Source organism: Bacillus sp. FSL H8-0516 (assembly GCF_038635285.1).
Lineage (GTDB): Bacteria > Bacillota > Bacilli > Bacillales > Bacillaceae > Bacillus > Bacillus safensis.
Genome location: NZ_CP152051.1, coordinates 115,343 through 170,423 on the forward strand (window position 1 = coordinate 115,343; position 55,081 = coordinate 170,423).

The window sequence follows — 55,081 nt, forward strand, 5'->3', positions numbered from 1 at the left end:
TGTTTACAAAAGAGCAATTCATCGACATTTTCGATGTAAACCGACTTTCTAAGTCACCAGCTCTATTCGATATGCATAAACTAAAATGGGTGAACAACCAATACGTGAAAGCACTTGATCATGATCAGGTTGTGGCACTAACACTTCCGCATCTTCAAAAAGCAGGCAAGGTAAGTGAGCAGCTGACTGAAGAAGAAAACACGTGGGTACGCAAGCTTATTTCTCTGTATCACGAACAATTAAGCTACGGAGCAGAAATTGTTGAGTTAACAGAGTTGTTCTTTAAGGAGCAAATTGAGTATAATCAAGAGGCAAAGGAAGTTCTAGCAGAGGAGCAAGTACCAGAAGTGATGGCATCTTTTGCAGGTCAGCTTGAACAGCTTGAGTCTTTCACACCTGATGAAATCAAGGCTGCCATTAAAGCGGTACAAAAAGAAACAGGGCATAAAGGCAAGAAACTATTCATGCCGATTCGTGTGGCTGTCACAGGACAAACGCATGGCCCAGAACTTCCGCAAAGTATTGAATTACTAGGTAAAGAAACGGTATTAAACCGCATTAAACAAATATAAGGAAATCGTTGCGAGGGAGAAGTACAATGTACTCGTCCATCACAGAAAGAGTCTCCACCGGCTGAAAGAGACTTATGGGCAGACATTGGAAATGCACCCTCAAGACCCTTGAGGAACACGTACGTTAGTATGCAAGGGCGGTACCCTCCGTTATGGGATTAAGTTGAGAAGGCTGAAAGATAAGTAGCTTTCTAAACAGAGTGGAACCGCGTTTTCAAAACGTCTCTGTCATTTGGCAGAGGCGTTTTTTATTTGTCCAAAAAAAGAGAGCAAGTCCTAAGAGAGATTCATGGGGAAGAACGGGGGGAGCATGTGTTTTTCAAAATGCTGAAAGAAGATATTGATACTGTGTTTGATCAAGATCCTGCTGCTAGAAGCTATATTGAAGTAGTGCTAACCTATTCAGGGCTTCATGCGATTTGGGCTCACCGTATTGCGCACGCATTTTATAAGCGGAAGCTGTATTTTATTGCGCGGATCATTTCTCAGGTCAGCCGCTTTTTCACAGGGGTGGAAATTCATCCGGCGGCAACCATTGGCAGGCGGTTCTTCATTGATCACGGCATGGGCGTCGTGATCGGGGAAACATGTGAAATTGGAGACAACGTCACTGTTTTCCAAGGCGTGACATTAGGGGGAACAGGGAAAGAAAAGGGAAAGCGGCATCCGACCATTTTAGATGATGCCCTCATTGCGACAGGTGCCAAGGTGCTTGGTTCTATCACGGTTGGAAAAGGGTCCAAGATTGGTGCAGGGTCGGTCGTGTTAAAAGACGTCCCAGACCATTCCACTGTTGTAGGTATACCTGGGCGAGTGGTCGTTCAAAATGGAAAGAAAATCAATCGTGATCTCAACCATCAAGATTTGCCAGATCCAGTTTCCGATCGTTTTAAAGAATTGGAACGAGAAATGGAAAAGCTAAAAGGTGAGCTGGCTTCATTGAGCAGAAAGGAAGAACAATCATGACAATCAATATTTATAATACATTGACACGTAAGAAGGAAGAATTTGTCCCGCTTGAGCCAGGAAAGGTCAAAATGTATGTGTGCGGACCAACCGTTTATAACTACATTCATATCGGGAATGCTAGACCTGCTATTGTTTATGACACTGTACGTAAGTATTTAGAATACAGCGGTTACGATGTGAACTTTGTATCAAACTTTACAGATGTGGATGATAAACTCATCAAAGCAGCCAATGAACTCGGAGAAGATGTGCCGACAATTGCTGATCGTTTTATCCAAGCTTACTTCGAAGACGTCAGTGCGCTCGGCTGCAAAAAAGCAGACCTTCACCCGCGAGTGACGGAAAACATGGATGATATCATTGCGTTTATTGCGACATTGATTGAAAAAGGCTACGCCTATGAAGCAGATGGTGACGTGTATTACAGCACACGCTCATTTGAAGGTTATGGAAAGCTTTCTCACCAATCAATTGATGAACTGAAGACGGGTGCTCGTATTCGTGTAGGTGAAAAGAAACGAGATGCGCTGGACTTTGCTCTTTGGAAGGCTGCAAAGGATCAGGAAATCTCTTGGGATAGCCCGTGGGGCAAAGGACGCCCAGGCTGGCACATCGAATGCTCGGCAATGGTCAAAAAATATTTAGGTGATACGATCGACATTCATGCTGGCGGACAGGATTTAACATTCCCTCACCATGAGAATGAAATTGCCCAATCTGAGGCTTTGACAGGGAAGCCTTTTGCGAAGTATTGGATGCATAACGGGTATATTAATATCGATAATGAAAAAATGTCAAAATCACTTGGCAACTTTGTGCTCGTGCATGACATTGTGAAAGAACAAGATCCTGATGTGCTCCGCTTCTTTATGTTGTCGGTTCACTATCGCCACCCAATTAACTACTCAATGGATTTATTAGAAAGTACAAAGAGTGCGTTTAACCGACTCAAGACATCGTATGCGAATTTACATCACCGTCTTGAGAGCAGCACGAATATCACGGAAGATAATGCTGAATGGCTGGAAAAAATTGAAGAGCAGCGTGCGACATTTGTTTCTGAAATGAATGATGACTTCAATACGGCAAATGCGATCTCTGTTTTATTCGAATTAGCAAAACAGGCGAATTATTATATGGAAAATGATCATACTTCGGAGGAAGTGATCAAGGCATTTATCGGCTTGTTCCAAGAAATTACGTCTGTTCTCGGCTTCTCATTAGAAGAAAAGCACACGCTTGACGAAGAGGTAGAAGCGTTAATTGAAAAACGCAATGAAGCTAGAAGAAATCGTGACTTTGCTCTATCTGATCAAATTCGTGATCAATTAAAGAACATGAATATTGTGTTGGAGGACACTCCTCAAGGTACTCGCTGGAAAAGAGGAGAATAGGCAATGTTGAATTTTGAAAAGCTGAAAGACGGTAAACAGCTGAACGGACTTGCGCTGGCTTATATGGGTGATGCCATTTTTGAAGTATATGTGAGGCATCACCTCCTCCAAACGGGGGCGACAAAACCCAATGAGCTGCACAAACGAGCAAGCAAAATTGTTTCAGCTAAATCACAGGCTGCTATTTTATTTACGCTTCAGCAGCAACGCTTTTTCACTGAAGCAGAAGAAGCGGTGCTGAAAAGAGGAAGAAACGCAAAATCAGGCACAGTGCCTAAAAACACAGACGTTCAAACGTATCGTTATAGTACAGCGTTTGAAGCGCTTATGGGTTATTTATTTATCGAAAAGCAGGACGAACGCTTAGAAGAGCTGATTGGTCAGGCGATTGAAATCGGAACGTCAGGGAGGAAGACAAATGAGTCAGCAACATGATTATGTCATTGGGAAAAATGCAGTGATTGAGACACTGAAGTCAGATCGGGAGTTATACAAGCTCTGGATGGCAGAAAACACTGTAAAAGGACAAGCCCAGCAGGTCATTGAACTCGCTAAAAAGCAAAATATCACCATTCAGTATGTTCCGAGGAAAAAGCTTGATCAAATGGTTACAGGTCAGCACCAGGGAATCGTTGCACAAGTAGCAGCATATGAATATGCAGAATTGGACGATCTGTATCAAATCGCTGAAAAGCGGAATGAGCAGCCTTTCTTTCTGATTTTAGATGAAATTGAAGACCCGCATAATTTAGGATCTATTATGAGAACGGCAGATGCTGTAGGTGCACACGGGATTGTCATTCCGAAAAGGAGAGCGGTCGGTCTAACAACAACAGTTGCTAAGGCATCCACTGGAGCAATTGAGCATATTCCTGTTGCAAAAGTGACCAATCTTTCAAGAGCCCTTGATGAAATGAAAGAAAGAGGAATCTGGGTTGCGGGAACAGATGCGTCTGCTAAACAGGATTACAGACAATTTGATGGCACAATGCCGCTGGCTCTTGTGATTGGCAGTGAAGGAAAAGGAATTGGCCGATTGATTAAAGAAAAGTGTGATTTTCTGATTAAACTGCCTATGGCCGGGAAGGTTACTTCGTTAAACGCATCAGTTGCGGCTGGTCTATTGATGTATGAAGTGTATCGAAAACGTTATCCGTTAGGAGAATAGAGATGGATATCCTCTTAGTCGATGGATACAACATGATAGGTGCATGGCCTCAGCTGCAGCACTTAAAGGAAAACAGCTTTGAAGAAGCCAGAGACGTGCTGATTCAACATTTAGCAGAATATCAAGCCTACACAGGGTATCGAGTCATTGTCGTATTCGATGCCCATATGGTCAAAGGAATTGAAAAAAAGCGGACCAACCACCGAGTAGAGGTCATCTTTACGAGAGAGAATGAAACGGCGGATGAGCGGATTGAAAAGCTGGCGCAGGATTTGAATAATATCCGGACGCAAATTCATGTGGCAACTTCAGATTTTACGGAACAATGGGCTATTTTTGGACAAGGAGCTCTTCGGAAGTCGGCTCGTGAGCTTTTAAGAGAGATTGAAGTGATAGAACGAAAGATTGAAACGAGGGTCAAAAAGATTACGTCTGATAAACCAGCATCTAAGATTGAATTGTCAGAAGATGTATTGAAAACGTTTGAAAAATGGCGGCGCGGGAATCTGGAATAGCTTGACGATATTTCAACCATTAATGTATAATATTTCTATCTAGGTGCGGTCGGGGGGATCGAAGTGAATCTAAACAACAGCAAGGGTAAGTCCATCAGAGAGCAATTTTGCCAGTTGGAAGATGAACAAGTCATTGAAAGGGTTCATGTCGGAGATAGTGATGCGCTAGATTATTTAATAACGAAATACCGCAATTTTGTACGTGCGAAAGCAAGATCTTATTTCTTGATAGGAGCGGATCGAGAGGACATTGTCCAAGAGGGAATGATCGGACTTTATAAGTCTATCCGCGATTTCAGAGAGGACAAGCTTACTTCATTTAAGGCTTTTGCAGAATTATGTATTACCCGCCAAATTATCACCGCAATTAAAACAGCTACTCGCCAAAAACATATCCCGTTAAATTCCTATGTATCATTAGACAAGCCGATCTACGATGAAGAATCGGACAGAACATTATTGGATGTCATTTCCGGTGCTAAAGCGCTTAACCCAGAAGACTTAATCATTAGCAAAGAAGAATTTGATGATATCGAAATGAAGATGGGTGAACTGCTAAGCGAGCTGGAAAGAAAGGTACTTGTGCTTTATCTTGATGGCAGATCCTATCAAGAGATTTCGGAAGATTTAAACCGTCATGTGAAATCAATTGATAACGCACTCCAAAGAGTAAAGAGAAAATTAGAGAAATATTTAGAGCTTCGCGAGATTAGTCTCTAATCAAACCTATATTGACAGCTTTTTCGACACTGTGATAAGGTACTAATGAAATGATGTCGAGAAAATAGGTGTAAATATGAGGAAAAAGATTACTCTAGCCTGTAAAGACTGCGGAAGCCGCAATTATACGACAATGAAAAGTGTTGCTTCAGCAGCTGAAAGATTAGAAGTTAAGAAATATTGCAAGACTTGTAATTCACATAAAACACATTTAGAAACGAAGTAAGATTTGCGTTCTTTAATCTGTGGAGGTCTTTTACATGCGTATTATCAGTTTCTTAAAAAGTGTCGGAAAAGAAATGAAAAAGGTCAGCTGGCCAAAGAAGAACGAAATGGTCCGCTACACAATCACTGTTATTTTAACAGTCGTATTCTTTGCCATCTTTTTCTCTTTTCTTGATATAGGAATCTCACAATTAATCGAATTAATTCATTAATACTTGAATAATGGTCTGCTGAACGTGCTATAATAGATCATAATATGACTTGCCAAAAAACCCGTTTTACGGGTTTTTTCAATTGCTTGAAAATATTTACCGTTACTCGAGATTCGTCAAATAGACATTATGAAATGTGGGGAGGGAAGGACTAAATAGTCCTGAACGAAAATGGAAAAGAATTGGTATGTTGTGCATACGTACTCTGGCTATGAAAACAAAGTAAAAGCGAATTTGGAAAAGCGTGTTGAATCAATGGGCATGCAGGATAAAATCTTCCGCGTCGTCGTACCAGAAGAAGAAGAAACGGATATTAAAAATGGTAAGAAAAAAGTCGTCAAAAAGAAGGTATTCCCTGGCTATGTTCTAGTGGAAATTGTGATGACTGACGACTCTTGGTATGTTGTTCGTAATACACCAGGTGTCACTGGATTCGTTGGATCAGCTGGATCAGGCTCAAAGCCGACTGCACTGCTGCCAGGCGAAGCCGAAACCATTCTGAAGAGAATGGGTCTTGAAGAACGCAAAACAGAAATCGACTTTGAACTGAAAGAAACAGTTAAGGTCATTGATGGACCATTTGCTAACTTCACTGGATCGATTGAAGAAATTGATTACGATAAAAGCAAAGTCAAAGTATTCGTTAATATGTTTGGTAGAGAAACACCTGTTGAACTTGAGTTCACGCAGATCGATAAATTGTAATTTAAAAGAGCTTGAAATGAGTGTATAGAAGTGGTAATATAGCAAAGGTACGTCTTGAGTTCACTCAAGATCGCTAGCTAGTTATTTCGTCATTCATATAAAGAATGAAGTTGTTGAGTGGGAGGGGGATTCCCCTATTACCACATCACGGACTTTAAGGAGGTGTGTCTCGTGGCTAAAAAAGTAGTTAAAGTTGTTAAATTGCAAATTCCTGCTGGAAAAGCTAACCCAGCTCCACCAGTTGGACCTGCACTAGGTCAAGCCGGTGTTAATATCATGGGATTCTGTAAGGAGTTTAACGCTCGTACAGCTGACCAAGCTGGTCTTATCATTCCTGTTGAAATTTCGGTTTTTGAAGACCGTTCATTTACATTTATTACTAAAACTCCACCTGCTGCAGTTTTACTTAAAAAAGCAGCTGGTATTGAGTCTGGTTCTGGTGAACCTAACCGTAATAAAGTGGCAACTGTTAAGCGTGATAAAGTACGCGAAATCGCGGAAACAAAAATGCCTGACTTAAACGCTGCTAGCGTTGAATCAGCTATGCGCATGGTTGAAGGTACTGCACGCAGTATGGGTATTGTCATCGAAGATTAATTTTTTGTCTTGTTGGGTTGCGAGTTTGGTTTTGACAAGTTCGCAACCCTTATTCGTGGGAGGTTATTCCGCTAAAACCACATAAGGAGGATTTTTATAATGGCTAAAAAAGGTAAAAAGTATGTAGAAGCTGCTAAGCTGATCGATCGTACAAAAGCGTATGATGTAGCTGAAGCTGTTTCTCTTACAAAAAAAGCAAATACAGCTAAATTTGATGCGACTGTAGAAGTTGCTTTTCGTTTGGGCGTAGACCCTCGTAAAAACGATCAACAAATCCGCGGTGCAGTTGTACTTCCTAACGGAACTGGTAAAACTCAACGCGTTCTTGTGTTCGCTAAAGGCGAAAAAGCAAAAGAAGCAGAAGCTGCTGGAGCAGACTACGTTGGAGATTCTGATTACATCACTAAAATCCAACAAGGCTGGTTCGAATTCGATGTAATCGTTGCGACGCCTGACATGATGGGTGAAGTTGGTAAGATCGGTCGTGTACTTGGACCAAAAGGTCTTATGCCAAACCCTAAAACAGGAACTGTAACGTTCGAAGTTGAAAAAGCAATCAATGAAATCAAAGCTGGTAAAGTAGAATACCGCGTTGATAAAGCTGGTAACATCCACGCGCCAATCGGAAAGGTTTCTTTCGAGGACGAAAAGCTTGTTGAGAACTTTGCAACAATCTATGACACAATCCTTAAAGCAAAACCTGCAGCGGCTAAAGGTGTATACGTGAAAAACGTTTCTGTTACATCTACTATGGGCCCTGGCGTGAAAGTAGATCCATCTTCTTTCTCTGCAAAATAATTCTTGACTTATGACAACCATTTTGATAATATCAAAATGTTGTAAAATAGAATAATGTCCATTTATACCGTAGACAGCAGGGGCCTTATGGCTTAATTAACCCGCCGAGGTGTATATGTCACAGTCTTACGTTAACGTATGCTTGTATATACAGCCTCCATGTCTTAATGGAGGCTTTTTATATGGAGAACCGTTCGTTAGGAACGTGATGGCCTGATCGGTATAAGTGTTACACAAAGAATGTACAGGAGGTGTAACCATGAGCAATGCAATCGATACTAAAAAAGTTGTCGTTGATGAAATTACTTCTAAATTTAAAGATAGTATGTCTACTGTCATTGTAGATTACCGCGGTCTTTCAGTTTCTGAAGTGACTGAACTTCGTAAACAGCTTCGTGAAGCTGGCGTAGAATTCAAAGTTTACAAAAACACTTTGACTCGCCGTGCAGTTGAACAAGTTGAACTAACGGGTTTAAACGATTTCTTAACAGGTCCAAACGCTATCGCATTCAGTAACGAAGATGTTATCGCACCTGCGAAAATCATCAACGAATTTGCGAAAAGCCACGAAGCTTTAGAAATCAAAGCTGGTGTCATCGAAGGAAACGTAGCGACTGTAGAAGAAGTGAAGGCTCTTGCGGAACTTCCGTCTCGCGAAGGCTTACTTTCTATGTTGCTTAGCGTTCTTCAAGCTCCAGTTCGTAATCTTGCTCTTGCTACTAAAGCAGTTGCAGATCAAAAAGAAGAACAAGGCGCTTAATGCGTACTTTACGTTTACGTAAAAAAACTTAAAATGGAGGAATTACAAATGGCTTTAAATATCGAAGAAATCATTGCTTCAGTTAAAGAAGCAACTGTACTTGAGTTAAACGACTTAGTAAAAGCAATCGAAGAAGAATTTGGCGTAACTGCTGCTGCTCCTGTAGCTGTAGCTGCTGGTGGCGGTGCTGCTGCTGAAGAAAAAACTGATTTTGATCTAGTACTTGCTGGTGCTGGAGACCAAAAAATCAAAGTTATCAAAGTGGTTCGTGAAATCACTGGTCTTGGCTTGAAAGAAGCTAAAGAACTTGTTGACAACACTCCAAAACCACTTAAAGAAGGTATTGCTAAAGAAGAAGCTGAAGAACTTAAAGCTAAGCTTGAAGAAGTTGGCGCTTCTGTAGAAGTTAAGTAATCTTCGCCTAATCTTTTGGGAAAGCTCGCTTTTACTGGCGGGCTTTTTCTTTTCTAATCTCCTGAAACGATTGAATCCAGAGGAGGTCCATTCACCATGAGTGACCACTATTATACGGAAAAGCCATCAGTGAAAAGCAATAAACAGACATGGGACTTCACCTTGAGAAACCGTACCTTTACTTTTACAAGTGACAGTGGAGTGTTTTCTAAGAAAGAAGTCGACTTTGGTTCAAGGCTTTTAATTGAAGCTTTCGAAGAACCTGACTTGGATGGCGATGTCTTAGATGTCGGTTGCGGTTATGGACCGATCGGCTTATCGTTAGCAAACGAAATGACTAGCCGTACCATTCATATGATTGATGTGAACGAAAGAGCAGTCGAACTTTCAAAGGAAAACGCTAAACATAATCGCATTGATAATGTTCGCATCTATCAAAGTGATTTGTTCTCGAATGTTCATTCCTCAGCTGCTTTTGCCTCTATACTGACCAATCCCCCAATACGGGCAGGGAAGAAAGTTGTACATGCGATCTTTGAAAAAAGTGCTGATCATTTATTGCCGGAAGGTGAGTTGTGGGTGGTTATTCAGAAAAAGCAAGGTGGACCATCTGCGATTGAAAAATTAGAGCAGCTCTTTGGAGAAGTCGAGGTTGTGCTGAAAAAAAAGGGCTACTATATCATCAAAGCTAAAAAAGTTTGACGCAGTTTCCTAGCTGTGTTAACATTATAAAATGCCAATGTGTATATTTTGCTTGATAGGCTTAAAAAACAACTATTTTGTATAAATTATGCATACTTGGGAAAACTAATAAAATCGGTATTTGTTTTTGGATGTGGTTTTCTTATTTTAGAAACCCTTTTTTCTTTTGTCTTGTAAAAGTATTTCTTTACTGACATTTGAAAGACAGAAATACTTTTTACACATATAATACGCATGATTTGAGGGGTGAATCAGTTGACAGGTCAACTAGTTCAGTATGGACGACACCGCCAGCGCAGAAGCTACGCACGCATAAGCGAAGTGTTAGAATTACCAAATCTCATTGAAATTCAAACCTCTTCTTATCAGTGGTTTCTTGATGAGGGTCTTAGAGAGATGTTTCAAGATATATCCCCAATTGAGGATTTTACTGGTAACCTTTCTCTTGAATTCATTGATTACAGCCTAGGGGATCCTAAGTATCCTGTAGCAGAATCAAAAGAACGTGATGTAACTTACTCTGCTCCACTAAGAGTAAAAGTTCGTTTAATTAACAAAGAAACTGGAGAAGTAAAAGACCAAGATGTGTTCATGGGTGATTTCCCAATCATGACAGACACAGGTACTTTTATTATTAATGGTGCGGAACGTGTAATCGTTTCTCAGTTAGTGCGTTCTCCAAGTGTATATTTCAGTGGTAAAGTAGACAAAAACGGTAAAAAAGGTTTTACTGCGACTGTCATTCCAAACCGTGGCGCATGGTTAGAATACGAAACTGATGCGAAGGATGTAGTCTATGTACGCATCGATCGCACACGTAAGTTGCCGGTTACGGTTCTTTTGCGTGCTCTCGGCTTCAGCTCTGATCAAGAGATTCTTGACCTCATTGGCGAGAATGAATACTTACGCAACACACTGGAAAAAGACAATACAGAGAATGCGGATAAAGCACTTCTCGAAATCTACGAGCGCCTCCGTCCTGGAGAGCCGCCAACTGTTGAAAATGCGAAAAGCTTGCTAGACTCTCGCTTCTTCGATCCGAAGAGATATGACCTAGCAAATGTTGGACGCTACAAGATTAATAAGAAGCTTCATATTAAAAATAGACTGTTCAATCAAAAATTGGCTGAAACGCTAGTTGATCCTGAAACAGGTGAAATTCTAGCAGAAAAAGGTCAAATTTTAGACAGAAGAGTTCTTGATAAAGTTCTTCCATACTTAGAAAACGGCATCGGATTTAGAAAGCTTTATCCTAATGGTGGCGTAGTAGAAGATGAAGTAGAACTTCAATCTATTAAGATTTATGCACCGACTGATCAAGAAGGCGAGCAAGTGATCAACGTGATTGGTAATGCATATGTAGAGGAAGCTGTGAAAAACATCACGCCTTCTGACATCATTGCGTCAATCAGTTACTTCTTCAACCTTCTTCATGGTGTAGGTGACACAGATGATATCGACCACCTTGGTAACCGTCGTCTGCGTTCTGTAGGTGAACTTCTGCAAAACCAATTCCGTATTGGTCTAAGCAGAATGGAGCGTGTTGTCCGTGAAAGAATGTCAATTCAAGACACAAACACGATCACACCTCAGCAGCTGATCAACATTCGTCCTGTGATCGCTTCTATCAAAGAGTTCTTTGGTAGTTCTCAGCTTTCTCAGTTCATGGATCAAACAAACCCGCTTGCTGAATTGACGCACAAACGTCGTCTGTCAGCGCTTGGACCGGGTGGTTTGACACGTGAGCGTGCAGGAATGGAAGTTCGTGACGTTCACTACTCTCACTATGGACGTATGTGTCCGATTGAAACACCAGAGGGTCCAAACATTGGTTTGATCAACTCTCTATCTTCATTTGCAAAAGTGAATCGCTTCGGATTTATCGAAACACCTTACCGCCGGGTTGATCCTGAAACTGGTAAAGTGACACCGAGAATCGATTACTTAACTGCTGATGAAGAGGATAACTACGTAGTAGCACAAGCGAACGCTCAGTTAGCTGATGATGGTTCGTTTATCGATGATAATATCATTGCTCGTTTCAGAGGGGAAAACACCGTTGTTCCTCGAAACCGCGTTGACTACATGGACGTTTCGCCAAAGCAGGTTGTTTCTGCAGCGACAGCATGTATCCCATTCTTAGAAAACGATGACTCTAACCGTGCTCTAATGGGAGCGAACATGCAGCGTCAGGCTGTGCCTTTGATGCAGCCAGAATCACCGATTGTTGGTACAGGTATGGAGTACGTATCAGGTAAAGACTCTGGTGCTGCTGTCATCTGCCGCTACCCAGGTGTTGTAGAACGTGTAGAAGCAAAAAATATTTGGGTTCGCCGTTATGAAGACGTTGACGGACAACAAGTCAAAGGAAACCTAGACAAATACAGCCTGCTGAAATTTGTCCGCTCTAACCAAGGGACTTGCTACAACCAGCGTCCTATCGTAAGTGTTGGAGATGAAGTCGTTAAAGGGGAAATCCTTGCAGACGGTCCTTCTATGGAAAAAGGTGAATTGGCTCTAGGACGTAACGTCATGGTCGGCTTCATGACTTGGGACGGTTACAACTACGAGGATGCGATCATCATGAGTGAGCGCCTTGTAAAAGATGACGTCTACACGTCTATTCATATTGAAGAATATGAATCAGAAGCTCGTGATACAAAGCTTGGACCAGAAGAAATCACTCGTGATATTCCAAACGTTGGGGAAGATGCTTTACGCAACCTTGACGAGCGCGGAATCATCCGTATTGGTGCAGAAGTAAAAGACGGAGACCTTCTTGTAGGGAAAGTAACGCCTAAAGGTGTAACTGAACTAACAGCTGAAGAACGTCTATTACATGCAATCTTCGGTGAAAAGGCTCGTGAAGTTCGTGATACGTCACTTCGTGTTCCACACGGCGGCGGCGGAATTATCCACGATGTAAAAGTCTTCAACCGTGAAGATGGAGATGAATTACCTCCAGGTGTAAACCAGTTAGTCCGCGTATACATCGTTCAGAAGCGTAAGATTTCTGAAGGTGACAAAATGGCCGGACGACATGGTAACAAAGGGGTTATCTCTAAAATCCTTCCAGAAGAAGATATGCCGTATCTTCCAGACGGAACACCGATCGATATCATGTTGAACCCTCTAGGGGTACCATCTCGTATGAACATCGGTCAGGTACTGGAGCTTCATATGGGTATGGCTGCACGTTACCTCGGCATCCACATTGCGTCACCAGTATTTGATGGTGCGCGCGAGGAAGATGTTTGGGAAACGCTTGAAGAAGCAGGTATGTCCCGTGATGCGAAAACAGTCCTTTATGACGGTCGAACTGGTGAACCATTCGACAACCGTGTATCTGTCGGAATCATGTACATGATCAAACTGGCTCACATGGTTGACGATAAACTTCACGCTCGTTCAACTGGACCATACTCACTTGTTACGCAGCAGCCACTTGGCGGTAAAGCACAGTTTGGTGGTCAGCGTTTCGGAGAGATGGAAGTATGGGCACTTGAAGCTTACGGTGCAGCATATACACTTCAAGAGATCTTAACAGTTAAATCGGATGACGTTGTGGGTCGTGTGAAAACATACGAAGCCATCGTCAAAGGGGATAACGTACCTGAACCAGGTGTCCCTGAATCATTCAAAGTGTTAATCAAAGAACTTCAAAGTTTAGGTATGGATGTGAAAATCCTATCTGGCGATGAAGAAGAGATAGAAATGAGAGATTTAGAAGACGATGAGGAAACGAAGAAAGCAGACGGATTAGCGTTATCTAATGACGAAGATGCTGCAGACCTCGCACCTGTCGATCTTGAACGTGACGCAGTCACAAAAGAATAGCAGAAACGATTAGAGCAAGTGACTAGGGTATAACCCGAAGATTAAAAGGGAGGTAGGCCCCTTGCTAGATGTGAACAATTTTGAGTATATGAACATCGGTCTCGCATCACCTGATAAAATCCGTTCTTGGTCTTTTGGTGAAGTGAAAAAGCCTGAAACGATTAACTATCGTACACTGAAACCTGAAAAAGATGGTCTCTTTTGTGAACGTATCTTCGGACCGCAAAAAGACTGGGAGTGTCATTGTGGGAAGTATAAACGCGTTCGGTATAAGGGTGTTGTATGTGACCGTTGTGGTGTAGAAGTAACACGGGCAAAAGTCCGTCGTGAGAGAATGGGGCATATCGAACTGGCTGCCCCAGTTTCCCACATTTGGTATTTCAAAGGTATCCCAAGCCGTATGGGTCTTGTTCTTGATATGTCACCACGTGCGTTAGAAGAAGTGATCTACTTCGCTTCTTACGTCGTGACAGATCCGGGCAACACACCGCTTGAGAAGAAACAACTTCTTTCTGAGAAAGAATTCCGTGCTTATTTAGATAAATACGGTAATACATTCCAAGCAGCTATGGGTGCAGAAGCAATCAACAAACTTCTTCAAGATATCGATCTTGTAAAAGAAGTAGATACACTGAAAGAAGAGCTGAAAACTGCTCAAGGACAGCGCCGTACACGTGCGATCAAACGCCTTGAAGTATTAGAAGCCTTCCGTAACTCAGGAAACAAACCATCTTGGATGATTCTTGATGTACTTCCGGTTATTCCGCCAGAATTACGTCCAATGGTTCAACTTGATGGTGGACGTTTTGCTACTTCGGACTTGAACGACCTTTATCGTCGTGTCATCAACCGTAACAATCGTCTGAAGCGTTTATTAGATCTTGGCGCGCCAAGCATCATCGTTCAGAATGAGAAGCGTATGCTTCAAGAAGCTGTCGATGCCTTGATTGATAATGGACGTAGAGGCCGACCAGTAACAGGACCAGGAAATCGACCATTGAAATCTCTTTCTCACATGCTGAAAGGGAAACAAGGACGTTTCCGTCAAAACTTGCTTGGTAAACGTGTTGACTATTCTGGACGTTCCGTTATCGTCGTAGGACCACATTTGAAAATGTATCAGTGTGGACTTCCGAAAGAAATGGCTCTTGAATTATTCAAACCATTCGTGATGAAGGAGCTTGTTGAAAAAGGATTAGCTCACAACATCAAGAGTGCGAAGCGTAAAATTGAGCGCGTGCAGCCGGAAGTATGGGATGTTTTAGAATCAGTTATTCGTGAGCATCCAGTCTTACTAAACCGTGCACCGACTCTTCACAGACTTGGTATTCAAGCGTTTGAACCTACACTTGTGGAAGGACGCGCAATTCGTCTTCATCCACTTGTATGTACAGCCTACAACGCTGACTTTGACGGTGACCAAATGGCGGTTCACGTACCATTATCTGCTGAAGCTCAAGCTGAAGCTCGTATCTTAATGCTTGCGGCTCAAAACATTTTGAACCCGAAAGATGGAAAACCAGTTGTTACGCCATCTCAGGATATGGTGCTTGGTAACTACTACCTTACACTTGAGCGCAAAGGTGCTATCGGAGAAGGTATGGTCTTCAAAGATACTGACGAAGCCCTTCTAGCTTATCAAAATGGTTATGTGCATCTTCATACACGTGTAGCTGTTGCAGCTAGCTCGTTGAAGAATGTCACATTTACTGATGAACAGCGTTCTAAATTGTTGATTACAACAGTTGGAAAACTGATCTTTAACGAAATCTTACCGGAATCATTCCCATACATGAATGAGCCGACAAAGAGCAATATTGAAGAAAAAACACCTGATCGTTTCTTCCTTGAAAAAGGTGAGGATGTAAAAGCTGCGATCGAGAAACAAGAAATCAATGCGCCGTTCAAAAAAGGTATTTTAGGTAAAATCATTGCTGAAATCTTTAAGAGATTCCATATCACTGAGACATCTAAAATGCTTGACCGCATGAAAAATCTTGGTTTCAGATACTCTACTAAAGCCGGTATTACGGTTGGTGTGTCTGATATCGTCGTATTAGATGATAAGCAGCAAATTCTTGAAGAAGCACAAGCAAAAGTAGATAACGTCATGAAGCAATTCAGACGTGGTTTGATTACTGAAGAAGAGCGTTATGAGAGAGTTATTTCAATCTGGAGTTCTTCTAAAGATGTGATCCAAGGTAAACTGATGAAGTCCCTTGATGAAGTCAACCCAATCTACATGATGAGTGACTCTGGAGCGCGTGGTAACGCATCTAACTTTACTCAGCTGGCTGGTATGCGTGGTCTGATGGCCAACCCGGCTGGACGTATCATCGAACTTCCGATTAAATCTAGTTTCCGTGAAGGTTTAACCGTATTGGAATACTTTATTTCCACTCACGGTGCGCGTAAAGGTCTTGCCGATACAGCCCTTAAAACAGCTGACTCAGGTTACCTCACGCGTCGTCTCGTTGACGTTGCACAGGATGTCATCATCCGTGAAACAGATTGCGGTACAGACCGTGGAATCTTGGCGAAGTCTATTAAAGAAGGAAATGAAATTATTGAGAAACTTGAAGAACGTCTGATCGGACGTTTTGCAAGAAAACCAATTGTTCATCCTGAAACAGGCGAAGTCATTGTAGCCGAAAACGAACTAATTGATGAAGATAAAGCACTTGAAGTAGTTGAAGCAGGAATTGAGGAAGTATGGATCCGTTCTGCATTTACATGTAACACGCCTCATGGTGTATGTAAACGATGCTACGGCCGTAACCTTGCAACTGGTACTGACGTTGAAGTCGGTGAAGCAGTTGGAATCATCGCTGCACAATCAATCGGTGAGCCAGGAACACAGCTTACAATGCGTACGTTCCACACCGGTGGGGTAGCAGGAGACGATATCACTCAAGGTCTACCTCGTATCCAAGAGCTATTTGAAGCGCGTAATCCGAAAGGGCAAGCGACAATTTCTGAAATTGATGGTGTCGTTGCTGAAATTAACGATGTTCGTGACAAGCAGCAGGAAATTGTGGTTCAAGGCGAAGTTGAAACTCGCTCATACACAGCTCCTTACAATGCGCGTCTAAAAGTTGTTGAAGGTGACACAGTTACTCGTGGTCAAGTACTGACAGAAGGTTCGATCGATCCGAAAGAACTTCTTAAAGTGACTGACATGACAGCTGTTCAAGAATATCTGCTTCATGAAGTACAAAAAGTATACCGTATGCAAGGGGTAGAAATCGGAGATAAGCACGTAGAGGTAATGGTTCGCCAAATGCTTCGTAAAGTGCGTGTCGCTGATGCAGGGGATACAGACGTATTACCAGGCACACTTCTTGATGTACATCAATTCACTGAAGCGAACAAAAAAGTACTATTCGAAGGCAAACGTCCTGCAACAGGCCGTCCAGTTCTTCTTGGTATTACAAAAGCTTCGCTTGAAACAGACTCATTCTTGTCTGCGGCATCCTTCCAAGAAACGACTCGTGTCCTAACAGATGCGGCGATCAAAGGAAAACGTGATGAACTGCTTGGCTTGAAAGAGAATGTGATCATTGGTAAACTTGTTCCTGCTGGAACGGGAATGCCAAACTACCGTAAAGTTAAGCCGGTTTCGCAAGTGCAGCCGTCTGACGATATGGTTCCTGTAGAGTAATCTTTCTCGTGAGATTCCTATAAAATCATCAAAAATGGTGAAGGATGTCAAGATAATCTGTCATACGATATTGACATCCTTCTGCCATGATGATAATATAACCAAGGTGCTCAAAATAAAACCTGTTACTTTGGAGGATATTCGATGTCTTATGATAAAGTATCACAGGCTCAATCCATTATTATCGGTACGAAGCAAACAGTAAAAGCTCTAAAACGAGATTCAGTAAAGGAAGTCGTCGTAGCGAAAGATGCTGATCCTGCTTTAACTGCTAGTGTATTGAAACTAGCACAAGAGAAGGGTGTAGACATTTTAGTGGTAGATTCCATGAAAAAGCTCGGCAAGGCCTGCGGAATTGAAGTTGGGGCAGCAGCTGTTGCCATTATGTTATAACGTACTTGTTTTGTTTTTGCATGCTTAAAATGCAAAAGCATTGTTTTTTGCCTTTTGATGAACCACCTGGGTATGTGGGTTATAAAAAAAGTAATGAAGGGAGGAATAACAACATGCCTACAATTAATCAGCTAGTACGCAAAGGACGCGTGAGTAAAGTTGAAAACTCAAAGTCACCTGCACTTAACAAAGGATACAACAGTTTCAAAAAAGAGCACACTAACGTAACATCTCCACAGAAGCGCGGGGTTTGTACTCGTGTCGGTACAATGACACCGAAAAAACCAAACTCAGCACTACGTAAATATGCTCGTGTACGTTTGTCTAACCTGATTGAAGTAACAGCTTACATTCCTGGTATCGGACATAACCTACAAGAGCACAGTGTAGTACTTATCCGTGGCGGACGTGTAAAAGACTTACCGGGTGTACGTTACCACATCGTTCGTGGTGCGCTTGATACTGCCGGAGTTGACGGTCGTATGCAAGGACGTTCTAAATACGGAACAAAACGCCCTAAACAAAGCAAATAATACAAACAAACATAAGGGTTTTTAGAAGTTGATATCAGATCAGTGGAGTCAGGTAACTGACAATGATATTGAGATGAGAGACAGATAGAAATCCTTTTAAAAGAGAAGGGAGGCTATTCAGATGCCACGTAAAGGTCCTGTAGCAAAAAGAGACGTATTGCCAGATCCAATTTACAATTCTAAACTTGTATCTCGTTTGATCAACAAAATGATGATCGACGGTAAAAGAGGAAAAGCACAAACAATTCTCTACAAGTCATTTGATATCATCAAAGAACGTACTGGTAATGAAGCGATGGAGGTTTTCGAACAAGCCTTGAAAAACATCATGCCAGTTCTTGAAGTTAAAGCACGTCGTGTAGGTGGAGCTAACTACCAAGTTCCTGTAGAAGTTCGCCCAGACCGTCGTACGACTTTAGGTCTTCGCTGGTTAGTAAACTACGCTCGTCTTCGTGGAGAAAAAACGATGGAAGAGCGTCTTGCTAACGAAATCCTTGACGCAGCTAACAACACTGGTGCTGCTGTTAAGAAACGTGAAGATACACATAAAATGGCAGAAGCGAACAAAGCATTCGCTCACTACCGCTGGTAGGATTTATACCAAACTAAAAAAACTATTCCCTAATGAGGAAGGAGAAATTACCCAATGGCAAGAGAGTTCTCCTTAGACAAAACTCGTAATATTGGTATCATGGCTCACATCGATGCCGGTAAAACGACAACGACTGAGCGTATCTTATACTACACTGGTCGTATCCATAAAATTGGTGAAACTCACGAAGGAGCTTCACAAATGGACTGGATGGAGCAGGAGCAAGAACGTGGTATTACAATCACTTCTGCTGCTACTACAGCACAATGGAAAGGTTACCGTGTAAACATCATCGATACACCAGGACACGTAGACTTCACTGTTGAAGTTGAACGTTCTTTACGTGTACTTGATGGTGCGGTTGCTGTTCTTGATGCACAATCAGGTGTAGAGCCACAAACTGAAACAGTTTGGCGCCAAGCAACAACTTACGGAGTACCTCGTATCGTATTCGTTAACAAAATGGATAAAACCGGTGCGGACTTCCTTTACTCTGTAAGCACATTAAGAGATCGTCTTCAAGCGAACGCTCATGCAATACAATTGCCGATCGGCGCTGAAGATCAATTCGAAGGAATCATCGACCTTGTAGAAAACGTAGCATACTTCTACGAAGATGACCTTGGAACTCGCTCTGATGCTAAAGAAATCCCTGCTGAGTATAAAGACAAAGCTGAAGAGCTTCGCAGCAGCCTAATTGAAGCTGTCGCTGAGCTTGATGAAGAGCTTATGGAAAAATACCTTGAGGGTGAAGAAATCACAATTCCTGAATTGAAAGCTGCAATCCGTAAAGGAACATTGAATGTTGAATTCTACCCAGTTCTTGTTGGATCTGCTTTCAAAAACAAAGGTGTTCAGCTTGTACTTGACGCTGTGCTTGACTACCTTCCTGCACCAACTGATGTTGCTGCAATCAAAGGTATCCTGCCAGATTCAAATGAAGAGGTTGTTCGTGAGTCTACTGATGACGCACCATTCGCAGCTCTTGCATTTAAAGTTATGACTGACCCTTATGTTGGGAAACTAACTTTCTTCCGCGTATACTCTGGAACACTTGATTCTGGTTCATACGTGAAGAACTCTTCTAAGAACAAGCGTGAACGTGTTGGACGTATCCTTCAAATGCACGCAAACAGCCGTGAAGAAATCTCTACTGTATATGCAGGGGATATCGCAGCAGCTGTAGGTCTTAAAGATACTTCTACTGGTGACACTCTTTGTGACGAGAAAAATCTTGTTATCCTTGAGTCTATGGAATTCCCAGAGCCAGTAATCGATGTAGCTATCGAGCCTAAATCGAAGGCTGACCAAGATAAAATGAGTATCGCTTTAGCTAAACTAGCTGAAGAGGATCCAACATTCCGTACACAAACAAACCCTGAAACTGGTCAAACGATCATCTCTGGTATGGGTGAGCTTCACCTTGATATCATTGTTGACCGTATGAAGCGTGAGTTCAAGGTTGAAGCTAACGTAGGTGCTCCTCAGGTTGCGTACCGTGAAACATTCCGTTCTGGTGCAAAAGTTGAAGGTAAATTCGTACGTCAGTCTGGTGGACGCGGTCAGTTCGGACACGTTTGGATCGAGTTCGAACCAAACGAAGAAGGCGCAGGATTCGAGTTTGAAAATGCAATCGTCGGTGGGGTTGTTCCACGTGAATACATCCCAGCAATTCAAGCAGGTCTTGAAGATTCACTTGAAAATGGTGTATTAGCTGGATTCCCATTAATCGACATCAAAGCAAAATTATTTGATGGATCTTACCACGATGTTGACTCTAACGAAATGGCATTCAAAATTGCTGCATCTATGGCATTGAAAAATGCTGTCAGCAAATGTAACCCAGTTCTACTTGAGCCAATGATGAAAGTGGAAGTTGTTATCCCAGAAGAATACATGGGAGACATCATGGGTGATATCACATCTCGTCGTGGACGTGTAGAAGGTATGGAAGCTCGCGGTAACGCTCAAGTTGTTCGCGCTATGGTTCCACTTTCTGAAATGTTCGGATATGCTACTGCACTCCGTTCTAACACACAAGGACGCGGTACTTTCACTATGCACATGGATCACTACGAAGAAGTGCCTAAGAGCATCAGTGAAGAAATCATCAAAAAAAATAAAGGTGAATAATTGATTTTGCCTTTAAACTAAAGTATAACTACTATTGAAGATCAGAAAGTGAGAGGTAACTCTTCACTTTCTATCACTCTATACCAAATACAATGAACCTTTAAGGAGGATTTTTAGAATGGCTAAAGAAAAATTCGACCGTTCCAAATCGCATGCTAACATTGGTACAATTGGACACGTTGACCATGGTAAAACAACTCTAACTGCTGCTATCTCAACAGTTCTTCATAAGAAATCTGGTAAAGGTACGGCTATGGCTTATGACCAAATCGATGGTGCTCCAGAAGAGCGCGAGCGTGGAATCACAATCTCAACTGCACACGTTGAGTATGAAACTGAAACTCGTCACTATGCACACGTAGACTGCCCAGGACACGCTGACTATGTTAAAAACATGATCACTGGTGCTGCTCAAATGGACGGCGCGATCTTAGTAGTATCTGCTGCTGATGGTCCAATGCCACAAACACGTGAGCACATCCTACTTTCTCGTAACGTAGGTGTACCATACATCGTAGTATTCCTTAACAAATGTGACATGGTTGACGATGAAGAGTTACTTGAACTTGTTGAAATGGAAGTTCGTGACCTTCTTTCTGACTATGACTTCCCTGGTGACGATGTACCAGTTATCAAAGGTTCTGCTCTTAAAGCTCTTGAAGGAGATGCTGATTACGAAGCAAAAATCTTTGAACTTATGGATGCGGTTGATGAGTACATCCCAACTCCAGAGCGTGACACTGAGAAGCCATTCATGATGCCAGTTGAGGACGTATTCTCAATCACTGGTCGTGGAACAGTTGCTACTGGTCGTGTTGAGCGTGGACAAGTTAAAGTCGGTGACGAAGTTGAAATCATCGGTCTTCAAGAAGAAAACGGTAAAACAACTGTTACAGGTGTTGAAATGTTCCGTAAACTTCTTGACTATGCTGAAGCTGGTGACAACATCGGTGCACTACTTCGTGGTGTATCTCGTGAAGATATCCAACGTGGTCAAGTACTTGCTAAACCAGGTACAATCACTCCACACAGCCGTTTCAAAGCTGAAGTTTATGTACTTTCTAAAGAAGAGGGTGGACGTCATACTCCATTCTTCGCTAACTACCGTCCGCAGTTCTACTTCCGTACAACTGACGTAACTGGTATCGTACATCTTCCAGAAGGTACTGAAATGGTAATGCCTGGCGATAACACTGAGATGGAAGTTGAACTTATCTCTACTATCGCTATCGAAGAAGGAACTCGTTTCTCTATCCGTGAGGGTGGACGTACTGTAGGTTCTGGTGTCGTTTCAACTATCATTAAGTAATAAACATACAAAAGAGACTCCTTGCAAAAGGGTCTCTTTTTTTGCTTTTCCAGATCAGAACGGCTACTATAAGCTATAGAATCTAAATGGAACCGAGAGGATCGCTGGAATGGCAAAGACATATTTGAAAAAATGGTCGATTGGTGGAATTGACCAATGGATTAGGATGAAAGAAGATCAGACGAGTGAAACGAAGCCTGTACTTTTATTTTTACACGGCGGGCCCGGCTCGGCTCAAATCAGTTATATCGATTCCTTTCACGAGGAACTTGATCAGGACTTTACAGTTGTGCATTGGGATCAGCGGGGCGCAGGACTTTCTTATCAAAAGAATCTTCCTGATGCATCGATGACCATTCAGCAATTTATTGAAGACACGATTGAATTGACAGAGAAGATCCTATCTTATCTAGGTCATTCAAAATTGTATATCGCAGGATACTCGTGGGGATCATTAATTGCCATACAAGCAGTACATAAGCGTCCGGATCTTTATCATGCTTATTATGGGATTAGTCAGGTAGTAGATGTGTTAAAGGAAGATATCGTATCATACGAGCTTCTTTTGAAGAAATACCATCGCAATCGGCTGTTTACTGGGTGTCTGCGATTACTGACGCCTCCTCCATGGAAACGGACGTCAGCTCATGCCTTGTTTTCTCTATATAAAGAGTTTGCGAGCGTAGGTCTCACACATAGATGGAAGCCGGTTTTTCAAATACTAAAAGGGTTTCTTTTTAGTAAGCAATATCAGCTGAAAGATAAATGGAAGTTCATAAAAGGGCAGAAGTTTAGTCAAGACAAGTTATGGGATCAGCTAATGAATGAGAGTATTCAATACCGAGTTTCTACTATATTAATACCGTGCTACTTTCTCATTGGCGATCACGACTTGATTACACCAGCTGCTGTATCAAAACCATATGTTGATCAATTAAAAGCGCCAATCAAAGAATGGTTTACCTTTAAAGACTCTGCACATTCTCCGCATATCGAAGAGCCAGATGAATTTATACGTATCATAAGAAAGACTGCTATACATCATCTTCAGGGAAAGCTTGATTTATAGGCTGAATCCCTGTATAATATGAAAAGTGTGCAAATCATAAATTTATCCGATTTATTATTGCAACACGCAGGCCAATTTGGTACAATAGTGCATGTTGGTCTTTGACTGCGATGAAGTGAGAGGTTGCTGACACACCCGGCCGCTTTGCCATGGCGAGGTGATCAGGTTTTTCTCACGGAGAACTGTCTAACGTAAGTAGGCGAAAAGGAGGGAAAATAATGGCAAAACAAAAAATTCGTATTCGTTTAAAAGCATATGATCATAGAATTCTTGATCAATCTGCTGAGAAGATTGTTGAAACGGCTAAGCGTTCTGGTGCTAGTGTATCTGGTCCAATCCCGCTTCCAACTGAAAAATCAGTTTACACAATCCTTCGTGCGGTGCATAAGTACAAAGATTCTCGTGAGCAATTCGAGATGCGTACTCACAAACGTCTAATCGACATCGTGAATCCAACTCCGCAAACAGTTGATGCACTTATGCGTTTAGATTTACCATCTGGTGTAGATATCGAAATCAAACTTTAATTCAAATAGAAAACACATATTATAGGAGGTGTGACTAATGACCAAAGGAATCTTAGGTAGAAAAATTGGTATGACGCAAGTATTCGCAGAAAACGGTGATCTTATCCCTGTAACTGTTGTTGAGGCTGCTGCTAACGTTGTTCTTCAAAAGAAGACTGTTGACACGGATGGCTATGAAGCAATCCAAATCGGTTTTGATGACAAACGTGAAAAGCTTTCTAACAAACCAGAGAAAGGCCACGTTGCTAAAGCGGAAACTGCTCCTAAGCGCTTCGTAAAAGAATTACGCGGTGCGGAGTTAGATGCGTATGAAGTTGGTCAGGAAGTCAAAGTTGATATTTTCGCAAATGGAGATATCGTAGATGTAACAGGAACATCAAAAGGTAAAGGATTCCAAGGGGCTATCAAACGCCACGGACAATCACGCGGACCAATGACTCACGGTTCACGTTACCACCGTCGTCCTGGTTCAATGGGACCTGTTGATCCAAACCGTGTATTCAAAGGTAAACTTCTTCCAGGTCGTATGGGCGGAGAGCAAATCACTGTCCAAAACCTTGAGATCGTTAAAGTTGATGCAGAACGCAATCTTCTATTGATCAAAGGAAACGTACCAGGAGCTAAAAAATCTCTAGTAACTGTAAAGAGTGCAGTTAAATCTAAATAACTCTCTTAGGAAAGGAGGAAACAAGTCATGCCAAAAGTAGCATTATATAACCAAAACGGTTCTACTAACGGTGAAATCGAATTAAACGCTTCTGTGTTTGGAATCGAGCCAAACGAAAGCGTAGTATTCGATGCTATTCTTATGCAAAGAGCTTCCTTACGTCAAGGAACTCATAAAGTAAAAACTCGTTCTGAAGTACGTGGCGGAGGTCGTAAGCCTTGGAGACAGAAGGGTACAGGTCGTGCTCGTCAAGGTTCTATCCGTTCACCACAATGGCGCGGAGGCGGTATCGTATTCGGTCCAACACCACGCAGTTATTCTTATAAATTACCTAAAAAAGTTCGCCGCTTGGCTATCAAGTCAGTATTGTCTTCTAAAGTAATCGACAACAACATCATCGTTCTTGAAGATCTGACTCTTGATGCAGTGAAAACGAAAGAATTCGCAGGCATCCTTAAAGGATTATCTGTTGAGAAGAAAGCGTTGATCGTCACTGCGGATGCAAACGAAACAGTTGCTTTATCTGCTCGTAACATCCCTGGAGTAACAGTTGTTGAAGCTAACGGTATCAACGTTCTTGACGTTGTCAACCACGACAAACTTCTGATCACTAAAGCAGCGGTTGAAAAAGTAGAGGAGGGACTTGCATAATGAAAGATCCTCGTGATGTTCTAAAGCGCCCTATCATTACTGAACGTTCTGCTGATCTAATGACAGAGAAGAAGTACACGTTCGAAGTTGATGTCAGAGCTAACAAAACAGAAGTGAAAGACGCTGTTGAAGAAATCTTTGGAGTGAAAGTTGAGAAAGTCAACGTTCAAAACTACAAAGGAAAATCAAAACGCGTTGGACGCTACACTGGTATGACTAGCCGTCGCAGAAAAGCGATCGTGAAATTAACTGCTGACAGCAAAGAAATCGAAATTTTTGAAGCGTAAATCTTAAAAAGAAGGAGGGAAATTCAAAATGGCGATTAAAAAGTATAAACCAACCAGTAATGGTCGTCGTGGCATGACTACTTCAGATTTTGCTGAAATCACGACTGACAAACCAGAAAAATCGTTGCTTGCACCGCTACACAAAAAAGGCGGACGTAACAACCAAGGTAGATTGACTGTTCGTCATCAAGGTGGCGGTCACAAACGTCAATACCGTATCATCGACTTTAAGCGTGATAAAGACGGTATACCTGGACGCGTTGCTACAATCGAGTATGATCCAAACCGTTCAGCTAACATCGCTCTTGTAAACTATGCAGATGGTGAGAAACGTTACATTCTTGCTCCGAAAGGAATCCAAGTTGGTACTGAAGTTACTTCTGGACCAGAAGCTGACATCAAACCAGGTAATGCTCTTCCACTTATCAACATCCCAGTTGGTACAGTTGTGCATAACATTGAATTAAAACCAGGTAAAGGTGGACAATTAGTTCGTTCTGCTGGTACTTCTGCTCAAGTTCTAGGTAAAGAAGGTAAATACGTTCTTGTACGTTTGAACTCAGGAGAAGTTCGCATGATTCTTTCTGCTTGCCGTGCGACTATCGGTCAAGTTGGAAACGAGCAACACGAATTAATCAACATCGGTAAAGCTGGACGTTCTCGCTGGAAAGGCGTACGCCCAACAGTTCGTGGTTCTGTAATGAACCCTAACGATCACCCACACGGTGGTGGTGAAGGACGCGCTCCAATCGGACGTAAATCACCAATGTCTCCATGGGGTAAACCGACTCTTGGATTCAAGACTCGTAAGAAAACCAACAAGTCTGATAAATTCATTGTACGTCGTCGTAAAAACAAGTAACGGGGTTGTCTACGGTTCATTTAGGACCGTAGTTCAATCACGAAGGGAGGTTCCACAATGGCTCGCAGCTTAAAAAAAGGACCATTTGTTGATGATCATTTGATGGCTAAAGTCGAGAAATTGAATGAAACTGACAAAAAGCAAGTCGTAAAAACTTGGTCTCGTCGTTCTACAATTTTCCCACAATTCATCGGTCACACAATCGCTGTCTATGACGGACGCAAACATGTACCTGTTTTCATTTCTGAAGATATGGTAGGTCACAAATTGGGCGAATTCGCACCAAGCCGTACTTACAAAGGTCATGCTAGTGACGATAAAAAAACAAGACGCTAATGAGAGGAGGCTTTTAAATGCAAGCTAAAGCTGTCGCAAGAACAGTCCGTATTGCTCCTCGTAAAGCACGTCTAGTAATGGACCTGATCCGAGGTAAGCAAGTAGGAGAAGCAGTTTCTATCTTAAACCTTACACCTAAGGCTGCTTCACCAATTATTGAAAAAGTATTAAAATCTGCTATCGCAAACGCTGAGCACAACTACGAGTTGGACGCTAACAGCCTAGTGATTACTCAAGCATTCGTTGACGAAGGTCCAACACTTAAGAGATTCCGTCCACGTGCTATGGGTCGTGCGAGCGCAATTAACAAACGTACTAGCCACATTACAATCGTTGTATCAGAAAAGAAGGAGGGATAATCCGTGGGTCAAAAGGTAAATCCAGTAGGTCTTCGTATTGGCGTCATTCGTGATTGGGAATCTAAATGGTTCGCAGGAAAAGATTACGCTGACTTCTTACATGAAGACTTGAAAATCCGTGAATTCATCAGCAAGCGTTTGTCTGACGCGTCTGTTTCTAAAGTAGAAATCGAACGTGCTGCAAACCGCGTAAATATCACAATCCACACGGCTAAACCAGGTATGGTAATTGGTAAAGGCGGATCTGAAGTTGAAGCACTTCGTAAAGCTCTTAACAGCCTAACTGGCAAACGTGTACACATCAACATTCTTGAAATCAAGAGAGCAGATCTTGATGCTCAGCTAGTTGCTGAAAACATCGCTCGTCAACTTGAAAACCGTATTTCATTCCGTCGTGCACAAAAACAAACAATCCAACGCACAATGCGTGCTGGAGCACAAGGAATCAAAACAATGGTTTCTGGTCGTCTTGGCGGTGCAGATATTGCTCGTTCTGAATATTACAGTGAAGGTACTGTTCCATTGCACACACTTCGTGCTGACATCGACTATGCTACTGCTGAAGCTGACACTACTTATGGTAAGCTTGGCGTAAAAGTATGGATCTATCGTGGAGAAGTCCTTCCAACTAAGAAGAATACTGCGGAAGGAGGAAAATAATATGTTATTGCCAAAACGCGTGAAGTATCGCAGAGAACATCGTGGAAAAATGCGTGGTCGTGCAAAAGGCGGTACTGAAGTACATTTCGGTGAGTACGGTATCCAGGCTCTTGAAGCTTCTTGGATCACAAACCGTCAAATCGAAGCTGCTCGTATTGCTATGACTCGTTACATGAAACGTGGCGGTAAAGTTTGGATTAAAATTTTCCCTTCTAAGCCATACACAGCTAAACCTCTAGAGGTCCGCATGGGTTCCGGTAAAGGTGCTCCAGAAGGATGGGTAGCTGTAGTAAAACCGGGCAAAGTTTTATTTGAAATTTCTGGTGTGTCTGAAGAAGTTGCTCGTGAAGCTCTTCGTCTTGCATCTCACAAATTGCCAATTAAAACGAAGTTCGTAAAACGTGAAGAAATTGGTGGTGAATCAAATGAAAGCTAATGAAATTCGTGACCTTACCACTGCTGAAATTGAACAAAAAGTAAAGTCTCTTAAAGAAGAACTTTTCAATCTTCGTTTCCAATTAGCGACTGGGCAGCTTGAAAACACTGCTCGCATTCGTGAAGTGCGTAAATCAATCGCACGCATGAAAACTGTGATTCGTCAAAGAGAAATCGCTGCTAATAAATAATAATTAGAGGGGAGGCCCCGCAAACATGAGCGAACGTAACCAACGTAAAGTGTATCAAGGTCGTGTTGTTTCTGACAAAATGGATAAAACCATCACTGTTGTAGTTGAAACATACAAAAAGCATTCACTTTATGGCAAACGTGTAAGATACTCTAAAAAGTTCAAAGCACATGATGAAAACAACCAAGCAAAAATCGGAGACATCGTAAAGGTCATGGAAACTCGTCCTTTATCTGCGACTAAACGCTTTCGTCTAGTTGAAGTTGTCGAAGAAGCCGTTATTATCTAATAAAGTTCGGATTTCTTTTTCCGAAAGGAGGTAACATTAATGATTCAACAGGAGACTCGTTTAAAAGTAGCTGACAACTCTGGCGCACGCGAAGTACTAACGATTAAAGTTCTTGGTGGCTCTGGACGTAAAACGGCTAACATCGGTGATGTCATTGTTTGTACGGTTAAACAAGCAACACCTGGAGGCGTTGTCAAAAAAGGTGAAGTTGTGAAAGCAGTTATCGTTCGTACTAAGAGCGGAGCTCGCCGAAACGATGGATCTTACATCAGTTTCGACGAAAATGCATGTGTCATCATCCGTGACGACAAGAGCCCACGTGGAACTCGTATCTTCGGACCAGTAGCACGTGAACTTCGTGAAAACAACTATATGAAAATTGTTTCTCTAGCACCAGAAGTACTTTAATGAATACAATCCGCGACTCAAGGAGGTGCGATTAAATGCATGTTAAAAAGGGCGATAAAGTAGTGGTTATCTCTGGTAAAGATAAAGGTAAACAAGGTGTCATCCTTGCTGCTTTCCCTAAAAAGGAACGTGTTTTAGTAGAAGGTATTAACCTTGTGAAAAAACACTCTAAACCAACCCAAGCTAACCCTCAAGGCGGAATTTCTGAACAAGAAGCGCCGATCCACGTATCAAACGTAATGCCGCTTGATCCTAAAACGGGTGAAGTGACACGTGTTGGGTATAAAGTTGAGGACGGAAAGAAAGTCCGTGTAGCGAAAAAATCTGGGCAAGTTCTAGATAAATAGTAAATAAGGAAGGGAGGTCTTTCTCATGAACCGCCTTAAAGAAAAGTATGTAAAAGAAATTACACCTGCATTAGTTTCTAAGTTTGAATACACTTCAGTAATGCAAGTGCCAAAAATCGAAAAAATCGTGATCAACATGGGTGTTGGTGACGCCGTTCAAAACGCTAAAGCAATCGATACTGCTGTTGAAGAATTAACGTTTATCGCTGGTCAAAAACCTGTCGTTACTCGTGCGAAGAAGTCTATTGCTGGATTCCGTCTACGTGAAGGAATGCCAATCGGTGCGAAAGTAACACTTCGCGGAGAGCGCATGTATGATTTCCTTGATAAACTTATTTCTGTGTCTTTACCACGTGTACGTGACTTCCGCGGGATTTCTAAGAAATCTTTCGACGGTCGTGGAAACTACACGCTTGGTATTAAAGAACAGTTAATCTTCCCAGAAATTGATTACGATAAAGTAACAAAGGTCCGCGGTATGGATATCGTTATCGTTACTACTGCCAATACGGACGAAGAAGCACGTGAGTTATTAACTCAAGTAGGTATGCCGTTCCAGAAATAATCAATGAAAGGGAGGCGAAATCGTGGCTAAAAAGTCTATGATTGCGAAACAACAACGCAAACAAAAGTTTAAAGTTCAAGAGTATACGCGCTGCGAACGTTGTGGACGTCCACATTCAGTTATTCGTAAGTTTAAACTTTGCCGTATTTGTTTCCGCGAACTTGCATATAAAGGACAAATTCCTGGCGTTAAAAAAGCCAGCTGGTAATCCCCATAAATGGGAAGGAGGTTATTAAATAATGGTTATGACAGATCCGATTGCAGATTTGCTGACTCGTATTCGCAATGCGAACATGGTACGTCATGAGAAGCTAGAAGTACCGGCTTCAAAAATCAAAAGAGAAATTGCTGAAATCTTAAAGCGTGAAGGTTTTATCCGTGACGTTGAGTACGTCGAAGACAGCAAACAAGGAATTATCCGTTTGTTCCTTAAATACGGCCAAAACAACGAACGTGTTATCACTGGTCTTAAAAGAATCAGTAAACCTGGTTTACGCGTATATGCGAAATCAAATGAAGTACCACGTGTACTTAACGGACTTGGAATCGCAATTATTTCTACATCACAAGGTGTTTTATCGGACAAAGAAGCCCGTGCTAAACAAGCTGGTGGAGAAGTACTTGCTTACGTATGGTAAAAAAAGTTTAAGATGAATGGAGGTGCTTGGTATGTCTCGTATAGGTAAAAAACTAATCGAGATCCCTTCAGGAGTAACTGTGACAAACAACGATAACACAGTGACAGTAAAGGGACCAAAAGGTGAACTAACTCGTGCATTTCACCCTGATATGGAAATTAAAATTGAGGACAACGTCTTAACTGTAAGCCGTCCGTCTGAAAATAAAGAACACCGTGCATTACATGGTACAACACGTAGCTTGATTGCAAACATGGTTGAAGGTGTATCTAAAGGTTTCGAAAGAGGTTTAGAACTTATCGGTGTCGGTTACCGTGCAGCTAAATCTGGAAACAAACTTGTTCTTAACGTTGGATACTCTCATCCAGTTGAAATCGTTCCTGAGGCTGGAGTTGAAGTAGAAGTTCCATCTCAAACGAAAGTAATCGTTAAAGGTATCGATAAAGAGCGTGTAGGAGCTCTAGCTTCTAACATCCGCGCTGTCCGTGCTCCAGAGCCTTACAAAGGTAAAGGAATTCGTTACGAAGGTGAATTCGTTCGCCGTAAAGAAGGAAAAACTGGTAAGTAAGATCGCTTAAAGTGAAGAAAGGAGTGACTCGGATGATTACGAAAACTAGCAAAAACGCTACTCGTCTTAAAAGACATGCTCGTGTTCGTGCGAAACTTTCAGGTACTGCTGAAAGACCTCGCCTTAACGTTTTCCGTTCTAACAAGAATATCTACGCTCAAGTAATTGATGATGTTAACGGTGTAACACTTGTAAGTGCTTCTACTCTTGATAAAGAGTTAAAGATCGAGAATAGTTCTGACACTGCAGCTGCTACGAAAGTTGGCGAACTTGTTGCAAAACGTGCTGTTGAAAAAGGAATCTCTAACGTGGTATTTGACCGCGGAGGATACCTATATCATGGACGTGTAAAAGCTCTAGCTGAAGCTGCTCGTGAGGCTGGACTTAAATTTTAATAAAAGAAGGAGGGACACATCCGAATGAGTCGTATTGACCCAAGCAAATTAGAGTTAGAAGAACGCTTAGTTACGGTTAACCGCGTAGCGAAAGTTGTTAAAGGTGGACGTCGTTTCCGTTTTGCAGCTTTAGTTGTTGTCGGTGACAAAAACGGTCATGTAGGTTTCGGTACTGGTAAAGCACAAGAAGTACCAGAAGCGATCCGCAAAGCTGTTGAAGATGCGAAAAAGAATTTAATTGAAGTACCAATGGTTGGAACTACAATTCCACATGAAATCATCGGTCGATTCGGTGCAGGAAACGTTCTATTGAAGCCTGCTTCAGAAGGTACAGGAGTTATCGCTGGAGGCCCAGTGCGTGCGGTACTTGAGCTTGCTGGTCTAGCTGATATCCTTTCTAAATCTCTAGGTTCTAATACACCGATCAACATGATCCGCGCAACACTTCAAGGTTTAAGTGAGCTTAAACGTGCTGAAGATGTAGCGAAGCTTCGTGGAAAATCTGTAGAAGACCTGTTAGGATAAGGAGGGAACAATAATGGCAAATAAATTAGAAATTACCCTCAAACGCAGTGTAATCGGTCGCCCTGAAGATCAGCGTGTCACTGTTCGTACTCTTGGTCTTAAGAAAACAAACCAAACAGTCGTACATGAAGACAATGCAGCGATCCGCGGCATGATTAACAAGGTGTCTCATTTAGTTTCTGTTAAAGAACAATAAAACATTTTTAATCGATAAGGAGGTGCCCAAATGAAACTTCATGAATTGAAGCCTTCAGAAGGTTCACGTAAAGTACGCAACCGTGTTGGTCGTGGTATTGGATCAGGTAACGGTAAAACTTCTGGTAAAGGTCATAAAGGTCAAAACGCTCGTTCTGGCGGCGGTGTACGCCCTGGTTTCGAAGGTGGTCAGATGCCTTTATTCCAACGCCTTCCAAAACGTGGTTTTACAAACATCAACCGTAAAGATTACGCGGTAATCAACTTAGACAGATTAAACAGTTTTGACGAAGGAACGGAAGTAACTCCTGAACTTCTTCTAGAGACTGGTGCAATAAGCAAGTTAAAAGCAGGAGTAAAAATTCTTGGCAACGGTAAATTAGAAAAAAAATTAACTGTAAAAGCCAATAAATTCTCTGCTTCTGCGAAAGAAGCGATTGAAGCTGCTGGCGGTACAGCCGAGGTGATCTAACTTGTTTAAGACAATCTCCAATTTTATGCGCGTGAAAGATATACGGAATAAGATTATATTCACACTTTTAATGTTAGTCGTCTTTCGTATAGGTGCTTTCATCCCTGTGCCTAATGTGAACGCCGAAGTTCTCCAGGCACAGGATCAAATGAGTGTTTTCGGAATCCTCAACACGTTTGGGGGCGGGGCACTTTTCCAATTCTCCATTCTTGCAATGGGGATTATGCCGTATATCACTGCTTCGATCATCATTCAGCTCTTGCAGATGGATGTTGTTCCGAAGTTTACTGAGTGGTCAAAGCAAGGAGAGGTTGGCCGCCGAAAATTAGCACAATTCACAAGGTATTTTACAATTGTTCTAGGATTTATCCAGGCGCTGGGAATGTCATATGGATTCAACAATATGGCAGGAGGCATGCTGATTGAAAACCCTGGTGTTTCAACGTATCTCTTAATTGCGGTCGTACTCACTGCGGGAACAGCATTTTTAATGTGGCTGGGTGAGCAGATTACTGCTCACGGTGTTGGTAATGGTATTTCGATTATTATCTTTGCCGGTATCATCGCTGGTATCCCTCAAACATTAAAACAAGTGTACGCTCAACAATTTGTAGGTGGAGATGGACAGCTGTTCATGCAAATCCTTAAAATTGCCCTTATTGTCATTGCCATTCTTGTCATTGTTATCGGTGTTATTTACATTCAAATGGCAGTGAGAAAGATTGCAATTCAATATTCAAAAGGAACTGGCCGTGCACAAATGTCTGCTAGTCAAGCAACGCACCTTCCATTGAAAGTGAATCCAGCAGGGGTGATTCCAGTCATCTTTGCCGTTTCTTTCATTATTACTCCGCAGACGATCGCATCGTTCTTCGGAACCAATAATGTGACAACTTGGATAACCAACAACTTTGACTATACTAAGCCAATCGGTATGACGATTTATGTAGCACTGATTGTTGCTTTCACATATTTTTATGCCTTTGTCCAAGTCAATCCTGAACAAATGGCTGAAAATCTGCAAAAGCAGGGTGGCTATATCCCGGGAGTTCGTCCAGGGAAAATGACTCAAGATAGAATTACGAGCATTTTGTACCGACTCACGTTTGTGGGCGCCATTTTCTTAGCCGTGATTTCAATACTTCCTATCTTTTTCATTCAATTCGCTGGATTACCTTCCGCTGCACAAATTGGCGGCACAAGTCTTCTCATTGTTGTAGGTGTTGCACTTGAAACAATGAAGCAGCTTGAAAGCCAATTAGTGAAACGAAATTACCGTGGATTTATGAAATAAAACAGAGGGCTGGGCAGCTGCCCAACCTCTCTAAGTAAGGAAGGGGAAATCCGAAATGAACTTAGTCTTAATGGGGCTTCCGGGTGCTGGTAAAGGCACTCAGGCAGAACGAATTGTTGATGATTATGGGATCCCTCATATCTCAACAGGAGATATGTTCCGCGCTGCTATGAAAGAGGAGACACAACTTGGGCTCGAAGCAAAATCCTTTATCGATAAAGGAGAGCTTGTTCCTGATGAGGTCACAATCGGTATTGTTAGAGAAAGACTTGGCAAAAATGATTGTGAACAAGGTTTTCTTCTGGACGGATTTCCGCGAACAGTCGCTCAGGCTGAAGCTTTAGAAGAAATTCTAAAGGACCTTGGCAGAACGATTGATTATGTCATTAATATTAAAGTCGATAAAGATGCTTTGATGGAGCGTCTGACTGGCCGAAGAATTTGCAAAAATTGCGGAGCAACATATCATTTAGTATTCAATCCACCTGCGAAAGAAAATGTTTGCGACAAGTGCGGAGGCGAGCTTTATCAACGTGCAGATGATAATGCAGAAACCGTTTCGACTAGACTTGAAGTAAACGTAAAGCAGACTGAACCTTTACTGAACTTCTATTCAGAAAAAGGATATCTTGCAAACATTGATGGTGCGAAGCACATTAACGATGTATATGCAGATATCAAGGACCTGCTTGGGGGATTAAATAAATGATTATCTGTAAAACTCCTCGCGAGCTTGAGATTATGAGAGAAGCTGGACGTATTGTCGCACTGACTCATGAAGAGCTGAAGAAACACATAAAACCAGGTATTTCGACAAAAGAATTGGATCAAATTGCCGAACGTTTTATTACAAAGCAGGGTGCAATCCCATCTTTTAAAGGGTATAATGGTTTTCGCGGGAGCATTTGCGTTTCGGTGAATGAAGAACTCGTTCACGGTATTCCTGGTAAACGGGTTTTACGTGATGGTGACATCATTAGTATCGATATTGGCGCAAAGTTAAATGGCTATCATGGTGACTCTGCTTGGACTTATCCAGTTGGGGTAATCAGTGATGAAGACCGCAAACTACTGGAAGTCACAGAGGAATCTCTATATAAAGGCTTACAGGAAGCAAAGCCAGGCGAACGTCTGTCGAACATTTCCCATGCCATACAAACGTATGTTGAAAATGAGAATTTTTCAGTTGTTAGAGAATATGTTGGACATGGGGTCGGACAGGATCTTCATGAGGACCCTCAAATTCCTCATTATGGTCCGCCCAACAAAGGCCCGCGGCTAAAACCTGGAATGGTGTTGGCCATCGAACCGATGGTGAACGCAGGCAGCCGATATGTGAAAACATTGGCTGATAACTGGACGGTTGTAACGGTTGATGGGAAAAAGTGTGCTCACTTTGAGCATACGATTGCGATTACAGATACAGGTTTTGATATACTGACTAAGATTTAGGTCTTCACTGAAGCCTTTCAGGCCCAAATCGGGCAGGTTGTCTGTATAGTCCAAAGAAAGAACAAGATCAGTATACAGGTGTCATCGGCATATTCGTTGACTGCCATGTACTAATCGCAGACGGAGAAAAGCGTAAATTTCATTCTCCTAAGAAAAAATATCAATCATATAACCTTTTATGATTGCGTATCTCCGGAAGTTCAGAACAGTATATTCAAAACAGGTCGGGTGATAGATGAACAATTGAGAGATTCTCATTTGGACATTTGTCAGAGAGCAAGTTACTGATTTGAAGAAGGGAGAACACTTGAATGGCGAAAGACGATGTAATTGAAGTGGAAGGTACTGTAGCAGAAACTTTGCCAAACGCAATGTTCAAAGTTGAACTAGAGAATGGTCATACAGTTTTGGCTCATGTATCAGGAAAAATCCGTATGCACTTCATTCGCATTTTACCTGGAGACAAAGTTACGGTAGAATTATCTCCATATGACTTAACTCGTGGTAGAATTACGTACCGTTACAAATAAAGCAACTCCGGAAGAAGGAGGTTGGAAACACATGAAAGTGAGACCATCTGTTAAACCTATCTGTGAAAAATGTAAAGTGATTCGCAGAAAAGGAAAAGTAATGGTGATCTGTGAAAACCCAAAACATAAACAAAAACAAGGCTAATAACAAGGAGGTGCCCAAATCATGGCTCGTATTGCTGGTGTAGATATTCCACGTGATAAGCGTGTTGTCATTTCTTTAACATATGTTTTTGGAATTGGTCGTACGACTGCGCAACAAGTCCTTAAAGAAGCAGGTGTTTCTGAAGACACTCGCGTTCGCGATCTAACTGAAGACGAACTTGGTAAAATCCGTGATATCATTGACAAACTTAAAGTAGAAGGTGACCTTCGTCGTGAAGTTTCACTTAACATTAAGCGTCTAATTGAAATCGGAAGCTACCGCGGAATCCGTCATCGTAGAGGACTTCCTGTTCGTGGACAAAACACAAAAAACAACGCGCGTACTCGTAAAGGTCCGCGTCGTACTGTAGCTAACAAGAAAAAATAAGTAAAGGAGGTAGTTAAAGAATGGCTGCTGCTCGTAAACAAAATACGCGTAAACGTCGCGTGAAAAAGAATATTGAAGCTGGAATCGCTCATATCCGTTCCACTTTCAACAACACGATTGTAACGATTACTGATGTTCATGGAAACGCAATTTCTTGGTCAAGTGCTGGTGCATTAGGATTCAGAGGTTCTCGTAAATCTACTCCTTTCGCTGCACAAATGGCTGCTGAAACTGCTGCTAAAGGTTCTATCGAACACGGTCTTAAAACACTTGAAGTAACTGTTAAAGGTCCTGGTTCTGGTCGTGAAGCTGCAATTCGTGCACTTCAAGCTGCAGGTCTTGAAGTTACTGCAATTAGAGACGTAACTCCAGTTCCTCATAACGGATGCCGTCCACCAAAACGTCGCCGCGTGTAATTTGTTTGTATAGATTTTGTGTCCCTGTCAATAATGGGTTATGATACAGTTATTTATGAGACGAATACACGACTCGTTGCCTGAGCACATACGGGACTAAACAATGAGGAATTTCGGATGGAATCTCATATGATTCTATTCGAGGTTTCGACGTTTTGAAGGAGGGTTTTATTAGATGATCGAAATTGAAAAACCAAAAATCGAAACGGTTGAAATCAGCGACGATGCCAAGTATGGCAAGTTTGTCGTAGAGCCACTTGAGCGTGGATATGGTACCACTTTAGGGAACTCCCTTCGTCGTATCCTTTTATCCTCACTTCCTGGTGCAGCTGTAACATCGATCCAGATAGATGGTGTCTTACACGAATTCTCAACGATCGAAGGCGTGGTTGAAGATGTTACAACGATTATCTTAAACATTAAAAAGCTTGCACTCAAAATCTACTCTGAAGAAGAGAAGACGCTTGAAATTGATGTACAAGATGAAGGTACTGTAACAGCTGCTGATATTACACACGACAGCGATATTGAAATCTTAAATCCAGATCTTCACATCGCAACTCTTGGCAAGAATGCGAGCTTCCGTGTTCGCTTAACTGCACAAAGAGGTCGCGGGTATAATCCTGCTGATGCAAACAAAAGAGACGATCAGCCAATCGGTGTGATTCCGATCGACTCAATCTATACACCTGTATCTCGTGTGACTTATCAAGTGGAGAACACCCGTGTTGGGCAAATCACAAACTATGATAAATTAACACTAGATGTATGGACTGATGGAAGCACAGGACCGAAAGAAGCGATCGCTCTAGGTTCTAAGATTTTAACTGAACACCTGAATATTTTCGTTGGGTTAACTGACGAAGCTCAGCATGCTGAAATCATGGTTGAGAAAGAAGAAGACCAAAAAGAAAAAGTGCTTGAAATGACAATTGAAGAGCTTGATCTTTCTGTTCGTTCTTACAACTGTTTGAAGCGTGCGGGTATTAACACTGTTCAAGAGCTTGCTAACAAGACAGAAGAGGATATGATGAAAGTTCGTAACCTTGGACGTAAATCTCTTGAAGAAGTGAAAGCGAAACTAGAAGAACTTGGACTGGGTCTTCGTAAAGACGATTGACTAGTTTCATTGTGAACTAGGATTTTCGTGTGTTTTTTATTCATACAGCATCTCTAATTAAGGAGGGGACATCACATGGCATACAGAAAGCTAGGACGCACTAGTGCACAACGTAAAGCAATGCTTCGTGACCTAACGACTGATTTGATCATCAACGAACGCATCGAAACAACTGAAACACGTGCGAAAGAACTTCGCTCTGTAGTTGAAAAAATGATCACTCTTGGCAAACGCGGAGATCTTCATGCTCGCCGTCAAGCTGCAGCTTACATTCGTAATGAAGTAGCTAACGCTGAAACAAACCAAGATGCACTTCAAAAATTATTCGCTGACGTTGCAACTCGCTACGAAGATCGCCAAGGTGGATACACTCGTATCATGAAGCTTGGACCTCGTCGCGGCGATGGCGCACCAATGGCTGTCATTGAATTAGTTTAATCACATATCGTGTATCTAAGAAAGGGCGGGACAGTTCATAACTGGATCTATGCCCTTTTTTAGGTACTACGGCTTTTTTAGGAATAAGCAAAGAAGAGGTTGAGCTGAGAGGAGGTCCGGTAGAGATGGGGAAGACATTAATTGACGTAAAGGACATTGTATTTCGTTATCACAAGGATGCGGACAAGCCCGCTTTAGATCAAGTGTCACTGCATGTGAATCAAAATGAATGGCTCGCCATTGTTGGTCATAACGGTTCAGGTAAATCCACACTTGCCCGTGTGCTGAATGGGCTCATTTTACCGGATGCTGGTACGGTCAAGGTTGGAGAGATTGAGCTCAAAGAAGAAAGTGTTTGGGATATTCGCAAAAAGGTCGGAATGGTCTTTCAAAACCCAGATAACCAATTTGTGGGCTCAACAGTTCGTGATGATGTGGCTTTTGGTTTAGAAAATAACGGGGTTGAGCGGGAATTGATGATAGAACGTGTAGATTGGGCTGTCAAACAGGTCAATATGCAGGAGTTTCTTGATCAAGAGCCGCACCATCTATCAGGCGGGCAGAAGCAGAGAGTCGCTATTGCAGGTGTGCTTGCCGCAAGCCCTGACATCATGATCTTGGATGAAGCAACATCAATGCTTGATCCGATTGGCCGTGAAGAAGTGTTAGAGACTGTTAGACTTCTGAAGGAACAAGGTACAGTCACAGTCATTTCCATCACACATGATTTAGACGAGGCTGCCAAGGCAGACCGCGTCATTGTGATGAATGACGGGAAGAAATTTGCCGAGGGAACGCCAGAGGAAGTATTTGAACTAGATGAACAGCTGGTTCAGATTGGACTTGATCTGCCATTCTCCTATCGATTGAGCAAGCAATTGAAGCAGCAAGGTGTGCCGCTTGCAAATGCCCATTTGACACAAGAAGGATTGGTGAAAGAGCTATGGACATTACGATCAAAGAATTAGAGCATCGTTATCAAATGAAAACGCCGTTTGAGCGTCTCGCTTTGTATGATGTCAATGCTTCCATCAAAGAGGGCAGCTATGTCGCTGTCATTGGTCATACGGGCTCTGGCAAGTCTACATTGCTGCAGCATTTAAATGGATTGCTCAAACCAACGAAGGGGAGCATTGCGCTTGGAGAGACCATTTTACAAGCCAATAAAAAGCAGAAGGATATGAAACCCCTCCGGAAAAAGGTAGGCATCGTGTTTCAGTTTCCTGAACATCAGCTCTTTGAGGAAACCATCCTCAAGGATATCTGCTTTGGTCCAATGAACTTCGGTGTCCCTCAAGAGAAGGCAGAAGCGAAGGCGAAGGAGATGCTGAAACTGGTGGGTCTTCCTGAATCCCTATTATCTCGATCTCCCTTTGAACTAAGCGGCGGTCAAATGAGACGTGTGGCGATTGCAGGCGTTTTAGCGATGGAGCCAGAAGTGCTTGTGCTTGATGAGCCGACTGCTGGATTGGATCCACGCGGACGGAAGGAAATCATGGACATGTTCTATGACCTTCATCAAAAGGCAAACCTCACCACGATCCTCGTCACACACAGTATGGAGGATGCCGCTCATTATGCGGATCAAATGATTGTGATGCATAAAGGGACAGTGAAGGCAACAGGCACGCCGAGAGAGTTGTTTGCCAATCGTAAAGACATGTCTTCGTTTGGTCTCGACCTCCCAGAAACGATTAAATTCCAGCAGACTGTAGAAGAAAAGCTTGGTATTACGTTTCCAAGGCCGCTTCTGACCATGGATGAGATGGCAGAAGCCTTAACAGCTCTTTATCAGGAGGACACGACATCATGATGGATAGTATGATTATCGGCAAATATGTGCCAGGCTCATCCTTTGTCCATCGTCTTGACCCAAGGACAAAGCTGTTATCAATTTTCTTTTTCGTCTTTATTGTCTTTTTTGCTAATAATTACATCACTTACGGGCTTTTAGGTGTCTTTACCATCCTTGTGGTGATGGTTTCTCAGGTGCCGCTATACTTTATTCTCAAGGGAATGAAGCCGATCCTATGGATTGTCCTGTTTACCTTTATTCTTCATATTTTCATGACGAAGGATGGCGCCTTGCTATTCCACTTTGGTTTTCTGAATATTTATGAAGAAGGTCTAAAGCAGGGGATCTTCATTTCACTCCGTTTTGTCTATCTCATCATGATGACGACACTTCTTACGTTAACGACAACGCCTATAGAAGTGACAGACGGGATGGAAAAACTGCTGCACCCATTCCGTAAAATCAAACTGCCTGTTCATGAGCTTGCTCTCATGATGTCCATCTCTCTTCGGTTTATTCCGACGTTATTAGAAGAGACAGACAAAATCATGAAGGCACAAATGGCACGAGGCGTTGATTTTACAAGCGGACCTTTAAAGGATCGCCTGAAAGCTATCGTTCCTTTGCTTGTTCCGCTTTTTGTCAGTGCGTTTAAGCGTGCAGAGGAACTGGCGACCGCGATGGAAGCGAGAGGCTACCGCGGGGGAGAAGGACGGACGAAATACCGTCAGCTTGTCTGGGGCATGAAGGACACGTTCACGCTGCTTCTATTCATCCTGTTAACAGCACTCCTTGTGCTGCTTAGAAATTAGGTGATTCCTAGATGAAGGTCAAATGTACCGTTTCCTACGATGGGACACATTTTAAAGGCTATCAGGTGCAGCCAGGGCAGCGAACCGTTCAGACGGAGATTGAGTCTGCCCTTGCAAGAATGCACAAACAGGATGAACTGATTCCGATTGTGGCTTCCGGCCGGACAGACAGCGGTGTCCATGCAAAGGGGCAGGTCATCCATTTTGAGACCCCGCTCTCGATCCCGATGGAGAGATGGCCTTTTGCCCTCAACAGCCTGCTGCCGGGTGATATCCGTGTTCTAAAGGCTGAGGAGGTCGATGATTCGTTTCATGCCAGATTTGGTGTTGTTTCGAAGGAGTACCGTTATAAGGTCTCAACAGAAACACACCAAAATGTGTTCACGAGACAGTATGCCTGCCACTATCCTTACCGGCTGGACATCGATAAAATGAGAGAAGCCGCAGAGCACCTGATTGGGACACATGACTTTACAAGCTTTTGTGCGGCCAATACAGAGGTTCAGGACAAGGTGAGGGTTATTTATGCCCTCGAGTGGAAAAGCGTCTCAGACGGGCTTGAAATGCGTGTGAGAGGGAATGGTTTTTTATACAACATGGTGCGGATTATCGCTGGAACGTTGCTTGAAATCGGTTCTGGTAAATTTCACCCTGATGACATAAAAACCATGCTTGCCGCCCGAAATCGCGAAGCGGCAGGTAAGACTGCGCCTAGTCACGGACTGTATTTATGGGAAGTTTTCTATGACAACTAAACCAGGTGTAACATGTTCTTGACACAGGAAGCAGAAAGTTATAAGATATCATATGGTATGTATTTCAACCCCACAAATAAGCCCCGGAAGACTTATCTGTGTTTTGAAATAGAACGTAGCATTTGATTCAAGGAAAATTCATTGATTTATTTAGGAGGGAAACTCATGCGTACAACACCAATGGCGAACGCAAGCACAATTGAGCGCAAATGGCTAGTTGTTGATGCGGCAGGCAAGACTCTAGGTCGTCTTTCTACTGAAGTAGCATCACTTTTGCGCGGTAAGCACAAACCAACTTATACACCACACGTTGATACAGGTGATCATGTGATCATCATCAATGCTGAGAAAATCGAATTAACTGGTAAGAAATTGACGGACAAAATTTACTACCGTCACACGATGCACCCAGGTGGTTTGAAACAAAGAACTGCTCTTGAGATGCGTACAAACTACCCTGAAAAAATGTTGGAGCTTGCTATCAAAGGTATGCTTCCAAAGGGTCCACTAGGTCGTCAAATGTTCAAAAAATTAAATGTGTACCGTGGTTCTGAGCATCCACATCAAGCACAACAACCTGAAGTTTACGAACTTCGCGGTTAATTATAAGGGAGGTTAACAATTTGGCACAGGTTCAATATTACGGTACAGGTCGTCGTAAAAGTTCTGTAGCGCGCGTTCGCTTAGTTCCAGGTGAAGGCCGTATCGTCGTTAATAATCGTGAAATTACTGAATACATTCCATTCGCTGCTTTAATCGAAGACGTGAAACAGCCTTTGAACATCACAGAAACAGCTAACAGCTACGATGTTCTTGTAAATGTTCACGGTGGTGGATTCTCTGGTCAAGCTGGAGCAATTCGTCACGGTATCTCTCGTGCTCTTCTAGAAGTAGATCCTGAGTACCGTACACCACTTAAACGTGCTGGACTTCTTACTCGTGACTCTCGTATGAAAGAGCGTAAGAAATACGGTCTTAAAGGCGCTCGTCGCGCACCTCAGTTCTCAAAACGTTAATCAATTTTATATTGTATGGACGTTTTACAAAGGTTTGTTACAGACAAACCTTATAAAAAAAGCATCAGCATCCTGCTGGTGCTTTTTTATTTGTGTTTTTTTCTGTATGGAAACATATAAAATAGGATTATAACAAGGTTTCTGTTTAAAACACGAAGTCTATGGAGGGGGTGTCATATGAATCTAACAACAGAAAGGTGTATCATTCGCTCATTTGCTGAGGATGATTGGCAGGATGTCTATGCATATACTTCTGATCCGGAAGTGATGAAGTATATTCCGGAAGGTGTTTTTTCTAAAGAAAATGCGCAGGAATTTGTTAAAAATAATCGTCTTAAAACAGCCAAGAATTTTGCTGTTCTATTAAAAGAAGATCAGATATGTATCGGGCATATCGTGTTTCATCCTTACTTTGGTGAGCACACTTATGAGATTGGCTGGGTTTTCAATCCTGCCTATCAAAACAAGGGATATGCATCAGAAGCGGCTTATGCTGTCCTGCATCATGGTTTTCACACACTAAACTTACATCGGATCATCGCCACTTGTCAGCCTGAAAATGTGCCCTCGTGGAGAGTGATGGAGAAAATGGGGATGAGGAGAGAGGGGTATTTTAAAAAATGTATACCACAAGGAAATGAGTGGTGGGATGAGTTTTACTATGCCATCTTACAAGAGGAATGGTTCGTAAAGAAGAATTGGTAAGTTTTAATGATATAAAGTGATTCATCATCCCGAATATTCTCTGGCTTTTTTAATCGATATAGTCAGTTCAAATAAGCGGAAGAGGGGGGCGGGCATGAGGATTTTTGATTTTATGTACATTTTCATTTCATTGATTGTGATTTTCCTATTCAAGAAAACCAAAGGTATACACCGCCAAGTTATGTGGTGAATGATTATAGGAGATAGACAGCTGTTTGGGGATTGTAGGTGGAGTAATTGTGTCAGGTTTATTTCAGGGCTTTGATCAAGGCTATTTGTTGAAAAGCACTAGATGAAATGGGAACGGCTTTTTGCGGTGTAACCCATTACCTTTTACAGCAACTGATGATGAGATTGTTCATTTGGATCAACAAGAGGTAAAGGTTTTACGATTTAATGTGAAGCGGGGCGGTTCGGAGGGAGGACATTTCAAAGCTCGATTATTTTGCGAGAAGGGTGAATGAGCTGGCTGGCATAGTGAACTCTACATAGACTTAAGCATCTCCCTGACATCTCATCTACGCTTGAACAGCTGCCGGCCTTTTCAATTTAATCATTAAGGCTTATCGGAAGAAGAATTGCTGCATTTGCTCAAGCTCGTTGAAAAAGGTGTTCGTTTGAAAGCAACGGGCTTTGGACGTGTTGATTTAAACATCGAACATACATTGACATCCATTTATCAAACGAATCCTGATGCAGTGATGTTTAGATAGACATTCCATCTACATGGGCGCAACTTCCATTTAATACGGTGATATTCAATTAATTCAACATCTTTTTGATGTTTTAAAATATAAGATTCTTAACGAATTGATGCGAATCAAGGATAATTAGTTAATTGTATTTGATTTTATATTTTTAATAATCTTATTATGAACTATTAAAATTAAAAACACTTTAAGAGAAAGAGTTCTTCGCTTAAAGTGCTTTTTTGTTTCAGGAATCACAGGTACTTAAAAAGTATTTTAATTTATTTATCCTTTGTTGAGTTTAAATCTTGATACAGGTCTTTTCGTGCTTTGTTTGAGTTAACTAAATTATCCACTAAATCTTTTTTCCAAAGTGTTTCACTCTCTTTATATTCTATATATGAGTGTGGTAATTTTTTTTCAAGTTGCTTTCTCTTAAAAGCCACTTTATTTTCTCTGGGTCCTTCTAATTCAAATTGTACCTCATCTAAGTTCTCAATTAAGATAAAGGCAGCTAAAGCATTGTATAGAAAGTTCTTTTTGATAGTATCATTATTGAGCCAATAGTCAGTGAATTGTTCCTCGCTTATTGATGAGTTTTCTTTTAAGCCATATACAACTTTTAGCTTGTTTCCATCTACTATTTCAAATTCTTTATACATGTCTCCACCTGGAAGTATAGAGATTATAGAGCCAACAGATGAGTTGTTTCCAAGCTGTGTTTCTTTATGTTCTAGTAGCTGCTGTAAATTATCTTTTTTTTCTTGGTTATCGTTAGCGTCTTTATTACTGCACCCGGTGCTTAAAATAACAATAAACATTAACATCAATATCAAATATTTTTTCATTATATAATGCTCCTTCAATTATAATCAATTAATTAATAAATCTATATCAGATGAGGTGTTCTCCTTAATAACCCTCTTGATAGTGCCATTTTGTATTTTAAAGACTCCTTTATCAGAGAAAATATATTTTTTGTTCATAAAACCATTGATATTACCAACATCTAATTTTAACACTTCAGCATTTGGTTTACTAAAGCTATTGGTATTATAAATTTCTAGGTAAGAAGTGTTAGAAGTTCCCGAAATGATATAGAGTTTATTATTATCAAATTGCATGAATTTAGGTGGATAAGTAGTATCTATTTTTTTTTCAAGTTTATTTTTTATAAAGTTATATGTCATTATAAGTTTAACCGGTTTTTTTTCTTTTTGAGATTTTATATTTATGTCCATTAATTCTTCCTGTAGAAGCAACCACAATTCACCATTTTTTAAGAAGGCATTTAAATCATAAGCTTTATCAAAAACTTGAGTCATTTGAAGCTTTTGAGTTTTTGTATTTAGGGAGTATAAAATGGTGTTGTTATTTATTGTTAATATATATATATTGTTAGAAGTTTCATCAAAAAGCATTCTCTCCGGTAAACCTTTCAGACTCCAAGATTCAATAGGTTTTTCTATATTATCAATATTATATTTATTTAGTGTTACTTTATTGGCCTGATTTGGAGGATATGCCAGTACATAAAGATAATTATTTATAATCATGGCTTCATGTATTGGTTCTTTTATTAATCCAATCTTTTTTATTTCATCCTGATCTTGAACAAAGATCTGGTATCCATACGGCTCTAATTGTTGAGTTACTACAACTGATTTTTTTTGCTTTTCATTATAAGTTGTTGAAGAATATAAATCTTTCTCTTTTTGAATTTTAAATTTTTTTATAATTTCCTCTTTATTAAAATTAAATACATTAATCATAGGAACACCTTTGTCTTCTGATAAATAACTAATTGATTCTCCACTATTGTTTTGAAGCTGGGTGTTTTGAGGAATAAATAACATAACTACATAGATAATTGAAATTATTGCGATCAAGATAGCAATAATCTTTAAAATTCTTTTCATGAATCATTACCTCTAATAATTTCTGTAATATGAATTGAAGATGCTTTAAGAATAGGTCTAAAACTTGAAATAAAACTAACTAATACAATTAAAATAAAACTAATGAAAATCTGTATCCATGTCATATTAACTGAAAAATCAAAGTTAACTCCAATAGATTTTTCTAAGTAAGAGTTTAATAACTCAATGATAATAAAACTTGAAATAATAGAAATAACAAAAGATATTAAAGATATAAATAAAACCTCTATAGAGAATAGCTTGATAAGGTGAGACTTTTCATAACCAAAAGTTCTCATAACTCCAATTTCTTTATAACGATTTCTTAAAGATTGGCCAATAACTGATGCAATACTGACCCCTGAGAAGACCAATAGTACAACTAAGATAATACCTCCAATAGCAATAATTATTTTAGCTACTAGTGGAATAGACTGAGAGGCTTTTAATGAATAGCCTGTGTCATAACCTAATTTCTCAATATCATTAGCAACTTGAGTTAAATTTTCCACATCATTTACAATAACAGTTCCAAACTCATAGGTTAAATTTTTTCTGTAATCTTTTAAGGGAAGACCAAGAAAATCAGCATTAAATTTTTCTACAAAATCAATACTACCTAATGATACATCATCTGGATAGTTATCTAAATAGAACTGATCAAACTTTGATTGAATCGTAGTGTTTTTTGTTTTCCGAATACCTTCCCCTTCTTTAACCTTAACCGTGTAACTAATTTTTATTTGGTCATTTGAGGCTAACTCGTCTGCTAAAGAGGAATTAATTACGATTTGATTATTGTTTATCATTTTATCTTTATTGGATGTAAAGTACTCTAATCCTTTATCATTAACCCCAACGAGATTTGTCGTGGTCTTACTGTTTTTATATTCTACTCCTACAAAAGCTTCTATCTTAGGGAATGCTGTTACAACATTATCTATTTCATTTAATTTCTTAAAAGAACCAGAAGTTAACTCATTTTCTGAGTTTGATGATATTTCTATAAGTTTGAGGCTTTGATTTTCAATAACAGTAGTATTTACACTAGCAGTAATGCTTGAAAATAATGATAATATGATATTTAATATAATGATGCTAAGAGTAATGATTGTAATAGGCGCAATGCTTTTAAACCCATTTCTCAAAAAGTTGTTCCAACTAAGTTTTAAATAATCATTTAATCTCATTTTAAACTGTATCCTCCTGAAGTATTCCAGATCGCATTGTGTAGAAATGATCGCTATATTTCGTGAAAATTGGGTTGTGAGTAACTATAACAATTCCAACTCCAGATGAAGATAACTTTTTAAAAAGTTCTATAATTTTAATTTCATTAGCTTCATCGACATTACCAGTAGGCTCGTCAGCCAGAATTAATTTGGGATTGTTTATCAATGATCTTGCTATCGCAACTCTCTGTTTTTCGCCCCCAGATAATGATCTAGGAAAGTGAGTAATTCTGTGTGATAGACCCACTAGATTTAATAATTCTTTTGCACGTTCTTCCCTTTCCTTTTTACTTATATTTTTATGAATCAATAAGGGAAGGGTTACGTTATTTAATACGTCTAAATTAGGTAATAAATTGAATTCCTGATAAATAAAACCTATAAACTCTGATCTTAATTTAGCTCTACTTCTTTCATTCAGTTCAGTCGTGAATAGTTGATTTAAACAAATAGACCCTTCTGATGGGCTATCAAGAAGCCCCATTAAATTTAATAATGTACTTTTACCTGAACCGGAAGGTCCCATTATTACACTGAAATCACCTTCCTTAACTTCAATATTTACTTTTTTGAGAATTGAAAGGTGCTGGTTTTTCAATATAAAAGTTTTCTCAACATCTTTTAATTTTAGTATTGTATTACTCATTTTTTTCCCCCATTACCATTTTGTTAACGCTCGTGATTAAATATGTAGAGTACATATCAGGGAAATTTTGCTTTTCATTTAAGGTGTACCCTGTGTTCTTATATAGTACTGTTATTTGATCGGCGATTTCATTCTTATCGTATTGAATATCCAATTTTTCCATTAGTGATACTTTATAGTAAATTAAATAGGCTGCAATATCAAGACTGGTATTTATAGAGACATTACGTATGTCAGATTCAAGTTTTTTCAATTCGGTAGAATATAAATTAGTTCTAGCTAACGTATCTAAAAAGATTAGTGAAGTTATTTTGTTCTCTTCGTTAAAGTAATTTCCAGGATACTTTGTTATTTTGTTAATTTTGTCTTCTGTATTCACTGGCAGAAAGTCTTTATTGAAGTCCTTTTCCAAAATTAGAAGAGATCGAGTATAAAAACTCCAATTCATTACATTTTGTACATTAATAGGTTCTCTTGTTTTTTTTATTAAGTATTTTTTTAATTGCATACTTAATTGATTATCTGGGTGTTGTGCTCCAGTTAGATCTAAAAGTGCTAGGTAACTATAAATTTCTAATGCGTCTAATTTTAATAAGTCGTCTAAAGTCACCTTGGCGATATGTTTTCTAATGATGGTATTTATTTTCTTTGTTTGATCATTAGAAAATTGAGAAAGATCTTTACCAATTAAGATTGGAGTAAATGCATTGTTAAATGGTGTAATTGTTGGAAACATACCGTTATTATATTCAAAAGTTGAGTATTTGTTTAAGAAAGCATCTTTCTCTTTTGAATTGATAGTCACATTTAAATTCCTCAAAATATTCAGTTTAAAATATTCACTTTGCATGTCAGAAACTTCAATAGATAGGTATTTAATTTTATTAGATATTGATTTTAATAACTGTTTATCTGCTTTTAACATATTACTTTTATGGATATTCACATAACTGTTAATCTCTAATAAGTCATCAAAGTCTAAAGTTTTTTTAGTTATTCGTTTTCTAATTATTTCATTATTCAAATTAAATTTTTTATCAATCCCTAAAAATCCATATATGCCAAGGAGTGTTTCTAGAGTAACAAAATCCTTTGGTTTAATGTTATCAACCCACATATTTATTTTATGCTTATTCACTTTTTCGATTAAATTTAGATTCGATAGTAATGCTAGCATCATATAAGTGTGTTGCAATTTTACATCCTGATAATCTGGATTATTTTTAAATTCTTTAAATTCTTCAGATAAAAAAAACCCGTTTTTATAAAAGGATTCTTTAAGAAGATATTGTGTATGTTTTTTTAATAAAGGAATTGCGTCTGTTTTACAATTTTGTATTGATTGATATGCTCTATAGACTCGTTCAATTCCAGTAAATATCATATTATCAGTTATATCTCTTGCAAAGGATTCTTCCTCCAGTTTCTTTGTTATTGTCTTACAGTAATTGTTGTCGGTTGGTTGATTCAAAAGTAAAGCAGACTGGTGGAAATAATAGGAGGTATATTCATCTTCTGTACCATTAATTGCATTTACAAGAGTAAATAATGAATCATCTTTCCAACTATATTGTATATTTTGAATACTTTGTTGTTGTTGCTGTTTCAGTTCCAAGGAGAGTTCATTGGACAATTTAGTCGTATGTTCGATTCCCTTGTTATAAAAAAGTAAAAAATAAATTGAGAGCAGCAATATGAAGATTATTAATATTGAGATTATTTTTTGAGAAGTTTTCATTTATCATCTATCCCCGATAAAGTTTTTTACAGTCTAAAAAGTGAATACAAATGTATTCACTTTTTTTGTGGTTACACATATATAATTTTAGTAAAGGCGGAATATAGAAGCTGTTGTAGAACGTTTTACACCACGAGCTAAGAAACTTGCAGTATTATTTAGGCTTCCTGTTAATGGTGCTCCAGAAATCTTATAAGAACCAGCAATGTCTGAAATCCATGCATTTTTATTAGTCCATGTCCCTGAAAGAGAGTTGCCACTAGTTGAACCGGCGCTAGCACCTTTTAAAGATACACCAATACCGTTTGCTTCAATATTGTAAGAAGTCTTGACCCAATTTGCTTTTGGAGGGTTATTGCCTAGGAATTTTGCGCTTACTTTAAAGCTTTGTTTTTGTAAAAAGTTTGTGTTACTCATCCAAGCATTAGATTGAATCGAGTTACCTTTTAATTGAGGGATAGATTCTTTTGAAGAATCAGAATAAGCATTTACTGTGCCCTCTAGATTTAATGATAATATTCCAATGATTAGAAATGCAGATAATTTGACGAAAAATTTACTTTTCATTATTTTCCTCCTATGTTTTTTTTTGCAACCACATACCAAATTATATTTTTTTTAGGAAAATTGTCAATTGATTTAAAGTAAATTTAAGGTTTTTACCTATGATTTTTTATTATTTGGTTTAGTTACATTTCGAAAAAGGGGATTTTATCCTAAGTATCTGATATGTAACATATTTATTTAGTAAATTATAGTGTGTAATTTTGTGAGATATGTTATAGATAAATGCTAATATAATCTTGTTTTAAATTCATAAGGATAATTTTGGTGCTTTACTGAACTGCATGTTTTGTTCAAACCAACGAACAATACAAAGAAAAAAGGAGTTCAGTCCATGGCAGAAGTGCTTTCATTTTATCAACTAAAAACAAAACGAGATGTCACGCTTGAAAAGAAGCTTTTGCGTACATTGTCTCTTCAACAAGTAACGGCCGCTTCTGAGAAATTCACAAAGAAGCTGTTTCCATTTGCAGATGATCCAGCTGGGATTATGAGTGATGGCTGTATCGATTTCGCCATTGAAGCTTTTTTAGCTGGCGGGAGATACGGTGAGTCGAGTAAATACGGGGAATCGTTCGACGATATCAAAAAACGGTCCTCTCAGGAGGAAGCCGAGCTGATTGAAGAGCTCGCAGGTTGCTTGCAATCGTGGGGGAATATGTTCCGTATGGAGCGCAAGATGTCATGTTTATATCCATTTGCGAAGGATTTTTTAAGCATGTGGTGGCAGGAAGGCTTTCGTGAATCAGAAAAAAGACACAAGCTTCGGCTGCACTAAGCATATTTCCAGCCCTTGTCCCATATCTATAAAATAATGGTGTATGGGAGGGACAGGGATGAAAAGAAAGCTGAAGTGGACAGGGTTTTTAATCGGGTTTATTGTCCTCTTATTCTTATTCAGGTTTCAATTTCTAAATGATGATTCTTGGAAATCGTGGAATTTGCCTCTAAGCGGGAAGATCATCTATTTAGATCCGGGTCACGGCGGTCCAGATGGCGGGGCTGTAGGAGGAGAGCTGCTTGAGAAAGAGATTGCACTGGATGTATCCATGAAGATACGTGACTATTTGCAGGAGCAGGGAGCACTTGTTCTCATGACCCGAGAGGATGATTCTGATTTATCATCAAAGAATACAAAGGGTTATGCCCGGAAGAAAGCGGAGGATTTAAGGAACCGCGTTAAAGTTATCAATGAATCTGAAGCGGACCTCTATTTAAGCATTCATTTAAATGCGATACCATCGAACAAATGGAGTGGGGCTCAGACGTTTTTTTACGGAAAGTATGAAGAAAATGAAAAGGCAGCGAAGTTCATTCAAGATGAATTGCGCAGAAACCTTGAAAACACAGATCGAAAGGCGAAGCGGATTAATGGCATTTATTTAATGCAAAATGTTACAAAGCCAGGAGCTCTTGTGGAAATTGGATTTCTCTCCAACCCGAAAGAGGCTGGCCAGCTGGCAACACCTAAATATCAGGATCAAATTGCTGCCTCTATTTATAAAGGGATTTTAAGATATTTAACAGAGCAAAAAGAGCCGCCTGAATAAGGGGCTTTTTCCTTTTGATCGCAGGCAAACAGGACAGACATTGTAAGGATATGTATGATATACTTGGATTGTAAACGAATTCAATAAAGGGTGAGGTTCTGCTATGATCGGACAAGATGATGTGAGAAAACTAGTTGGGAAGATGGACGAACCTTTCCTTCATATACCGCTTGGTGAGCTGGATGCCATCAAGGAAATCAGCCTAAAGCCTGAGAAAGAGCATGTGAGCCTAAAGGTGGCTATTGCCAAAACAGGCACTGCTGAGCAGATGAAGCTGCAGCAAGACATCGTACAAGCCTTGAAATCAGCTGGCGCTAACACAGTAGGACTTCGTTTTGAGGAACTTCCTCAGGAAACACTTGAAAAGTTTATGCCATCACAAGATGAGGAAGAAACCCTGCTTAACTCTAAAAATCCGCCTGAGTTCTTAGCGATTGCGAGTGGAAAGGGCGGCGTTGGTAAATCGACTGTTTCTGTTAACCTTGCTGTAGCGCTCGCTCGTCTAGGGAAAAAAGTCGGACTGATTGATGCTGATATTTATGGCTTTAGTGTACCGGATATGATGGGAATCACTGTCAGACCAACAGTTAAAGGGGAAAAAATTATTCCTGTGGAGCGCTTTGGTGTCAAAGTGATTTCAATGGGCTTTTTTGTTGAAGAAAATGCACCTGTTATTTGGAGAGGACCGATGCTTGGAAAAATGTTAAATAACTTCTTCCACGAAGTTGAGTGGGGAGAATTAGATTACTTACTATTAGACCTTCCGCCTGGAACGGGAGATGTAGCGCTTGATATTCATACAATGCTGCCTAGCTGTAAAGAAATCATTGTCACTACACCACATCCAACGGCTGCCTTCGTTGCAGCAAGAGCAGGCGCAATGGCACTGCAAACAGATCATGAGGTGCTCGGGGTCGTTGAGAATATGAGTTATTATGAAAGCAAAAAAACAGGTGAAAAGGAATACGTCTTTGGAAAAGGCGGCGGGGACAAGCTGGCTGAAGAGCTGCGTGTATCAGTCCTTGGCCAAATTCCTTTAAGACAGCCTGATTGGAATGAGGATGATTTCGCGCCTTCTGTCTATGATGCAAGTCATCCGACAGGAGAAGTGTATCAACACATTGCGAATAAAGTCATTGAACAATTAGCAGTGAAAGCATAATGAATGCCCGAGTGGATGAACGCCACTCGGGTGATGTTTAACTAATCGCTTCCTTCGCTATCTTTCGAGCCGGAATCACTGCCGCTTTCAGATGCTGCCTTTTTGAGCTCATCTTCGAATTTCTTCTTATAAAGAGGGCTGCTCAATGTTTCCGTAATGACTTTTTCTAAGTGCTTTCTAAACTCTTTGCTTTTTACAAGTTCACCGTATTTCTTTTCCATCTCAGGATCCTTGAGAATATCCATCATCAGCTGTTGATAGTCAGGATCCTTCATTAACTGTTTTAACATTCTTTCATGCTGTTGCTGCATGGATTTTGCGAAAGTCTCGGCAAATTTAGAATCCTCAAAGACCTTCTTCCAGAACTCTTTGCCTTTATCAGAAGTCAGTGTTTTCTCTATCGTTTTTTTCACAGTTTGTTCATCCATTACCAAAGCTTCATTCATTGCCTCGTCATTTAATAACTGTTGAATGGCCTTTTTACCGTCATCTGTCTTTAATATATCGACGACCATTTTTTTTGTTTCGTCATAGTCCATATTAGATGAGGATTGGGTTTTGGGAGCACAAGCTGTTAGAGATAAAAGAAGAAAACAGCTCATTATACGCAAGATGCCTTTTGACATACTGTGGCTCCTTTCGTTACATGTCTTACTTTTAATATGAATGTTTCACGTAAATTTATACATAACAAAAATAGGGGTTGGATCAATTCAATGAAAAGTCGGGATTTAGTTCGTTTTTTCTTCTCTGTGCTAGCTGTTGGAGCGGTCATTACAAGCGTGGTAGGCTTTGCGCTGGAGTGGGGGAAATATCAGAAGCTTTTTATATCGTTTGAAATTCTAGAGATCGCATCTGTGTTGTTTTGGTTCATTGGTGTAGGGATGATCTTTAGTGTTATTAGCCAGATGGGGTTTGTTGTCTTTTTGACAGTCCACCGGTTTGCGTTAGAGATTTTCCGGTCGCATTCTTTATGGAATACCATTCAGCTGTTTCTTGTGATTTTTGTGCTGTTTGATTTAGCTTACTTGCGATTTTTGTTTTTCGGGGAGAATGAATCATTTTTTCCATACTTGTGGCTGCCTTTATTTATCGGTGTGTTTGCTTTGATCGTGGCTTACTTTAAACAGCAGCAGTCCTCTAAGAAAACATTTGTTTCTGCAATGTTTCTCATGGTCGTCATCACGTCGTTAGAATGGTTCCCGGCGCTTAGAGTCAATGAAGAGGACTGGCTGTATTTAATGCTATTCCCGCTATTAGGCTGTAATGCGTTTCAGCTGTTAGCGATGCCGCGGTTTTCAAAAGCGAAAGCTACTTAACTTCCGATGACTTTGTTTTCGTATTGGAGATCAGTTCGCCAACCGTCACATTTTTTAAATGCTTTTCTTTTATTTGTTTCAAAATAGCGGGTAAGGCTTGGGCGGTTTGGGTTGCTGAATCTGAGGCGTGAAGGAGAACAATGTCTCCGCTTTTCATTCGATCATTTACATTCTGAACAATCTGGTCGACACCCGGATTCAGCCAATCCTGTGAATTGATACTGTAATGAACAACGGTATAACCGTACTGTGTGGCTATTTTTAGTGCTGTTTCGTTAAACTGTCCAGTTGGCGGTCTTAATAGTTGAATGTCATCTAGCCCAAGCTTTTGAAATGTATTTTGTGCACGGACAAGATCTTGCTTGATCTCACTATCTTCAAGCTGGCTATAATTTTTATAAGCATAGCCGAGGCTTCCGATCTGGTGGCCGTCCTCCCTAATTTGTTTCACGATATCAGGATGACGCTCAGCCCAAGAAGCAGACAGAAAGAAGGTGGCGTTCTTTATACCGTACTCTCGAAGGACATTTAAAATAGGAACAGCCTTCTCATCCCCCCAGCCAATATTAAAAGTGAGAGAGACATGTTTTGATGAAGTCTCGCCTTTATAAATGGCTCGGGGTCCATGTTCAGTTTTAAATACCGACAGCGGCGGTGCCTTTTGTACATAAAAAAAGGTTGCAGCTGCAAGGGCTGCTACAAGAATAATGACAACTTGCTTCAGCCGTTTAATAGGCAACAC

At 40.6% G+C, this 55,081-nt stretch carries 72 protein-coding genes, 2 pseudogenes and 2 other annotated features (2 of these 76 cut by a window edge); of the genes and pseudogenes, 66 read left to right on the top strand and 8 right to left on the bottom strand.

Translation table 11 applies throughout. The annotated features are described in order from the left end of the window. The 62 genes and pseudogenes from gltX to MHB67_RS00920 all read left to right on the top strand — a co-directional run. Positions 1-572, top strand: the 3' end of a protein-coding gene (gltX, locus tag MHB67_RS00615; RefSeq protein WP_103132746.1) for a glutamate--tRNA ligase. It extends 880 nt beyond the left edge of the window; 572 of the gene's 1,452 nt are visible here — the last part of the coding sequence; the start codon falls outside the window, past its left edge; its stop codon occupies positions 570-572. Further along, positions 572-802, top strand: a binding site (T-box leader). Its footprint overlaps the gene before it by 1 nt. A gap of 82 nt (positions 803-884) precedes the next feature. Then, positions 885-1,538 carry a serine O-acetyltransferase gene (cysE, locus tag MHB67_RS00620; RefSeq protein ID WP_024425585.1) on the top strand — a complete coding sequence of 218 codons (654 nt, stop codon included), beginning with the start codon at positions 885-887 and terminating at the stop codon, positions 1,536-1,538. Next, positions 1,535-2,935 (top strand): cysteine--tRNA ligase, encoded by a 1,401-nt coding sequence (gene cysS, locus MHB67_RS00625; RefSeq protein ID WP_044333797.1) that lies wholly within the window; start codon positions 1,535-1,537, stop codon positions 2,933-2,935. The genes cysE and cysS overlap by 4 nt, the downstream gene beginning before the upstream one ends. Before the next feature lie 3 nt (positions 2,936-2,938). Further along, positions 2,939-3,370: a Mini-ribonuclease 3 gene (locus tag MHB67_RS00630; protein ID WP_103132745.1), complete on the top strand. Its 432-nt coding sequence runs from the start codon at positions 2,939-2,941 to the stop codon at positions 3,368-3,370. Continuing rightward, positions 3,354-4,103: a 23S rRNA (guanosine(2251)-2'-O)-methyltransferase RlmB gene (rlmB, locus tag MHB67_RS00635; protein WP_024425588.1), complete on the top strand. Its 750-nt coding sequence runs from the start codon at positions 3,354-3,356 to the stop codon at positions 4,101-4,103. The genes MHB67_RS00630 and rlmB overlap by 17 nt, the downstream gene beginning before the upstream one ends. A 2-nt stretch (positions 4,104-4,105) precedes the next feature. Further along, the gene (gene rae1 / locus MHB67_RS00640; RefSeq protein WP_024425589.1) at positions 4,106-4,618 is read left to right on the top strand and encodes a ribosome-dependent mRNA decay endonuclease Rae1/YacP; all 513 of its coding nucleotides are present in this window, start codon (positions 4,106-4,108) and stop codon (positions 4,616-4,618) included. Between the two features lie 63 nt (positions 4,619-4,681). Further along, positions 4,682-5,338: an RNA polymerase sporulation sigma factor SigH gene (sigH, locus tag MHB67_RS00645; RefSeq protein WP_008345424.1), complete on the top strand. Its 657-nt coding sequence runs from the start codon at positions 4,682-4,684 to the stop codon at positions 5,336-5,338. 76 nt (positions 5,339-5,414) lie between these two features. Further along, on the top strand, positions 5,415-5,564 hold the full coding sequence (gene rpmG / locus MHB67_RS00650) for a 50S ribosomal protein L33 (RefSeq protein ID WP_008356502.1): 150 nt from the start codon (positions 5,415-5,417) through the stop codon (positions 5,562-5,564). Positions 5,565-5,598: 34 nt separating this feature from the next. After that, on the top strand, positions 5,599-5,775 hold the full coding sequence (secE, locus tag MHB67_RS00655; RefSeq protein WP_008345422.1) for a preprotein translocase subunit SecE: 177 nt from the start codon (positions 5,599-5,601) through the stop codon (positions 5,773-5,775). Positions 5,776-5,946: 171 nt separating this feature from the next. Next, the gene (gene nusG, locus MHB67_RS00660; protein ID WP_003217197.1) at positions 5,947-6,480 is read left to right on the top strand and encodes a transcription termination/antitermination protein NusG; all 534 of its coding nucleotides are present in this window, start codon (positions 5,947-5,949) and stop codon (positions 6,478-6,480) included. Between the two features lie 171 nt (positions 6,481-6,651). Further along, positions 6,652-7,077 carry a 50S ribosomal protein L11 gene (gene rplK / locus MHB67_RS00665; protein ID WP_003216956.1) on the top strand — a complete coding sequence of 142 codons (426 nt, stop codon included), beginning with the start codon at positions 6,652-6,654 and terminating at the stop codon, positions 7,075-7,077. A gap of 99 nt (positions 7,078-7,176) precedes the next feature. Further along, positions 7,177-7,875 (top strand): 50S ribosomal protein L1, encoded by a 699-nt coding sequence (gene rplA, locus MHB67_RS00670; RefSeq protein WP_017359164.1) that lies wholly within the window; start codon positions 7,177-7,179, stop codon positions 7,873-7,875. 49 nt (positions 7,876-7,924) lie between these two features. Then, positions 7,925-8,065, top strand: a sequence feature (ribosomal protein L10 leader region). Positions 8,066-8,134: 69 nt separating this feature from the next. Next, positions 8,135-8,635: a 50S ribosomal protein L10 gene (rplJ, locus tag MHB67_RS00675; RefSeq protein WP_024425590.1), complete on the top strand. Its 501-nt coding sequence runs from the start codon at positions 8,135-8,137 to the stop codon at positions 8,633-8,635. A gap of 48 nt (positions 8,636-8,683) precedes the next feature. After that, a complete protein-coding gene (rplL, locus tag MHB67_RS00680) occupies positions 8,684-9,049 on the top strand; it encodes a 50S ribosomal protein L7/L12 (RefSeq protein ID WP_008345418.1) in 366 nt (121 codons plus the stop codon). A gap of 96 nt (positions 9,050-9,145) precedes the next feature. After that, positions 9,146-9,751: a class I SAM-dependent methyltransferase gene (locus MHB67_RS00685; protein ID WP_024425591.1), complete on the top strand. Its 606-nt coding sequence runs from the start codon at positions 9,146-9,148 to the stop codon at positions 9,749-9,751. A gap of 255 nt (positions 9,752-10,006) precedes the next feature. Continuing rightward, a complete protein-coding gene (rpoB, locus tag MHB67_RS00690) occupies positions 10,007-13,588 on the top strand; it encodes a DNA-directed RNA polymerase subunit beta (protein WP_024425866.1) in 3,582 nt (1,193 codons plus the stop codon). 61 nt (positions 13,589-13,649) lie between these two features. Then, positions 13,650-17,249, top strand: coding sequence for a DNA-directed RNA polymerase subunit beta' (rpoC, locus tag MHB67_RS00695; RefSeq protein ID WP_024425592.1), 3,600 nt, complete (start codon positions 13,650-13,652; stop codon positions 17,247-17,249). A 144-nt stretch (positions 17,250-17,393) separates the two neighbouring features. Continuing rightward, positions 17,394-17,642, top strand: a complete 249-nt coding sequence (locus MHB67_RS00700) for a 50S ribosomal protein L7ae-like protein (RefSeq protein WP_024425593.1) — start codon at positions 17,394-17,396, stop codon at positions 17,640-17,642. Between the two features lie 113 nt (positions 17,643-17,755). Then, a complete protein-coding gene (gene rpsL / locus MHB67_RS00705) occupies positions 17,756-18,175 on the top strand; it encodes a 30S ribosomal protein S12 (RefSeq protein WP_008356518.1) in 420 nt (139 codons plus the stop codon). Positions 18,176-18,296: 121 nt separating this feature from the next. Further along, the gene (gene rpsG, locus MHB67_RS00710) at positions 18,297-18,767 is read left to right on the top strand and encodes a 30S ribosomal protein S7 (protein WP_008356520.1); all 471 of its coding nucleotides are present in this window, start codon (positions 18,297-18,299) and stop codon (positions 18,765-18,767) included. 54 nt (positions 18,768-18,821) lie between these two features. Then, a complete protein-coding gene (gene fusA / locus MHB67_RS00715; protein WP_024425594.1) occupies positions 18,822-20,900 on the top strand; it encodes an elongation factor G in 2,079 nt (692 codons plus the stop codon). A 118-nt stretch (positions 20,901-21,018) separates the two neighbouring features. After that, positions 21,019-22,209, top strand: a complete 1,191-nt coding sequence (gene tuf / locus MHB67_RS00720; RefSeq protein ID WP_034283892.1) for an elongation factor Tu — start codon at positions 21,019-21,021, stop codon at positions 22,207-22,209. Between the two features lie 109 nt (positions 22,210-22,318). Continuing rightward, on the top strand, positions 22,319-23,278 hold the full coding sequence (locus tag MHB67_RS00725; protein ID WP_342492720.1) for an alpha/beta hydrolase: 960 nt from the start codon (positions 22,319-22,321) through the stop codon (positions 23,276-23,278). A 218-nt stretch (positions 23,279-23,496) separates the two neighbouring features. Continuing rightward, positions 23,497-23,805, top strand: coding sequence for a 30S ribosomal protein S10 (rpsJ, locus tag MHB67_RS00730; protein WP_003156464.1), 309 nt, complete (start codon positions 23,497-23,499; stop codon positions 23,803-23,805). Positions 23,806-23,842: 37 nt separating this feature from the next. Further along, positions 23,843-24,472 (top strand): 50S ribosomal protein L3, encoded by a 630-nt coding sequence (gene rplC, locus MHB67_RS00735; RefSeq protein ID WP_024425597.1) that lies wholly within the window; start codon positions 23,843-23,845, stop codon positions 24,470-24,472. Between the two features lie 27 nt (positions 24,473-24,499). Continuing rightward, positions 24,500-25,123, top strand: coding sequence for a 50S ribosomal protein L4 (rplD, locus tag MHB67_RS00740; protein WP_024425598.1), 624 nt, complete (start codon positions 24,500-24,502; stop codon positions 25,121-25,123). After that, complete coding sequence (rplW, locus tag MHB67_RS00745) at positions 25,123-25,410, top strand: 50S ribosomal protein L23 (RefSeq protein WP_003217016.1); 288 nt, start codon at positions 25,123-25,125, stop codon at positions 25,408-25,410. The genes rplD and rplW overlap by 1 nt, the downstream gene beginning before the upstream one ends. Positions 25,411-25,438: 28 nt before the next feature. Further along, positions 25,439-26,272, top strand: a complete 834-nt coding sequence (gene rplB, locus MHB67_RS00750; protein ID WP_024425599.1) for a 50S ribosomal protein L2 — start codon at positions 25,439-25,441, stop codon at positions 26,270-26,272. A gap of 57 nt (positions 26,273-26,329) precedes the next feature. After that, the gene (rpsS, locus tag MHB67_RS00755; protein WP_003216920.1) at positions 26,330-26,608 is read left to right on the top strand and encodes a 30S ribosomal protein S19; all 279 of its coding nucleotides are present in this window, start codon (positions 26,330-26,332) and stop codon (positions 26,606-26,608) included. Positions 26,609-26,625: 17 nt separating this feature from the next. Continuing rightward, positions 26,626-26,967, top strand: coding sequence for a 50S ribosomal protein L22 (gene rplV, locus MHB67_RS00760; RefSeq protein ID WP_007496316.1), 342 nt, complete (start codon positions 26,626-26,628; stop codon positions 26,965-26,967). A gap of 3 nt (positions 26,968-26,970) precedes the next feature. Then, complete coding sequence (rpsC, locus tag MHB67_RS00765) at positions 26,971-27,627, top strand: 30S ribosomal protein S3 (protein ID WP_003217241.1); 657 nt, start codon at positions 26,971-26,973, stop codon at positions 27,625-27,627. Position 27,628: 1 nt separating this feature from the next. After that, positions 27,629-28,063, top strand: coding sequence for a 50S ribosomal protein L16 (gene rplP, locus MHB67_RS00770; protein WP_003156478.1), 435 nt, complete (start codon positions 27,629-27,631; stop codon positions 28,061-28,063). Next, positions 28,053-28,253 carry a 50S ribosomal protein L29 gene (gene rpmC, locus MHB67_RS00775; protein ID WP_003217155.1) on the top strand — a complete coding sequence of 67 codons (201 nt, stop codon included), beginning with the start codon at positions 28,053-28,055 and terminating at the stop codon, positions 28,251-28,253. Before rplP ends, rpmC begins: the two co-directional genes overlap by 11 nt. Before the next feature lie 25 nt (positions 28,254-28,278). Further along, complete coding sequence (rpsQ, locus tag MHB67_RS00780) at positions 28,279-28,542, top strand: 30S ribosomal protein S17 (RefSeq protein ID WP_003216906.1); 264 nt, start codon at positions 28,279-28,281, stop codon at positions 28,540-28,542. A gap of 39 nt (positions 28,543-28,581) precedes the next feature. Next, positions 28,582-28,950, top strand: a complete 369-nt coding sequence (gene rplN, locus MHB67_RS00785) for a 50S ribosomal protein L14 (RefSeq protein ID WP_003216882.1) — start codon at positions 28,582-28,584, stop codon at positions 28,948-28,950. Positions 28,951-28,985: 35 nt separating this feature from the next. Beyond that, positions 28,986-29,297, top strand: a complete 312-nt coding sequence (rplX, locus tag MHB67_RS00790; protein ID WP_008356538.1) for a 50S ribosomal protein L24 — start codon at positions 28,986-28,988, stop codon at positions 29,295-29,297. 25 nt (positions 29,298-29,322) lie between these two features. Then, the gene (gene rplE, locus MHB67_RS00795; protein WP_024425600.1) at positions 29,323-29,862 is read left to right on the top strand and encodes a 50S ribosomal protein L5; all 540 of its coding nucleotides are present in this window, start codon (positions 29,323-29,325) and stop codon (positions 29,860-29,862) included. Between the two features lie 22 nt (positions 29,863-29,884). Further along, positions 29,885-30,070, top strand: coding sequence for a 30S ribosomal protein S14 (gene rpsN, locus MHB67_RS00800; RefSeq protein ID WP_008356542.1), 186 nt, complete (start codon positions 29,885-29,887; stop codon positions 30,068-30,070). A gap of 31 nt (positions 30,071-30,101) precedes the next feature. Next, entirely contained in the window at positions 30,102-30,500 is a 399-nt protein-coding gene (gene rpsH / locus MHB67_RS00805) for a 30S ribosomal protein S8 (protein WP_007496327.1), read from the top strand. A gap of 31 nt (positions 30,501-30,531) precedes the next feature. Further along, complete coding sequence (rplF, locus tag MHB67_RS00810) at positions 30,532-31,068, top strand: 50S ribosomal protein L6 (RefSeq protein ID WP_008345395.1); 537 nt, start codon at positions 30,532-30,534, stop codon at positions 31,066-31,068. Positions 31,069-31,100: 32 nt separating this feature from the next. Continuing rightward, positions 31,101-31,463 carry a 50S ribosomal protein L18 gene (gene rplR, locus MHB67_RS00815; protein WP_008356544.1) on the top strand — a complete coding sequence of 121 codons (363 nt, stop codon included), beginning with the start codon at positions 31,101-31,103 and terminating at the stop codon, positions 31,461-31,463. 24 nt (positions 31,464-31,487) lie between these two features. Next, complete coding sequence (gene rpsE / locus MHB67_RS00820; RefSeq protein WP_007496332.1) at positions 31,488-31,988, top strand: 30S ribosomal protein S5; 501 nt, start codon at positions 31,488-31,490, stop codon at positions 31,986-31,988. A gap of 13 nt (positions 31,989-32,001) precedes the next feature. Then, complete coding sequence (gene rpmD / locus MHB67_RS00825) at positions 32,002-32,184, top strand: 50S ribosomal protein L30 (RefSeq protein ID WP_003217067.1); 183 nt, start codon at positions 32,002-32,004, stop codon at positions 32,182-32,184. A gap of 30 nt (positions 32,185-32,214) precedes the next feature. Further along, the gene (gene rplO / locus MHB67_RS00830) at positions 32,215-32,655 is read left to right on the top strand and encodes a 50S ribosomal protein L15 (RefSeq protein WP_003216888.1); all 441 of its coding nucleotides are present in this window, start codon (positions 32,215-32,217) and stop codon (positions 32,653-32,655) included. A gap of 1 nt (position 32,656) precedes the next feature. Further along, positions 32,657-33,949 carry a preprotein translocase subunit SecY gene (secY, locus tag MHB67_RS00835; RefSeq protein ID WP_007496334.1) on the top strand — a complete coding sequence of 431 codons (1,293 nt, stop codon included), beginning with the start codon at positions 32,657-32,659 and terminating at the stop codon, positions 33,947-33,949. A gap of 55 nt (positions 33,950-34,004) precedes the next feature. After that, positions 34,005-34,658 (top strand): adenylate kinase, encoded by a 654-nt coding sequence (locus MHB67_RS00840; RefSeq protein ID WP_103132744.1) that lies wholly within the window; start codon positions 34,005-34,007, stop codon positions 34,656-34,658. Beyond that, on the top strand, positions 34,655-35,401 hold the full coding sequence (gene map, locus MHB67_RS00845; RefSeq protein WP_003217210.1) for a type I methionyl aminopeptidase: 747 nt from the start codon (positions 34,655-34,657) through the stop codon (positions 35,399-35,401). Before MHB67_RS00840 ends, map begins: the two co-directional genes overlap by 4 nt. Positions 35,402-35,446: 45 nt before the next feature. After that, a pseudogene (locus MHB67_RS00850) lies at positions 35,447-35,735 on the top strand (RNA-binding protein). Continuing rightward, positions 35,713-35,931 (top strand): translation initiation factor IF-1, encoded by a 219-nt coding sequence (gene infA / locus MHB67_RS00855; protein WP_003217190.1) that lies wholly within the window; start codon positions 35,713-35,715, stop codon positions 35,929-35,931. Before MHB67_RS00850 ends, infA begins: the two are co-directional and overlap by 23 nt. 31 nt (positions 35,932-35,962) lie before the next feature. Next, positions 35,963-36,076 (top strand): 50S ribosomal protein L36, encoded by a 114-nt coding sequence (gene rpmJ / locus MHB67_RS00860; RefSeq protein ID WP_003156543.1) that lies wholly within the window; start codon positions 35,963-35,965, stop codon positions 36,074-36,076. A 21-nt stretch (positions 36,077-36,097) separates the two neighbouring features. Continuing rightward, complete coding sequence (rpsM, locus tag MHB67_RS00865; protein ID WP_003217023.1) at positions 36,098-36,463, top strand: 30S ribosomal protein S13; 366 nt, start codon at positions 36,098-36,100, stop codon at positions 36,461-36,463. 20 nt (positions 36,464-36,483) lie between these two features. After that, complete coding sequence (rpsK, locus tag MHB67_RS00870) at positions 36,484-36,879, top strand: 30S ribosomal protein S11 (protein ID WP_003217231.1); 396 nt, start codon at positions 36,484-36,486, stop codon at positions 36,877-36,879. A gap of 175 nt (positions 36,880-37,054) precedes the next feature. Then, complete coding sequence (locus MHB67_RS00875) at positions 37,055-37,999, top strand: DNA-directed RNA polymerase subunit alpha (protein WP_003217009.1); 945 nt, start codon at positions 37,055-37,057, stop codon at positions 37,997-37,999. A gap of 75 nt (positions 38,000-38,074) precedes the next feature. Next, positions 38,075-38,437 carry a 50S ribosomal protein L17 gene (gene rplQ, locus MHB67_RS00880; protein ID WP_003216944.1) on the top strand — a complete coding sequence of 121 codons (363 nt, stop codon included), beginning with the start codon at positions 38,075-38,077 and terminating at the stop codon, positions 38,435-38,437. A gap of 125 nt (positions 38,438-38,562) precedes the next feature. Then, entirely contained in the window at positions 38,563-39,405 is an 843-nt protein-coding gene (locus MHB67_RS00885; RefSeq protein ID WP_044139649.1) for an energy-coupling factor ABC transporter ATP-binding protein, read from the top strand. Beyond that, the gene (locus tag MHB67_RS00890; RefSeq protein ID WP_103132743.1) at positions 39,381-40,250 is read left to right on the top strand and encodes an energy-coupling factor ABC transporter ATP-binding protein; all 870 of its coding nucleotides are present in this window, start codon (positions 39,381-39,383) and stop codon (positions 40,248-40,250) included. Before MHB67_RS00885 ends, MHB67_RS00890 begins: the two co-directional genes overlap by 25 nt. After that, entirely contained in the window at positions 40,247-41,044 is a 798-nt protein-coding gene (locus MHB67_RS00895; protein WP_024425607.1) for an energy-coupling factor transporter transmembrane protein EcfT, read from the top strand. Before MHB67_RS00890 ends, MHB67_RS00895 begins: the two co-directional genes overlap by 4 nt. Before the next feature lie 11 nt (positions 41,045-41,055). Beyond that, positions 41,056-41,799: a tRNA pseudouridine(38-40) synthase TruA gene (gene truA, locus MHB67_RS00900; RefSeq protein ID WP_103132742.1), complete on the top strand. Its 744-nt coding sequence runs from the start codon at positions 41,056-41,058 to the stop codon at positions 41,797-41,799. A 165-nt stretch (positions 41,800-41,964) separates the two neighbouring features. After that, the gene (gene rplM / locus MHB67_RS00905) at positions 41,965-42,402 is read left to right on the top strand and encodes a 50S ribosomal protein L13 (RefSeq protein ID WP_003217042.1); all 438 of its coding nucleotides are present in this window, start codon (positions 41,965-41,967) and stop codon (positions 42,400-42,402) included. A 20-nt stretch (positions 42,403-42,422) separates the two neighbouring features. Then, positions 42,423-42,815, top strand: coding sequence for a 30S ribosomal protein S9 (gene rpsI, locus MHB67_RS00910; protein WP_007496354.1), 393 nt, complete (start codon positions 42,423-42,425; stop codon positions 42,813-42,815). Between the two features lie 177 nt (positions 42,816-42,992). Then, complete coding sequence (locus tag MHB67_RS00915; protein WP_103132741.1) at positions 42,993-43,520, top strand: GNAT family N-acetyltransferase; 528 nt, start codon at positions 42,993-42,995, stop codon at positions 43,518-43,520. A gap of 94 nt (positions 43,521-43,614) precedes the next feature. Further along, positions 43,615-44,354 (top strand): annotated as a pseudogene (locus MHB67_RS00920) (amidohydrolase family protein). 136 nt (positions 44,355-44,490) lie between these two features. Here MHB67_RS00920 and MHB67_RS00925 read toward each other — a convergent pair. The 6 genes from MHB67_RS00925 to MHB67_RS00950 form a co-directional block, all read right to left on the bottom strand. Further along, positions 44,491-45,057 (bottom strand): DUF4825 domain-containing protein, encoded by a 567-nt coding sequence (locus tag MHB67_RS00925; protein WP_103132740.1) that lies wholly within the window; start codon positions 45,055-45,057, stop codon positions 44,491-44,493. A gap of 24 nt (positions 45,058-45,081) precedes the next feature. Next, positions 45,082-46,128, bottom strand: a complete 1,047-nt coding sequence (locus tag MHB67_RS00930; RefSeq protein ID WP_103132739.1) for a hypothetical protein — start codon at positions 46,126-46,128, stop codon at positions 45,082-45,084. Next, complete coding sequence (locus tag MHB67_RS00935) at positions 46,125-47,318, bottom strand: FtsX-like permease family protein (RefSeq protein ID WP_103132738.1); 1,194 nt, start codon at positions 47,316-47,318, stop codon at positions 46,125-46,127. The genes MHB67_RS00930 and MHB67_RS00935 overlap by 4 nt, the downstream gene beginning before the upstream one ends. 1 nt (position 47,319) lies before the next feature. Next, entirely contained in the window at positions 47,320-48,006 is a 687-nt protein-coding gene (locus tag MHB67_RS00940) for an ABC transporter ATP-binding protein (RefSeq protein ID WP_017366463.1), read from the bottom strand. Continuing rightward, on the bottom strand, positions 47,999-49,744 hold the full coding sequence (locus MHB67_RS00945; RefSeq protein ID WP_103132737.1) for a hypothetical protein: 1,746 nt from the start codon (positions 49,742-49,744) through the stop codon (positions 47,999-48,001). Before MHB67_RS00945 ends, MHB67_RS00940 begins: the two co-directional genes overlap by 8 nt. A gap of 87 nt (positions 49,745-49,831) precedes the next feature. Further along, complete coding sequence (locus MHB67_RS00950) at positions 49,832-50,311, bottom strand: hypothetical protein (RefSeq protein WP_103132736.1); 480 nt, start codon at positions 50,309-50,311, stop codon at positions 49,832-49,834. 331 nt (positions 50,312-50,642) lie between these two features. Between MHB67_RS00950 and MHB67_RS00955 the strand changes: the two genes are divergently transcribed. From MHB67_RS00955 to MHB67_RS00965, 3 genes are all read left to right on the top strand, one after another. Further along, a complete protein-coding gene (locus MHB67_RS00955; protein WP_044333888.1) occupies positions 50,643-51,086 on the top strand; it encodes a DUF2521 family protein in 444 nt (147 codons plus the stop codon). A gap of 58 nt (positions 51,087-51,144) precedes the next feature. Next, positions 51,145-51,858 carry an N-acetylmuramoyl-L-alanine amidase CwlD gene (gene cwlD / locus MHB67_RS00960; RefSeq protein WP_024425615.1) on the top strand — a complete coding sequence of 238 codons (714 nt, stop codon included), beginning with the start codon at positions 51,145-51,147 and terminating at the stop codon, positions 51,856-51,858. Between the two features lie 103 nt (positions 51,859-51,961). Then, positions 51,962-53,020: an Mrp/NBP35 family ATP-binding protein gene (locus MHB67_RS00965; RefSeq protein WP_024425616.1), complete on the top strand. Its 1,059-nt coding sequence runs from the start codon at positions 51,962-51,964 to the stop codon at positions 53,018-53,020. Between the two features lie 41 nt (positions 53,021-53,061). Here the strand turns inward: MHB67_RS00965 and gerD are convergent, their stop codons facing one another. Then, complete coding sequence (gene gerD / locus MHB67_RS00970) at positions 53,062-53,646, bottom strand: spore germination lipoprotein GerD (protein WP_024425617.1); 585 nt, start codon at positions 53,644-53,646, stop codon at positions 53,062-53,064. 90 nt (positions 53,647-53,736) lie between these two features. Here gerD and MHB67_RS00975 point away from each other — a divergent pair, with 90 nt between their 5' ends. After that, a complete protein-coding gene (locus MHB67_RS00975) occupies positions 53,737-54,339 on the top strand; it encodes a KinB-signaling pathway activation protein (RefSeq protein ID WP_024425618.1) in 603 nt (200 codons plus the stop codon). On the opposite strand, the gene pdaB is transcribed toward MHB67_RS00975, so the two are convergent. After that, positions 54,332-55,081, bottom strand: the 3' portion of a protein-coding gene (gene pdaB, locus MHB67_RS00980; protein WP_024425619.1) for a polysaccharide deacetylase family sporulation protein PdaB. 15 nt of this gene lie beyond the right edge of the window; the window shows 750 of its 765 coding nt (coding positions 16-765); the start codon falls outside the window, past its right edge; it ends in the stop codon at positions 54,332-54,334. The genes MHB67_RS00975 and pdaB overlap by 8 nt on opposite strands.

Coding starts and splice junctions, on each gene's coding strand:
- cysS (WP_044333797.1), top strand. CDS start 1,535: ATGACAATCAATATTTATAATACATTGACACGTAAGAAGGAAGAATTT.
- MHB67_RS00630 (WP_103132745.1), top strand. CDS start 2,939: ATGTTGAATTTTGAAAAGCTGAAAGACGGTAAACAGCTGAACGGACTT.
- rlmB (WP_024425588.1), top strand. CDS start 3,354: ATGAGTCAGCAACATGATTATGTCATTGGGAAAAATGCAGTGATTGAG.
- rae1 (WP_024425589.1), top strand. CDS start 4,106: ATGGATATCCTCTTAGTCGATGGATACAACATGATAGGTGCATGGCCT.
- rpmG (WP_008356502.1), top strand. CDS start 5,415: ATGAGGAAAAAGATTACTCTAGCCTGTAAAGACTGCGGAAGCCGCAAT.
- secE (WP_008345422.1), top strand. CDS start 5,599: ATGCGTATTATCAGTTTCTTAAAAAGTGTCGGAAAAGAAATGAAAAAG.
- nusG (WP_003217197.1), top strand. CDS start 5,947: ATGGAAAAGAATTGGTATGTTGTGCATACGTACTCTGGCTATGAAAAC.
- rplA (WP_017359164.1), top strand. CDS start 7,177: ATGGCTAAAAAAGGTAAAAAGTATGTAGAAGCTGCTAAGCTGATCGAT.
- rplJ (WP_024425590.1), top strand. CDS start 8,135: ATGAGCAATGCAATCGATACTAAAAAAGTTGTCGTTGATGAAATTACT.
- rplL (WP_008345418.1), top strand. CDS start 8,684: ATGGCTTTAAATATCGAAGAAATCATTGCTTCAGTTAAAGAAGCAACT.
- MHB67_RS00685 (WP_024425591.1), top strand. CDS start 9,146: ATGAGTGACCACTATTATACGGAAAAGCCATCAGTGAAAAGCAATAAA.
- MHB67_RS00700 (WP_024425593.1), top strand. CDS start 17,394: ATGTCTTATGATAAAGTATCACAGGCTCAATCCATTATTATCGGTACG.
- rpsL (WP_008356518.1), top strand. CDS start 17,756: ATGCCTACAATTAATCAGCTAGTACGCAAAGGACGCGTGAGTAAAGTT.
- rpsG (WP_008356520.1), top strand. CDS start 18,297: ATGCCACGTAAAGGTCCTGTAGCAAAAAGAGACGTATTGCCAGATCCA.
- fusA (WP_024425594.1), top strand. CDS start 18,822: ATGGCAAGAGAGTTCTCCTTAGACAAAACTCGTAATATTGGTATCATG.
- tuf (WP_034283892.1), top strand. CDS start 21,019: ATGGCTAAAGAAAAATTCGACCGTTCCAAATCGCATGCTAACATTGGT.
- MHB67_RS00725 (WP_342492720.1), top strand. CDS start 22,319: ATGGCAAAGACATATTTGAAAAAATGGTCGATTGGTGGAATTGACCAA.
- rpsJ (WP_003156464.1), top strand. CDS start 23,497: ATGGCAAAACAAAAAATTCGTATTCGTTTAAAAGCATATGATCATAGA.
- rplC (WP_024425597.1), top strand. CDS start 23,843: ATGACCAAAGGAATCTTAGGTAGAAAAATTGGTATGACGCAAGTATTC.
- rplD (WP_024425598.1), top strand. CDS start 24,500: ATGCCAAAAGTAGCATTATATAACCAAAACGGTTCTACTAACGGTGAA.
- rplW (WP_003217016.1), top strand. CDS start 25,123: ATGAAAGATCCTCGTGATGTTCTAAAGCGCCCTATCATTACTGAACGT.
- rplB (WP_024425599.1), top strand. CDS start 25,439: ATGGCGATTAAAAAGTATAAACCAACCAGTAATGGTCGTCGTGGCATG.
- rpsS (WP_003216920.1), top strand. CDS start 26,330: ATGGCTCGCAGCTTAAAAAAAGGACCATTTGTTGATGATCATTTGATG.
- rplV (WP_007496316.1), top strand. CDS start 26,626: ATGCAAGCTAAAGCTGTCGCAAGAACAGTCCGTATTGCTCCTCGTAAA.
- rplP (WP_003156478.1), top strand. CDS start 27,629: ATGTTATTGCCAAAACGCGTGAAGTATCGCAGAGAACATCGTGGAAAA.
- rpmC (WP_003217155.1), top strand. CDS start 28,053: ATGAAAGCTAATGAAATTCGTGACCTTACCACTGCTGAAATTGAACAA.
- rpsQ (WP_003216906.1), top strand. CDS start 28,279: ATGAGCGAACGTAACCAACGTAAAGTGTATCAAGGTCGTGTTGTTTCT.
- rplN (WP_003216882.1), top strand. CDS start 28,582: ATGATTCAACAGGAGACTCGTTTAAAAGTAGCTGACAACTCTGGCGCA.
- rplX (WP_008356538.1), top strand. CDS start 28,986: ATGCATGTTAAAAAGGGCGATAAAGTAGTGGTTATCTCTGGTAAAGAT.
- rplE (WP_024425600.1), top strand. CDS start 29,323: ATGAACCGCCTTAAAGAAAAGTATGTAAAAGAAATTACACCTGCATTA.
- rpsH (WP_007496327.1), top strand. CDS start 30,102: ATGGTTATGACAGATCCGATTGCAGATTTGCTGACTCGTATTCGCAAT.
- rplF (WP_008345395.1), top strand. CDS start 30,532: ATGTCTCGTATAGGTAAAAAACTAATCGAGATCCCTTCAGGAGTAACT.
- rplR (WP_008356544.1), top strand. CDS start 31,101: ATGATTACGAAAACTAGCAAAAACGCTACTCGTCTTAAAAGACATGCT.
- rpsE (WP_007496332.1), top strand. CDS start 31,488: ATGAGTCGTATTGACCCAAGCAAATTAGAGTTAGAAGAACGCTTAGTT.
- rpmD (WP_003217067.1), top strand. CDS start 32,002: ATGGCAAATAAATTAGAAATTACCCTCAAACGCAGTGTAATCGGTCGC.
- rplO (WP_003216888.1), top strand. CDS start 32,215: ATGAAACTTCATGAATTGAAGCCTTCAGAAGGTTCACGTAAAGTACGC.
- MHB67_RS00840 (WP_103132744.1), top strand. CDS start 34,005: ATGAACTTAGTCTTAATGGGGCTTCCGGGTGCTGGTAAAGGCACTCAG.
- map (WP_003217210.1), top strand. CDS start 34,655: ATGATTATCTGTAAAACTCCTCGCGAGCTTGAGATTATGAGAGAAGCT.
- infA (WP_003217190.1), top strand. CDS start 35,713: ATGGCGAAAGACGATGTAATTGAAGTGGAAGGTACTGTAGCAGAAACT.
- rpmJ (WP_003156543.1), top strand. CDS start 35,963: ATGAAAGTGAGACCATCTGTTAAACCTATCTGTGAAAAATGTAAAGTG.
- rpsM (WP_003217023.1), top strand. CDS start 36,098: ATGGCTCGTATTGCTGGTGTAGATATTCCACGTGATAAGCGTGTTGTC.
- rpsK (WP_003217231.1), top strand. CDS start 36,484: ATGGCTGCTGCTCGTAAACAAAATACGCGTAAACGTCGCGTGAAAAAG.
- MHB67_RS00875 (WP_003217009.1), top strand. CDS start 37,055: ATGATCGAAATTGAAAAACCAAAAATCGAAACGGTTGAAATCAGCGAC.
- rplQ (WP_003216944.1), top strand. CDS start 38,075: ATGGCATACAGAAAGCTAGGACGCACTAGTGCACAACGTAAAGCAATG.
- MHB67_RS00885 (WP_044139649.1), top strand. CDS start 38,563: ATGGGGAAGACATTAATTGACGTAAAGGACATTGTATTTCGTTATCAC.
- MHB67_RS00890 (WP_103132743.1), top strand. CDS start 39,381: ATGGACATTACGATCAAAGAATTAGAGCATCGTTATCAAATGAAAACG.
- MHB67_RS00895 (WP_024425607.1), top strand. CDS start 40,247: ATGATGGATAGTATGATTATCGGCAAATATGTGCCAGGCTCATCCTTT.
- truA (WP_103132742.1), top strand. CDS start 41,056: ATGAAGGTCAAATGTACCGTTTCCTACGATGGGACACATTTTAAAGGC.
- rplM (WP_003217042.1), top strand. CDS start 41,965: ATGCGTACAACACCAATGGCGAACGCAAGCACAATTGAGCGCAAATGG.
- MHB67_RS00915 (WP_103132741.1), top strand. CDS start 42,993: ATGAATCTAACAACAGAAAGGTGTATCATTCGCTCATTTGCTGAGGAT.
- MHB67_RS00925 (WP_103132740.1), bottom strand. CDS start 45,057: ATGAAAAAATATTTGATATTGATGTTAATGTTTATTGTTATTTTAAGC.
- MHB67_RS00930 (WP_103132739.1), bottom strand. CDS start 46,128: ATGAAAAGAATTTTAAAGATTATTGCTATCTTGATCGCAATAATTTCA.
- MHB67_RS00935 (WP_103132738.1), bottom strand. CDS start 47,318: ATGAGATTAAATGATTATTTAAAACTTAGTTGGAACAACTTTTTGAGA.
- MHB67_RS00940 (WP_017366463.1), bottom strand. CDS start 48,006: ATGAGTAATACAATACTAAAATTAAAAGATGTTGAGAAAACTTTTATA.
- MHB67_RS00945 (WP_103132737.1), bottom strand. CDS start 49,744: ATGAAAACTTCTCAAAAAATAATCTCAATATTAATAATCTTCATATTG.
- MHB67_RS00950 (WP_103132736.1), bottom strand. CDS start 50,311: ATGAAAAGTAAATTTTTCGTCAAATTATCTGCATTTCTAATCATTGGA.
- MHB67_RS00955 (WP_044333888.1), top strand. CDS start 50,643: ATGGCAGAAGTGCTTTCATTTTATCAACTAAAAACAAAACGAGATGTC.
- cwlD (WP_024425615.1), top strand. CDS start 51,145: ATGAAAAGAAAGCTGAAGTGGACAGGGTTTTTAATCGGGTTTATTGTC.
- MHB67_RS00965 (WP_024425616.1), top strand. CDS start 51,962: ATGATCGGACAAGATGATGTGAGAAAACTAGTTGGGAAGATGGACGAA.
- gerD (WP_024425617.1), bottom strand. CDS start 53,646: ATGTCAAAAGGCATCTTGCGTATAATGAGCTGTTTTCTTCTTTTATCT.
- MHB67_RS00975 (WP_024425618.1), top strand. CDS start 53,737: ATGAAAAGTCGGGATTTAGTTCGTTTTTTCTTCTCTGTGCTAGCTGTT.